23 protein-coding genes and 1 pseudogene (1 of these 24 cut by a window edge) are annotated in these 41,781 nt (G+C 72.3%); 12 read left to right on the forward strand and 12 right to left on the reverse strand.

Going from position 1 to position 41,781, the window contains the following annotated elements:
• Both ACIQGQ_RS32700 and ACIQGQ_RS32705 read right to left on the reverse strand, forming a co-directional pair.
• Nucleotides 1-753, reverse strand: the 5' portion of a protein-coding gene (locus ACIQGQ_RS32700) for a glycoside hydrolase family protein (protein WP_402402868.1). It extends 120 nt beyond the left edge of the window; only the first 753 of its 873 coding nucleotides appear in the window; it begins with the start codon at nucleotides 751-753; its stop codon lies beyond the left edge, outside the window.
• A gap of 17 nt (nucleotides 754-770) precedes the next feature.
• The gene (locus ACIQGQ_RS32705; protein WP_402402870.1) at nucleotides 771-1,586 is read right to left on the reverse strand and encodes a thaumatin family protein; all 816 of its coding nucleotides are present in this window, start codon (nucleotides 1,584-1,586) and stop codon (nucleotides 771-773) included.
• A gap of 547 nt (nucleotides 1,587-2,133) precedes the next feature.
• Between ACIQGQ_RS32705 and ACIQGQ_RS32710 the strand changes: the two genes are divergently transcribed.
• Nucleotides 2,134-4,560, forward strand: a complete 2,427-nt coding sequence (locus tag ACIQGQ_RS32710) for an endonuclease/exonuclease/phosphatase family protein (protein WP_402402873.1) — start codon at nucleotides 2,134-2,136, stop codon at nucleotides 4,558-4,560.
• Nucleotides 4,561-4,623: 63 nt separating this feature from the next.
• On the opposite strand, the gene ACIQGQ_RS32715 is transcribed toward ACIQGQ_RS32710, so the two are convergent.
• From ACIQGQ_RS32715 to ACIQGQ_RS32750, 8 genes are all read right to left on the reverse strand, one after another.
• Entirely contained in the window at nucleotides 4,624-5,283 is a 660-nt protein-coding gene (locus tag ACIQGQ_RS32715; protein WP_402402876.1) for an HAD family hydrolase, read from the reverse strand.
• A gap of 55 nt (nucleotides 5,284-5,338) precedes the next feature.
• The gene (locus ACIQGQ_RS32720; RefSeq protein ID WP_402402878.1) at nucleotides 5,339-8,392 is read right to left on the reverse strand and encodes an alpha-mannosidase; all 3,054 of its coding nucleotides are present in this window, start codon (nucleotides 8,390-8,392) and stop codon (nucleotides 5,339-5,341) included.
• A 22-nt stretch (nucleotides 8,393-8,414) separates the two neighbouring features.
• Nucleotides 8,415-10,169, reverse strand: coding sequence for a beta-galactosidase family protein (locus ACIQGQ_RS32725; protein ID WP_402402881.1), 1,755 nt, complete (start codon nucleotides 10,167-10,169; stop codon nucleotides 8,415-8,417).
• Nucleotides 10,170-10,207: 38 nt separating this feature from the next.
• Nucleotides 10,208-12,154, reverse strand: a complete 1,947-nt coding sequence (locus tag ACIQGQ_RS32730; protein WP_402402884.1) for a glycoside hydrolase family 5 protein — start codon at nucleotides 12,152-12,154, stop codon at nucleotides 10,208-10,210.
• Nucleotides 12,155-12,215: 61 nt separating this feature from the next.
• Nucleotides 12,216-13,058, reverse strand: a complete 843-nt coding sequence (locus tag ACIQGQ_RS32735) for a carbohydrate ABC transporter permease (RefSeq protein ID WP_402402887.1) — start codon at nucleotides 13,056-13,058, stop codon at nucleotides 12,216-12,218.
• A gap of 7 nt (nucleotides 13,059-13,065) precedes the next feature.
• Nucleotides 13,066-14,064 (reverse strand): carbohydrate ABC transporter permease, encoded by a 999-nt coding sequence (locus ACIQGQ_RS32740; protein ID WP_402402890.1) that lies wholly within the window; start codon nucleotides 14,062-14,064, stop codon nucleotides 13,066-13,068.
• A gap of 5 nt (nucleotides 14,065-14,069) precedes the next feature.
• Entirely contained in the window at nucleotides 14,070-15,347 is a 1,278-nt protein-coding gene (locus ACIQGQ_RS32745; protein WP_402402892.1) for an ABC transporter substrate-binding protein, read from the reverse strand.
• Between the two features lie 138 nt (nucleotides 15,348-15,485).
• Complete coding sequence (locus tag ACIQGQ_RS32750) at nucleotides 15,486-16,688, reverse strand: ROK family protein (RefSeq protein ID WP_402402894.1); 1,203 nt, start codon at nucleotides 16,686-16,688, stop codon at nucleotides 15,486-15,488.
• A gap of 175 nt (nucleotides 16,689-16,863) precedes the next feature.
• Between ACIQGQ_RS32750 and ACIQGQ_RS32755 the strand changes: the two genes are divergently transcribed.
• From ACIQGQ_RS32755 to ACIQGQ_RS32765, 3 genes are all read left to right on the forward strand, one after another.
• Nucleotides 16,864-18,984 carry an alpha-galactosidase gene (locus ACIQGQ_RS32755; protein ID WP_402402898.1) on the forward strand — a complete coding sequence of 707 codons (2,121 nt, stop codon included), beginning with the start codon at nucleotides 16,864-16,866 and terminating at the stop codon, nucleotides 18,982-18,984.
• Between the two features lie 59 nt (nucleotides 18,985-19,043).
• Nucleotides 19,044-19,916 (forward strand): alkaline phosphatase family protein, encoded by an 873-nt coding sequence (locus ACIQGQ_RS32760; protein WP_402402901.1) that lies wholly within the window; start codon nucleotides 19,044-19,046, stop codon nucleotides 19,914-19,916.
• A gap of 1,246 nt (nucleotides 19,917-21,162) precedes the next feature.
• Nucleotides 21,163-22,158, forward strand: a complete 996-nt coding sequence (locus tag ACIQGQ_RS32765; protein WP_402402903.1) for a helix-turn-helix domain-containing protein — start codon at nucleotides 21,163-21,165, stop codon at nucleotides 22,156-22,158.
• An 85-nt stretch (nucleotides 22,159-22,243) separates the two neighbouring features.
• Here ACIQGQ_RS32765 and ACIQGQ_RS32770 read toward each other — a convergent pair whose 3' ends face one another.
• Nucleotides 22,244-31,093 carry an amino acid adenylation domain-containing protein gene (locus ACIQGQ_RS32770; RefSeq protein WP_402402906.1) on the reverse strand — a complete coding sequence of 2,950 codons (8,850 nt, stop codon included), beginning with the start codon at nucleotides 31,091-31,093 and terminating at the stop codon, nucleotides 22,244-22,246.
• A gap of 375 nt (nucleotides 31,094-31,468) precedes the next feature.
• On the opposite strand from ACIQGQ_RS32770, the gene ACIQGQ_RS32775 reads away from it, so the two are divergent.
• The 8 genes and pseudogenes from ACIQGQ_RS32775 to ACIQGQ_RS32810 form a co-directional block, all read left to right on the forward strand.
• The gene (locus tag ACIQGQ_RS32775) at nucleotides 31,469-31,939 is read left to right on the forward strand and encodes a cobalamin B12-binding domain-containing protein (RefSeq protein WP_402402909.1); all 471 of its coding nucleotides are present in this window, start codon (nucleotides 31,469-31,471) and stop codon (nucleotides 31,937-31,939) included.
• Nucleotides 31,926-33,212 carry a methylaspartate mutase gene (locus ACIQGQ_RS32780; RefSeq protein ID WP_402402911.1) on the forward strand — a complete coding sequence of 429 codons (1,287 nt, stop codon included), beginning with the start codon at nucleotides 31,926-31,928 and terminating at the stop codon, nucleotides 33,210-33,212. Before ACIQGQ_RS32775 ends, ACIQGQ_RS32780 begins: the two co-directional genes overlap by 14 nt.
• A gap of 97 nt (nucleotides 33,213-33,309) precedes the next feature.
• Complete coding sequence (locus tag ACIQGQ_RS32785; protein ID WP_402402914.1) at nucleotides 33,310-34,311, forward strand: asparagine synthetase A; 1,002 nt, start codon at nucleotides 33,310-33,312, stop codon at nucleotides 34,309-34,311.
• A complete protein-coding gene (locus tag ACIQGQ_RS32790) occupies nucleotides 34,308-35,534 on the forward strand; it encodes a glutamate synthase-related protein (RefSeq protein WP_402402916.1) in 1,227 nt (408 codons plus the stop codon). The genes ACIQGQ_RS32785 and ACIQGQ_RS32790 overlap by 4 nt, the downstream gene beginning before the upstream one ends.
• Nucleotides 35,531-36,478, forward strand: coding sequence for a 2,3-diaminopropionate biosynthesis protein SbnA (sbnA, locus tag ACIQGQ_RS32795; protein WP_402402919.1), 948 nt, complete (start codon nucleotides 35,531-35,533; stop codon nucleotides 36,476-36,478). The genes ACIQGQ_RS32790 and sbnA overlap by 4 nt, the downstream gene beginning before the upstream one ends.
• A 25-nt stretch (nucleotides 36,479-36,503) precedes the next feature.
• Nucleotides 36,504-37,511 (forward strand): 2,3-diaminopropionate biosynthesis protein SbnB, encoded by a 1,008-nt coding sequence (sbnB, locus tag ACIQGQ_RS32800; protein WP_402402922.1) that lies wholly within the window; start codon nucleotides 36,504-36,506, stop codon nucleotides 37,509-37,511.
• 491 nt (nucleotides 37,512-38,002) lie between these two features.
• Nucleotides 38,003-39,355 carry an MFS transporter gene (locus ACIQGQ_RS32805; RefSeq protein WP_402402940.1) on the forward strand — a complete coding sequence of 451 codons (1,353 nt, stop codon included), beginning with the start codon at nucleotides 38,003-38,005 and terminating at the stop codon, nucleotides 39,353-39,355.
• Between the two features lie 95 nt (nucleotides 39,356-39,450).
• Nucleotides 39,451-39,975: pseudogene (locus tag ACIQGQ_RS32810) on the forward strand (transposase); the annotation flags it as partial.
• Nucleotides 39,976-40,239: 264 nt separating this feature from the next.
• Here ACIQGQ_RS32810 and ACIQGQ_RS32815 read toward each other — a convergent pair.
• The coding region (locus ACIQGQ_RS32815; RefSeq protein WP_402402925.1) for an alpha/beta fold hydrolase at nucleotides 40,240-41,781 on the reverse strand (1,542 nt) is incomplete at its 5' end.

Genomic DNA, 41,781 nt, shown 5'->3' on the forward strand with positions numbered 1-41,781 from the left:
GCCCTGGAGCATGGCCGTCGACTGCTGCACGAAGGCCGCCTGCTGCTCCTGCGACGGGTACCTCGGTGTGCCGGACGAGAAGTCGATGAGGGCGTACTCGGTGAGCCAGAGCGGTTTGTGGTGGCGGTCGTAGGTGGCCTGGAGGTAGCCGCGCAGCTGGTTGGTGGCGTTGGTGGCGTCGAAGTCGGCGCCGTACCAGTGGACGGGCAGGAAATCGACCTTGAGGTTTCGGTCGGCGGCGCCCCGGAGGAACTGGCCGAGCCAGCCGTCCGCGCTGTCGGCGCCGGTGGCCACGGCGGGCGCGCCGAGCCGCAGGCCCGTCGACTGCAGCCGGGGCCACAGGTCGAGAGCCTGCTGCACGCTCATGACCGCCTGCCCCGGGTGGTCGGGCTCGTTGAAGCCGAGCAGGGTCGTGCCCTGCTGCTTGGCCTGGTCCAGCTCGGCGTCGGTCGCAGAATCCGGCCCCCAGATCATCGGGACGAACTCGACGCCGTCGGGAGCGGCGATCCCGGACCTGCCCGAGGACCAGGTGTAGAACCAGCCGGCCCCGGAGTCGGCGAGGTCCTGGGCGGCGCCGTCGAAGTTCCAGGCGCTCACGCCCTTCTTCTTCGCGTCGGTGGTGGCCGGGGCCGCGATCCGGTCCGTGGCCGCCTGCGGGGTGCCGGTCGGGGCCGCGACCGCCGTGGAGCGGCCGGTGGCCGAGAGGGCGAGCGGGGCCGTCAGCGCGGCGGTGAGGATGCTTCTTCTGCGCATGGTGCTTTTCCGTCCGTTCAGGCGCCGCGGTGGAATTCGACCGTGAAGCCGCTGCATCGGCTGCACTGCTGCATGACCTGGTTGCCCGGCTCCTGGTCCTGCTTCGACCAGCCGTACGCCTTGGGGCAGTTGGTGGCGATCATGTCGCTGTAGGGGGTCTTGGCGTCGCGGTTCGGGCTGGTGCACAGCTTCGGTGTGCCGTCGCTCCACCGCGTCAGGTCGTCGGCCGGGCACTTCGGCAGCAGGTCCTCGGGGCAGCCCACCTCGCCGCAGCCGCCACCGGAGCCGGAGACCTCGGTGGGGGTGATCGTGATCGGTACGGAGAAGGCGTTGACGTAGCTCACGTCGTACCAGGGCGCCATGCCGTCGCTGGGGTCGAAGTTGAACTCGGCGAGGCTGACCGGCTGCTCGCCGGTGTCCGGCGCGCAGTGGTCGACGAAGGCGCCGCAGTCGCCCAGCTCGCAGTGGAAGGTGCTGCCGGACTCACCTCCGCACCCCATACGGGCGAAGAACTTGCCGCGCCAGTGGCCGGGGGCCTCGTCCTCCGGGACGGTCACCGTCGCCGACTGTCCGGGCTCCAGGACCGGCAACGATCCGAAGTTCTCGGATCCGTCGGCGTTGACCGTCGAGCCGACCCAGATCTTCTTGCCGGTGCTGTTGACGAACGTCACCGTGTGGGCGCCCGCGGTGGCCGCGGCCGGCTCGGCGCCGTCGAGCGCGGTGGCCGCGGCCGTCCTCGCCTGGGGCCGGGCGCCCGTGTGCGGGGGGACCAGCACCAGTAGAGCCGCGACCACGGCGATCGTGGCCGCCAGGGTACTCAGAACCTTGCGCAAAGCTCCTCCGTCGAATCTGCGGTGGGGGGTGGAGAGTCGAGCCGGGCCGGGCGGGTTCTGCCGCGCCGCCCCGGCAGCGCATCGGGCATAGGTCTCCTCGCGTCCACGGGCCCATGGGGGGAGCCGATGCGGCCACGGGGCCGGCACTCGGTCTCGCCGCGGCTCAGCTCGCCCGGAACAGATCCTGCGCACTCCTCACCCCCTGGAAACGACCGCGCCGGGTGCGCACATGAGTTCGATCACTCGGGGCGCCTCCGGGTAGGGGAAGTCCGGGCATGGACCGGCCCTCCGGGCCGTGCGGGATGCCGGACAGTCCGGTGCGCCCTGGCCCGACCTGCGGGAACAGCGGCCGGGCCGACTGGGAACAGTGACGAAAAGTTCATGTCCGAAGCCTTGTTACGCCATGTTCTACGCGCGTATCTTCAGCTTCTGGATCTGCGCGAGACGCCGTCCGGCGTCCCCCCGTCACCACCTTGACGATCCCTCACCGGTCCGGCGCCCGCTGCGGCGACCGGGCTGTGTCCTGCCATGAAGGAGTGCCACAACGGTGCCCAGTCCCCTCCCCAACCGCCGCTCCCGCCGCAGACTGCTGCGCGCCGCCCTGCCCGCCGCGGTCACCGCGTCGCTGGTGCTCGTCCCGCTGCCCGGCGCGGTCGCCGCCCCGTCCACGGGCGTGGTCATCGCCGAGGTGTACGGCGGTGGCGGCAACTCGGGTGCGACGCTGAAGAACGACTTCATCGAACTCGCCAACCCCTCCGGGGCCGCCTTCGGCCTGGTCGGCTACAGCGTGCAGTACCTGCCGGGCACGCCCAGCGCCAGCAGCAAGTGGGGGGTCACCCCGCTGGGCGGCTCGGTCGCCCCGGGCGCCCGCTACCTGGTCGCCGAGGCGGCGGGCACGGGCGGCACCGTGAACCTGCCGACCGCCGACGCCTCGGGCAGCCTGGCGCTGTCCGGCACCGCGGGGACCATCGCGCTCGTCAACGGCACCGACCCGCTGACCTGCAAGACCGCCGCGGACTGCGCCGTCGATCCGCGCATCGTCGACCTGGTGGGCTTCGGCAACGCCGTGGTCCACGAGGGCTCCGGCGCCGCCGCGGGCGCCTCCAACAGCGCCTCGGTGGCCCGCGCCGCCTCTCTCGCCGACACCGACGACAACGCCGCCGACTTCCAGGCCGGCGACCCCACCCCGGTCAACGGCAAGGGCGAGACCACCCCCGGCGGCGGCGACGGCGGCACCGGCCCGACCGAGCCCGGCACCGTGCGCATCCATGACATCCAGGGCGCCACCCGCGTCTCGCCGATGGCCGGCCAGACCGTCGTGGGCGTGCCCGGCGTCGTCACCGGCGTCCGTACGTACGGCACCAAGGGCTTCTGGTTCCAGGACCCGAACCCGGACGCCGACCCGGCCACCAGCGAGGGTGTCTTCGTCTACACCGGCGGTTCCGGACCGGCCGTCAAGGTCGGCGACTCGGTGCTGGTCACGGCCAAGGTGACCGAGTACTACCCGAACAGCTCGGGCGGCTCGCAGTCCCTCACCGAGCTCTCCGGCCCCAAGACCACCGTGGTCTCCTCGGGCAACGCGGTACCCGCCCCGGTCGTCCTGGACGGCTCGGTCATCCCGGCGGCGTACGCCCCGGACGTGGCGGGCGGCTCGATCGAGTCCCTGCCGCTGCGGCCCGACGCCTACGCGCTCGACCTGTACGAGTCGCTGGAGGGCATGAACGTCGAGGTCCGCGACGTACCGGTGACGCAGGCCAGCAACGCGTACCAGGAGCTGTGGGTGAACGCCCGCGAGCAGGACCCCCGGTCGGCGCGCGGCGGTTCCGTGTACCTCGGCTACGACCGGCAGAACTCCGGCCGGCTGCTGGTCCAGTCGCTGGGCGCCGCCGCCGACTTCCCGGTCGCCGATGTCGGCGACCGGCTCACCGGGGCCACCGGGGGCCCGCTGGACTACACCAAGTTCGGCGGATACGCGGTGCAGGCCGACCGGCTCGGCGCCGTCGAGTCGGGCGGGCTCCAGCGGGAGGTGACCCAGCGCGCCCTCCCGAGCGAGCTGACCATCGGCACGTACAACGTCGAGAACCTCGACCCGGGCGACCCGGACGAGAAGTTCGCCGAGCTGGCGAAGGGCGTCGTCACCAACCTGCGCTCGCCCGACATCCTGGCCCTGGAAGAGGTCCAGGACGACAACGGCCCGGTCAACGACGGCACGGTCGCGGCCGGTGCCACCGTCGCCAAGTTCATCGAGGCGATCAAGGCGGCCGGCGGCCCCGCCTACGACTGGCGCTCCGTCGACCCGGAGGACGGCAAGGACGGCGGCGAGCCCGGCGGCAACATCCGCCAGGTCTTCCTCTTCAACCCGCACCGCGTCTCCTTCACCGACATCCCCGGCGGCGACGCCACCACCGCCGTGGGCGTGACCGGCACCGGCAAGCGCGCCTCGCTGACCGCCTCCCCGGGCCGGATCGACCCGGGCAACGAAGCGTGGAACAGCAGCCGCAAGCCGCTGGTCGGCCAGTTCATGTTCCGCAACAAGCCGGTCTTCGTGATCGCCAACCACTTCAACAGCAAGGGCGGCGACCAAGGCCTGGACAGCCGGTTCCAGGCCCCGGCCCGCAGCTCCGAGGTGCAGCGCGCCAAGCAGGCCGAGTCCGAGCACGCCTTCGTCGCCAAGCTCCTGGCCGCCGACCCCGGCGCCCGGGTGGTCTCCCTCGGCGACTTCAACGACTACCAGTTCTCCCCCGCCCTCCAGACCCTCACCAAGGGCGGCGTCCTGCGCGACCTGGTGAACGAGCTGCCCGCCTCCGAGCGCTACTCGTACGTCTACCAGGGCAACTCGCAGGTACTCGACCACATCCTGGTCAGCCCCGCGTTCAAGAAGCAGCAGACCCGCTACGACGTCGTCCACATCAACAGCGAGTTCGCCGTCCAGGCCTCCGACCACGACCCGCAGGTGGTCCGCGTCAAGCCCTGACCCGGCCCGCCCGCCTCACCGAATCCCCGTCCGGTCGCCCGACCGGACGGGGATTCCGTTCTCTCATCCCCTCGCGACCAGGCACCGGAGCAGGGCGAGGTCCACGTCCAGCAGGCTGTGGACCACCGTGCGGTGCGGGGCCGGTCGGACGGCCGTGACGGAGGGAACCGCCAGGACCGTGCACCGGGCGGCCTCCGCCGAAGCGATGCCTGTCGGGCTGTCCTCGACGGCCACGCAGCCGGTCGGTGCGGCGCCCAGGGCGGTCAGGGCCGCCTGGTAGGGGTCGGGGAACGGCTTGGTGCGGGCGGTTTCACCGGCGGCGACGGTCGTGGTGAAACGGTGGCGCCCCAGGGCGGTGAGGACGGTGTCCACGACGGGGCGGGGCGAGGCCGAGACCAGGGCCGTGGGCACGCCCGCAGCGCCGAGCGCCGCGAGGAGGGCCTCGGCTCCCGGAAGCGGGACCACGCCGCCTCGCACGAGGTGCGTGAAGCGGCGTTCCAAAGAAGCGGCCAGCCGGGCCGGGCCGACCCGGCCGGCCGCGCGGGCGGCGAGGTGGGCGGCGGTGTCCTCGATGGCGCGGCCGGTCACGTGCGGGAGATCCGCCTCCGTGAGGGTGAGACCGAGGCTCAGGGACTCCTCCTCGACCGCCTGCCTCCAGAGGCGCTCGGTGTCGACGAGTGTGCCGTCCATGTCGAAGAGGACGGCCCGCAGTTCGGTGTGCACGAGGTCTCCCGGATCGTGTGCTCGGATGGACCGGGCCGAGGTGGCCGGGCCGGGGTCATGGACGGGGCCGGAGCCCGAACCGGAGGGTACGGACTTCGAACGGGCGCAGCGTCAGCTGGAGCGATGTGCCCTGCGACAGCTCCGGCCGGGTGGGTTCCGCGTCTGCCGACGGGCGTTCCAGAAGGTCCGTCCCGGTCACGGTGTCCCACGGGACGGCTGTGCTCAGCACGGTCCGGGCACGGCCGCCGTGGGCCTCGTAGAGCCTGACGACGAGGTCGCCGGAGCGGTCGTCGGCGAGCTTGACGGCCTCGATGACGACGGCCTCTTCGTCCGTGGTGACGAGCGGGGGCACCGCCGCCGCTCCCTCGACGGACCGCTCGGGCAGGTTGAAGGCGTAACCCTCCCGTACGGCGTCGGCGATGTCGGCACCCAGGACAAGGCCGTAGTTCAGCCGGTGTCCGCCCTGGTCGGCGTCCGGGTCGGGGAAGCGGGGGGCCCTCAGCAGCGAGAGCCGGACGGTCGTGGTGGTGCCGCCGTCGGCGCGTACGTCCCGGGTGACGTCATGGCCGTAGGTGGAGTCGTTGACCAGGGCCGCTCCCCAGCCCCGCTCGCCGACGTGGAGGTACCGGTGGGCACAGATCTCGAACTTCGCCGCGTCCCAACTGGTGTTGGTGTGGGTGGGGCGGCGGACGTGGCCGTAGGGGATCTCGGCGGTCGAGTGGTCGGCCCGGACGTCCAGGGGAAAGGCCGCCTTGAGCAGGCTCTCCCGCTCGTGCCAGTCGATGTCGGTGGCGATGTCCAGGCGCCGTGATCCCTCCCGCAGCGAGAGCAGTTGCCGCACATGGGAGTCGCCGAAGCCGCGCCGGACCTCCACACCACCGTCGACGGCGGTCACCAGGTCGGCGTCCGTCAGGTCCCGGACGGTGTTGCGGTAGAAGGCGTCGATGTCCCAGGCGTCGTACTCGTTGGGGAAGTCCTGATGGAGCTGGAGCAGATTGGCCACGGCGCCGGGAGGCAGGGCCTCGCGGCCCGCCGCGAGGTCGACGGCCGAGACCACGAGCCCGCGGCCGTCGATCACGAATCGCACCAGACCGTTGTCGAGCACATGTCCGCCTTCGCACGGCACGGGGGCGACGGTGGGCGCCGGATCCCCGGTGCGGAGCGCGGCACCGAGGGCATCGACACCGCCCCGGGCGAAGGGGGCTCCGTTGAACACGACCGTGCCGGTTCCCGGGCCGGCCAGCGCCCGCTGCGCGGAGGCCACGAGCTCGTCGAGTTCGGCGCGGACCGCCGCGTACGCCTCCTCCGCCTGCCGGTGCACCCAGGAGATGGAGGAGCCGGGCAGGATGTCGTGGAACTGGTGCAGCAGCACCGTCTTCCAGAGCCGGTCGAGTGCGTCGTACGGGTAGGGGAACCCGGTGCGCAGCGCCGCTGTCGCCGACCACAGCTCGGCCTCGCGCAGCAGGTGCTCGCTGCGCCGGTTTCCCTGCTTGGTACGGAGTTGGCTGGTCAGCGTGCCCCGGTGGAACTCCAGATAGAGCTCGCCCAGCCACACCGGGGCGTCCGGGTACTCCGTGTGGGCGCGGTCGAAGAAGCGGGCGGGTGGCTCGATGGCGACCCGGGGCGATCCCTCCAGGTCGGCGAGACGGTCGGCGCGGGCGAGCATCTCGCGGGTGGGTCCGCCGCCGCCGTCGCCGTATCCGAAGGGCAGGAGGGAGCGGTTGGCCGGTCCCTTGTCCCGGAAGTTGCGTGCGCCGTGGGCCAGTTCCGCTCCGGACAGTTCGCTGTTGTACGTGTCCGCGGGCGGGAAGTGCGTAAAGACGCGGGTGCCGTCGATGCCCTCCCACCAGAACGTGTGATGGGGGAACTTGTTGGTGGTGTTCCAGGAGATCTTCTGGGTGAGGAACCAGCGCACCCCCGCGAGCTTCATCAGCTGGGGCATCGCCGCGTTGTAGCCGAAGGTGTCGGGCAGCCACATCTCCTCGGTCTCGACGCCGAACTCCTCGGCGTAGAACCGCTTGCCGTGGACGAGCTGTCGGGCGAGGGACTCGCCTCCGGTGATGTTGGTGTCGGGCTCCACCCACAGGCTGCCCACGGGCAGGAACTGGCCCGTCCGCACCTTCCGGCGGACGCTCGCGAAAAGCTCAGGGCGCCGCTCCTTCAGCCAGGCCAGGTGCTGGGCCTGGGACATGGCGAAGCGGAACTCCGGATGATCGTCCATCAGATGAGTGACGTTGGCGACGGTCCTGGTGACCTTGCGCACGGTTTCGCGCAACGGCCACAGCCAGGCGGTGTCGATGTGGGCGTGGCCGATCGCGGAGATCCGGTGGGCGCTCGCGGCGGCGGGGGCGGCCAGGGCGGGACGCAGGGCTTCGCGTGCGGCGTGCGCGGTCCCGGCGACATCCTGTACGTCCACGGCGTCGAGCGCGCGTTCGACGGCGTGGAGGATCTGCCACCGTCGCTCGGAGGTCTCGGGCAGCTCGTGCATCAGCTCCCCCAGGACGTCCAGGTCCTGGGCGAGTTCCCATGCCTCCCGGTCGAAGACGGTCAGGTCCGCGCGGCGGAGCCGGTAGAGCGGCTCGCCGGTGCTGTCGCCGCCGGTCAGCCAGGGGGGCCGGTCCCCGGCCCTGGTCGGTGCGTGGTGCGGCTGGCCGGGGAAGGGGACGGTGGGGTTGGCGGCGGCCTCGACGTACCAGGTGAACTCCTCGTCTCCGCTCGCCGGGTCGCCGACGGGGATCCAGGCGTTGCGCGGGTTGAGCGCCTTGACCACGGTGCCGTCCGGGCGGTGGACTAGGCCCTCGGTCGAGAAGCCGGGGCCGGTGACGTCGAAACCCAGGTCGAGTACGGCCTCGACCCGCAGGCCCGCCCACTCCCGGGGCACCCGGCCGCTGATCCTGAACCAGCTGGTGGTCCAGGCCGGCCCCCAGCGGTGGCCGGTCGTGACGGGCCGGTAGGGCGCGGCCAGTGCCTCCGGTACGGGCACCGGTTCGCCCGGGGCGTCCCAGATCTCCACCCGGAGCGGTGTGGCGCGGGCGTGGACGGCCGGACGGATGCGCTGGTTCAGGACGCGGTCGAGCCGCTGCTCGGTCAGACGTCGGTCGCTGTGCATGGTGTGCTCCGTGGGACGACGGTCACTCCTCGGTGGGCCCGAGGTCGGGTGTGTCACGCAGGTGGACGCGGCGGGTGGCGGTGGCGTGGAGTTCGAGGACGGTGATCTCGTTGGGGCCGGGTCTGAGCGCGGGCCCGGGAACGTACAGGCTGCGCTGGGGCCCCCGCGACCAGTAGCGGCCCAGGGCGAAGCCGTTGATCCAGGCGACGCCCTTGGTCCAGCCGTCGAGGTGGAGGAAGGTGTCGGCGGGCTCGTCCACGGTGAGGACGCCGTGGTGGAACGCCGGGCCCACCGGGTGACGGGCCGGGTCCGCGAACCCGTGGGGGAAGGCGTCGGGCCGGTCGAGGGGCAGGGCGCGGCTGCGCCAGGCGGTGGGCGGAGTGCCGTTGACCGTCGTGCGGCCGAGAAGGCCCTTGCGGTCGTGGAGCCCGGAACCGTAGTTGACGCGGCCCTGGTTCTCCACGAGCACGGCGAGCCGGGCTCCGGGGCGGGGCACGGTGAAGGCGAGGGTGTGCTCGTGGTTCTCCCGTTCCAGGACGCCGACCGGCTGTCCGTCGACGAAGACCTGGGCGCGGTCGCGGACCCGCTCGACGTGCAGGACGGCCGGCCCGGGTGTGGGCAGTTCGGTCTCGTGGAGGACGAATCCGAAGGGGTGGCCGAGTTCCTCCATGGTCAGGGGCCGGTCGGCGGTCACCGGGGTGCCGAGGGCGTCCGCCTGTTCCAGCAGCCCGGCGGTGGGGCTGAGCTCCACCGGGCCGAAGGCGGCCTTGGGGGACGCGGGAGGCAGCGGCTCGGCGGGGACAGCGGTGTGGCGGGCGATGACCTCGCGGAAGGCCGCGTACTTGGGGGTGGGGTCACCGGCCTCGTCGAGGAGGGCGTCGTAGTCGTAGGAGGTGACGGTGGGCCGGTAGGTGCCCTTGTCGTTGGCTCCGTTGGTGAAGCCGAAGTTGGTGCCGCCGTGGAACATGTAGATGTTGACGGAGGCACCGGCGGCGAGCAGCCGGTCGAGGTCGGCGGCGGCGTCGGCCGGGTCGCGGCGGGTGTGGACGCCGCCCCAGCGGTCGAACCAGCCGATCCAGAACTCCGTGCACATCAGCGGTCCGCGCGGCCGGAGCTCGCGCAGTGCCGCGAGTCCGGCGGCGACCCGGCTGCCGAAGCTGGCGGTGGGCAGGACCCCGTCCAGGCTGCCCCGCACCAGGTCGGCGGGCTGGTCGCAGGTGAACAGGGGGACGTCCACGCCGTGGCGGCGCAGCATGGCGGCGAGTTCGGCGAGGTAGGCGGTGTCGTCGCCGTGGGCTCCGTACTCGTTCTCGACCTGGAGGGCGAGGATCGGCCCGCCGTTGCTTCCCAGGTAGGGCCGGAGCGGGGGCAGCAGCGATCCGAAGTAGGCGTCGGCCTCCCGCAGGAAGCGGGGGTCGCTGCTGCGCAGGACGATCCCCTCCTCGGCGAGCAGCCAGGAGGGCAGCCCTCCGCCCTCCCACTCCGCGCAGATGTACGGGCCGGGCCGGAGCAGGACGTGCAGTCCCTCGGCGGCCGCGGTGTCGAGGAACCGGGGCAGGTCGAGACCTCCGTCGAGGCGGAACTCCCCTCGGTGCGGGGCGTGCAGGTTCCACGGGACGTAGGTCTCGACCGTGTTGAGACCCAGCAGCCGGGCCTTGTGGAGTCGGTCGGCCCACTGCTCCGGATGGACGCGGAAGTAGTGCAGTGCTCCGGAGACGATGCGGAACGGTCGGGCGTCGAGACGGAAGCCGTCGTCGGCGATCTCCAGCAGGGGCATGGCTGTGGTGCTCCTCAGGGGGTACGGATCCGGTTGGTTCAGCCGAGCGGGCGGCACAGGAGGGCGTCGGGGACTCCGCCGTGGTTCCACTTCCAGGTGTGGGCGACGCCCGCGAGGTACTCGGTGTCGGCGCACTGGCCCTTGTAGTGGCCCGGGGCCCAGTCGCTGCCGGTCGATCCGCCGGTTGCGGGCCGGTTGTCGCCGTTGTCGAACCAGACCGCGCGGCCGTTGACGGGCAGGGAGGCCGCGGCCGGGGCGCACAGGAGGGCCGCCATGGCGTTCTTGTTGACGCTGTAGCCGACCGCGAAGGCGTTGGCGGGGCACTGGAGCTTGCTGTAGCCGCTCGCCCAGTCGCCGTCGGTGACGTACCGTTCGTCGGTGACGACGGTCCAGGAACCGGTGCCCTTCACCGGCTGGCCGGCGTCGGTGCACAGTCCCCTGCTGTCGCTGCGGCCGAGGCCGGCGAGGCGCTGGCTGTCGGGGCAGTTGCCCTTGCGGTTGCCGACGGACCAGTCGGGCCCGGCGAGCTTGGTGGCGGAGACGTTGTAGTCGGCGTAGTCCAGGTTCAGCATGTTCCAGCGGGGTGCGGGGGCGATCGGACCGGTCCGGCCGGGGGCGTTGACCAGCTTGTCCCAGGCGGTGGCGCGCCAGTCACCGGTGTCCATGACGCCGAGCCGGGTTCCGTCCGCGCTGTAGTTGACCATGGCCCAGTTGTCCTGGGGGGTGCCGTTCGCGTCGGTCCAGCCGACCAGGGGCCAGATGGCGAAGTCGGTGTCGTTCTTCACCAGGATGTCGGTGAAATTGGCGAACCAGGCGCGTTCCCTGGCATCGAGGTCGCCCCGGCCGGCGGCACCGAACTCGCTGATCCACACGGGCGCGGTGAAGTGCTGGCCGGACCGGGTGACGAACAGGGCCTGGTCGTCGACGACCTGGGCGAGCTGTGCGGGGGTGAGTTCCTCGTAGCGCGGGTCGTGGGTCTCGCCCGTTCCGGTGGCGCCGGTGTGGTTCGGGCCGGTGTAGCCGTAGAAGTGGGCCGCGTAGACGAGCTTGTCGGAGCGGATCAGGGTGTTGGACAGGGTGGCGACCGGGGTGAGGGTCGGGCGGCCGTGCGGGGTGATGTCGGTCGGGATGCCCTGCCAGTTGATGCCCTCCATCACGATGAGCAGGTCCGGGTCGGCCTGGAGGATCTTGTTGCCCGCTTCTTCCAGGGCCTTGTTGAGGTCGTGGTCGTCGCCCCAGCCCCAGTTGGGGTCGTCCCAGGTGTCGCGGCGGACCTCGTTGCGCAGATCGGCTCCGACGACCCGCTTGTCGTTGCGGTAGCGCTTCGCGAGGAACACCCAGTCGTCGATCCACTGCTGGGTCGACTGGCCGCTGTTCCAGCGCTCGTTGCCGTCCAGTCCGCAGCAGAAGCGGTAGCTGGTGGTGTGGTTGTTGAGGATGACGGCGAAGCCGTCCGCGGTCAGGGCCGCGACGACGGCATCGAGGACCTGCAGCGGGGTCTTCCCCTTGAGCTGTGGGTTGGCGGTGACGGCAGAGTCCGGGACGGTGCTCGTGTCGTGGATGAGCGCGTTGGCGAACGGGAGCCGGATGCTGTTCAGGCCCAGGGCGTGGAAATCGGCCAGGATCTGGGAGATCGGCTTCCGGTCGAGGCCGAGCGGGATGTTGTGCGACATCTGCCGCGCCTGGTGGTTCGCCGGGTCGTTGACGTCGCCGCTGCCCTGCCAGGTGCCCTGGGCGCCGGCCCAGTTGCCGGACTTGAGTTTGAAGCGGTCCCCGTCGGCGTCGACGACGTACCGGTCCCGGGTGGAGAGCGGGCCGGTCCACGAGGCGGCGAGCTGGGCACCGCTGAGGACCGAGGGTGCCGACGCCGAAGCCGTCGCCGGATCGGCCGCGGCGGCCGTGGGGACGAGGGAGCAGAGGAGGAGCGCGGACGATGTGGCGAGAGCCGCGGTCGCGCGTCGGAGCGGTGTGATGCGAGGTGTCACGGAGAGGCTCCTTGTACGGGTGGGGGAATGGTGCCTGTCTGGTGCGGAACGCTGCGGTGGTTCAGCCCTTGAGGCCGCTGGTCGCTATGCCCTCGACGATGTGGCGCTGGGCGACGAGGAACATGACGACCAGGGGGGTGATGGTGACGACGGCACCGGCGAAGAGTCCGGGCAGGTTGATGGTCTGCGAGGTGAGGAAGGTGGACAGGGCGATCTGCGCGGTCCAGGCGGAGGGGTCCTGGCCGATGACCAGCGGCCACAGGAAGGCGTTCCAGCTCTCGATGAAGGACAGCGCCCCCAGGGAGGCGAGCATCGCCCCGGAGCTCGGCAGCGCGATCCTGCGGTAGATGCCGAGCCAGCCCAGTCCGTCGATGCGTCCGGCGTCCTCGATCTCGCTCGGGAACTGGAGGTAGAAGTTGCGGAACAGCAGCACCGCGAACGGATTGAACAGGCCGGGGACGATGATGCCCCAGAGGGTGTTGACACCGCCCATGGAGCCGACGACTACGAAGGTCGGAACGAAAGTGACCGAGCCGGGGATCATCAGGGTGGCGACCACCAGGCCGAGCATCACCCCGCGTCCCGGAACGGGGATCCGGGCGAGGGCGTAGCCGGCGGCGGAGGCGAGGAGGGTGGAGACCGGCGCGGTGACACCGGCGATGAGCAGCGAGTTGCCGAGGGCCGGGCCCATGGAGACGGCGGGGTCGCCGAACAGGTCGGTGAAGTTCTCGAAGTGCATCGTCGAGGGCCACCAGGTCCACCCCGGCGCCGTGAGGCCCTGCGCGTCCATCAGGGAGTTGCGCAGCATCAGGTAGAAGGGCGTCAGGAAGGCGAGGGTGAGGAGGCCGATGAGCAGGCCGCGGGCGAGGGTGCGCGCGGTGTCGAGCACGGGCGAGGTGGTCATGCGTCTCTCACTCCTCGCCCCTGCCGAATCCGGTGACCCGTCCCTGGATCAGGGTCACTCCGACGATGAGGGCGGTCAGTACGAAGGCTCCGGCGGAGCCCAGTCCGTAGTTCTGGTTGCCCATGGCGGTGTTGTAGAGGTGGACGAGCGGGGTCTGCACAGGGGCGGCTCCGGTGCCGGAGAGCCCGCTGTTGAACAGGTTGTAGAACTCGTCGAAGGCCTGGAAGGCGGCGATGAACAGCAGCATCAGTACGGCGACGGAGGTGTTGCGCAGCATGGGCAGGGTGATTCCGGTCAGCAGCCGTCGGCCGGTGGCGCCGTCGAGTGCGGCGGCCTCGTAGAGCTCCTTGGGAATGGCCTGGAGTCCGGCCAGGAAGAGCACCATGTAGAAACCGACCTGGAGCCAGAGGCGCAAGGTGACGAGGACGATCCAGTAGAGCGGTGGTGAGGTGGTCTGCAGCCAGGCCACGGGTTCCGCTCCGAACCAGCCGCCGACCACATTGGCGATTCCGGTCGGCAGGCCGTTGAACAGGCACATCTTCCACAGCAGCGACGCCGCGACGTACGAGACGGCCGCCGGCACGAGGAAGGTGGTGCGCAGCAGGGCCCGGCCGCGCCGGATGCGGTGCACCAGCAGGGCCAGTCCGAAGGACGCGGCGAAGGTGACGGGCACGATGAAGGCGGTGAACAGGAGGATCTGGAGCAGTGAGTCGCGGAATGCCTGGTCCGCCAGGAGGGTTCGGTAGTTGTCGAGTCCGACCCAGTGGCCGAGGCCGATGGTGCCGCGCGCGTCGCTGAAGCTGAGCAGGAAGCTCCAGCCGATCGCGACGTACTTGAAGATGCCGAGCCCGATCAGTGTCGGCGCGGTCAGCAGCACGAACGCGATCCATCCGGACCGGCCCACGCGAGGACGGGCGGCCCGTGTGGTGCGGGCGGTGCCCGGCGGAGTGGCCGCGGAGCGCCGGGCCCGCCGGGATATCGGCGTGTCGTCGGTCGCCGGAGCCATCCGGTTCACCGGCCGAGCTGCTTGTCGATCTCGTGCTGCGCCTTCTTCGCCGCGGCGGCCAGGAGCGCGGCCGGGTCTCCCTGGCCGCCGACGATCTTGGCCGCGGCGCCGTTGAAGGCACTGCTGACCGCGGTGTCCCAGGTCCCCGGGTTGTGCTTGCCGTACTTCGAGGCCAGGCTTACGGCCTCCTTGGCGGGGCCGGTGGACAGCTTCTTCGCGGTCGCCGCGACGGACGTGCGCGGCGGGACGTGGAGTCCGTAGCTTCCGCCGAAGTCCTGCTGGAGCCCGGACTGCCGGATCCACAGCCACTGGACGAACTTCTTGGCCGCGGCGACCTTGCTGCCCTTGGCGTTGACGCAGCTGGTCCAGCCGCCGACCCGGACGGCCCGGGTGCCGCCGGCCCCGAACGCGGGCCAGGGCAGCACACCGAAGTCGTCGCCGAGGGCGGACGAGACGGCGGGCATCGCCCACAGGCCGCTCCACTGCATCGGGACGACGCCCTGGGTGAGTGCGGAGGGGTCCCACCAGTCGGTGGTGAAGCCGAGCAGCAGTGACTTGTCGTCGTGCAGGCGCTTCAGTCCCTTCAGCGCCTCCAGGGCCCGGTCCGAGCCGAACTCCACCTTGCCGTCGGGGCCGACGAGGTCGCCGCCGTTGGACCAGACGGAGAGGATCGCGGAGTCGCCGACCCCGTCGTTGCCGAGGAACAGGCCCTTGCTCTTCCCCGTGGACAGGGCCTTCGCCGCGGCGGCCAGTTCGTCGAAGGTCGTGGGCGGGTTGATCCCGGCCTTCGACAGGGCGCTCTTGCGGTAGTAGAGCATCATGACGTCGTCGACCATCTTGACGCCGTAGAGCTTGCCGTCGACGGTGACGGACTCGATGGCGTTGGTGTTGAAGTCGCTCCTGGCGTCTCCGTACAGGTCGTCGAGAGCGGCTATCTGGCCGCGGCGGGCGAGGCTCTCGCTGAAGTCGCCGATCTCGAAGACGTCGGGGGCCGCGTCGGTGAGCAGGGTCGCGTTCAGCTTGCCCGCGTAGTCGCCGGGAACCCAGGTCACCTTGACGGCCACGTCCGGGTTGGCCTTGGTGAACTCCTTGGCGTAGCGGAGTACGGCCTGCTGGGCACCGGCCTCTCCGTAGGCGTGGTACCAGACGTTGAGGGTGGTGCCGGCCGAGGAGGAACCGCCGGGGTCGGTGCTGCAGGCGGTCGTCAGGACCGTCCCGGCGGTGATGAGCAGCGATCCCGTGAGGAATCCGCGTCGGCTAAGCTCGAATCTGCGTGCGCTCATGTCGCATTTCCTTGTGTGAGGGTGTGTACGGGGCGGATGTGCTCCCTGGCCGACGCCTTCGTCAGTGCTTGCCGGCAGAGGAGTGCGCGGCCAGGGAGTCGTACGCGGCCGCCGTGGGGCGGCCGGTCGTCGCGTCGGTCAGCCGAAGCCGATCGTGGAAGTTGCCGCGGGCTGCGGGAAGAGGGCCTGGACGGCTACGGCCGCACCGCCGCGGGCCCAGTCCTCCCAGGGCAACGGGCGTAGTGACAGCGGGCATTGGGACGCCGCTCCGAAGGCGTGTGCGGCGTACGCGTCCTGGATGTGGCGGCCGAAGAGGTCGTAGGTGTCGGCTCCTTCCCCGCTGACCACCACACGCTCCGGACCGACCAGGTTGACCAGTGCGGCGATGCCGACCCCGATGGCCCGTCCGGCGCGGGCGAAGGCTTCGAGGGCCGCAGGGCTGCCCTCGCGGGCCATGGCCACGACCTCCTCGAAGGTGAGGCGCTGGTTCGCCGCGGACCGGCGGACCGCCGTGAGGATCGCGGCGGTCGAGGCGATCGCCTCGACGCAACCGCGCGCACCGCAGCGGCAGACCGGCCCCGACGGGTCGACGCAGAGGTGTCCGACCTCGCCCGCGACGCCGTGGGCGCCTCTGAGCAGGTGTCCGTTGACGACGAGCGCGGAGCCGATTCCAGCTCCGATGGTGACCAGGGCGAAGTAGCCGGTGCCGATGCCTTCCCCGAACCAGTGCTCGGCAACGGTCAGCGCCCTGACGTCGTTCTCGACGGTGACCGTCAGTCCGGTGCTGGCGCCGAGCAGTTCGCCGATCGGGACGTCGCGCCAGCCGAGGAGGCCGGAATGGCGGAGTCGTCCGCTCTCCCGGTCCACGTCACCGTTGATGGCGACGCCGAGGTGACGCGTGCGTTCCCGGAACGTGGGGTTCTCGTCGAGGAGTTCGTCGACCAGTTCGGCGACGAGAGCGGCGGCGGTCTCGGGTGCGAGTTCGGGTGTGCGCACCTCGAGCGGCCGGCAGGCGGTGGCCCGTATACCGGCCCGCAGATCGCAGACGGCGCCGAAGAGCTGGTCGGCGCTGATCTTCAGCCCGACGAAGTACTCCCGGTCGGGGTCGACCGCGAGCGGGTTCACCGGTCGGCCGGCACCGGGAGCGGTGCGTTCCGGCGGGAGTTCGTACAGGTAGCCGTCGTTGATGAGCGGCCGGGCGGCCTTGGTGACGGCCGTCGAGGAGAGCCCCGTCCGCCGTGCCAGTTCCACCCTGCTGAGTGGTCCCTCCGCGAGGAGCAGGGCGAGGACGGCGGTCTCGGCGGGAGCGCTGACCAGAGGCCGGGAGTGTTGTCGAAGCACGGGTGCAACGTAGAGGAAATAAATAACTTCTTCCAGTATTGATTTGGGAGTTGAGGTCGTCCTACGCTCGGGCCGCCCTGTCCCCGGACCCGGGCCGCACACGACCGAGGCCGCCCTCGCTCCGTGCCGCCCCGGATCCGCCCCCGTTTCCCTCCGCACGTCAGGGGATGCATCCGTGCCCGCCACGTTCCCGCCCGTCACCTTCGACCCCGATCCGGGCCTCGCGGTCCTGCGCACACCGAACAGCGTGTACGCGCTCCGCGTCGGCGCGGACGGCAGCCCGCGGCACGTCCATTGGGGCGCCCCGCTCGGCGCCGCCGCCCTGGCCTCGGCACCTGAGCCGGTGTCCCCGGCCGCGAGCAGCTTCGAGGCGGACGCCGCCGATGAGCTCGCGCCGCAGACCGGGGCGCGCTTCGGGCCCGCCGGCCTCCAGGTCCGCTTCGCCGACGGCACCCGGGGGACGCAGTGGCGGTTCGCGGGCCATCGCATCGACGGCGGTGAGCTGCGGCTCCGTCTGGAGGACCGGCACCGTCCGCTGCGGGCGGAGCTGTGCTACCGGGTACGGTCCGACACCGATGTCGTCGAGCGCTGGACGGAGCTGACCCACACCGGTGCCCCGGACGATCCGGCCGGTCCGGTCTCCGTCGGCCGGCTCGACTCGGCCTCCTGGACCGCTCCGCCCCTCTCCGACTACCGGCTCAGCCATCTGGTCGGCGGCTGGAACAGCGAGTTCCAGCTGCGCCGCGACCGGCTTCCCGTCGCCGAGACCGTGCTGACCAGCCGTCGGGGACTGACGAGTCATCACGCGTCCCCGTGGCTGGCCCTCGACGACGGCACCGCGGCCGAGGAGCAGGGCGAGGTATGGAGCACCGCACTCGCCTGGAGCGGGAGCTGGCGCGTCACGCTCCATCGCGACCCGGTCGGCCGCACCGTCTGGACCGGGGGTTTCGGCCACGAGGGGCTGTCCTGGACCCTCCGTCCGGGCGAGAGCCTTCGTACGCCGGTGTACGCCGGCCTGTACACCGGGCACGGCTTCGGCGCGGCGAGCCGTGCCTGGCACCACTACGTGCGCAGGTACGTCCTGCCGGAGCCCGACCGGGACCGGCCGGTGCTCTACAACTCGTGGGAGGCCACCGGCTTCGAGGTGGACGAGGCCGGTCAGCTGCGGCTGGCGAACCTGGCCGCGCGGGTGGGGGCCGAGCTCTTCGTACTGGACGACGGGTGGTTCGGCACGCGTCGCGACGACCGGTCCGGGCTCGGCGACTGGACGCCCCGCCCCGAGGCGTTCCCCCGCGGGCTGCGCCCGCTCGCCGACGAGGTGCACCGCCTCGGCATGGAGTTCGGGCTGTGGGTGGAGCCGGAGATGGTCAACCGGGACAGCGAGTTGTACCGCGCTCACCCGGACTGGGTCATCCACTCCCCCCGGCTCGACGCGACGGAACTCCGCAACCAGCTGGTCCTGAACTTCGCCCGGCCCGAGGTCGAGTCCTGGGCCCTGGAGACCCTCGACCGCCTGGTGCGCGACCACGGTGTCGACTGGCTCAAGTGGGACGCCAACCGGGCCTTCACCGAGGCCGGTTGGGATCATCCCGACCCCGACCGGCTGTGGATCGACCACACCCGGGCCGTCCACCGGATCATGGACCGGTTGCGCGAAGCCCACCCCGGACTGCGCATCGAGGCGTGTGCGGGCGGCGGCGGGCGGGTCGACCTCGGCGTCCTCGCCCGTACCGACCAGGCGTGGACCTCGGACAACACCGATCCGGCCGACCGGATCGGCATCCAGCACGGTTTCGGTCAGCTCTTCCCCGCCCAGGCCATGGCCGCGTGGGTCACCGACAGCCCCAACACCACGACCGGCCGCGGCACACCGCTGCGCTTCCGCTTCCACGTGGCCATGGCGGGCGCGCTGGGGATCGGCGGGGACCTCGCGTCCTGGTCCGACGCGGAGCTGGCGGAGGCCGCCGCGCTCGTCGCCGAGTACAAGGAGATCCGTCCGCTGGTGCAACGCGGTCACCAGCACCGCGTCGCCTTCGACGGCCCCGTGTCCGCGGTCCACTACGCGGCGCCGGACGACAGCGAGCACGTGGTCCTCGTCCGGCGTCCCACGGCCCGCTTCGGGCACGCAGCCGCCCCGGTGAAGCTGCCCGCCCTCGATCCCGGGGCGCGGTACCTCGACCCGGGCGCGAACCAGGTGTACGACGGCGCCTTCCTGATCCATCGGGGCATCGACCCCCGGCTGCCCGCAGGTGACCACGCCAGCAGCCTGATCCGGCTCAGCCGGGTCGGTCCCTGAACGACGCGCCCCGCACTCCCGCCTCCCCCTCTTTCTCCCGACACGTCTGGACCGGTCCCGTGGAAAACACCCAGAACACCGCTCGCGTACTGGTGGTCGGCATCGACGGCGTACGCCTCGACCTGCTGCCCGAACTCGACACCCCGTACCTCGACGGGATAGCCCGCGCGGGCTTCCTGGCGCCCGTCGAGGTGGACTCCGCGACACCGACGATGTCCGGCCCCTGCTGGACCACCGTCGTCACCGGGGTCGGCGTCGCCAAGCACGGGGTGTGGGCCAACCGTTTCGACGGCAACCGCCTGGACGTCTTTCCCGATTTCACAACCCGCCTCGCCGCCGACTGCGGACTGCGGACCTTCGCCGTCGGCGGCTGGGAGCCGCTCTTCCTCGCACGGCAGGGAGGCCCGCTCTTCGTCTCCCCCACCCGGCTCGGTTATGTCGCCCCGCGGGCGGACACCCCCGAGGCGTGGGAGGAGGTGGACGACCGGGTGACCGCCGAGGCGGAACACCTTCTCGGCCTGGACGAGGAGCTCCACGCCGGCTTCGTCTACCTGGGCGCCGTCGACGAGACCGCGCACTTCCTCGGCTGCGGTCAGGAGTACCGGCGTTCGATCGAGGCCGCCGACCGGCGGCTCGGCCGCGTCCTCGAAGCCGTGCGCCGCCGGCCCGGCCACGCGGCGGAGCGGTGGACGGTCATCGTGGTGACGGACCACGGCCACCGCGACGAAGGAGGGCACGGAGGGCGCAGCCCGCAGGAGCGCACGGCCTGGATCGCCGCGTCCGGTCCCGGCCTGCCGGCGGGCGCGACTCCGTCGGGCCTCCGTCACGCCGATGTCGCCGCCCAGGTCTACGCCGCACTCGGGATCGCCCCCGACTCCCACTGGACCCTGGACGGGGTTGCGTTCACGGCCTCGGTCACCCCCGTCCCGTGACCCGGCCATCCGCCCGGAGGCCGCCGTGAGGGCCACGGAGCACACCATGGCGTCGGCCTTCGACGACGCCCGGTGGTGGCGGCGCCCTCCGCCCTCCGCGTCGACGGGGCCACGGTCGATGTCCGGTCCCCCCGCCACCGCGTCGAAGCAGTGGTGGAGGCGGCCCCCGGCCCACCTGCCCGCGTAGGTGTCACGGCGGCCGGAGCGGCCGCGGTCCCCCTCCGTCCCGGCGTTCCGCCCGGCGATGCCGCCGGATTCCGGCGTCCCCACGCGGGCGGGAGCAGCGGCCCCTGCCCGCCGACCGGTCCGGCCGGCGCCTCCCGTCACCCGTCCGTTCCGCGCCGGTCGGCCGCCCGTACGACACGGCGGGCCGTGGCCTCCTCGCGTTCGCGGCCGATCACGGCGGCCGACGGAGCCTGATCCGATCCCGCCTTCGAGGAGAACTGGCGCTTCCGGGTGGGGCCGCGCTCCACGCCCGGTGCCGGGGGAGCTGTTCCGTACCGCCCGCGGATCTCCGTCCGCCCCTCCCCAGGCCCTCCCCCGCCCACCGGGAGGTACCCGCCTTCCGGCCCGGCACCTGGTGCCTTCCGCGGCCGGAGCTTCCCGGCGCCGAAACACCTGACAGGACGGCCGCACGGCCTGGATCCGACGGGCCGGGCCCCTTATGGGGGACCGTCCCCCACTATCTTCGGCGCCCCGGCCGGTGGGGGCGGAGGGGACCCGGCTGCCGCCCGGCCCGGCAGGTGTCCCCGGGGCGTGCACGGCGCGCCGTGGGAGGAATGAGGCCGCGCTCACCCGGACGACGCGGCACGGCCCGTGCGCCGCAACCCCTTCGCCGTACGGCCCGCCGGGCACGGCCACACGTGGTGCACGACCGGCTGACGTGCCGTCCGGCCGGGAGCCGCCACGGCCAACGCGGCTCCGTCCGATGGCGCCCGGCCGTGGGAACAAAGGGCGAGGCACCGGCTGCCCGTAGTCGGGAGGCGGTGCGCTCCGGCCGCCGGACACCGGTCTCCGTGTCCGGGATCCGTCCGCAGAAGGCCGCAGCGCCCGCCCCCGTGTACCGGTGGCCCGAAGGAACTTGGGGGATCACCCCGCATCCGCCGCCGTCACGGCACCCGTTCTACTGGTGTCCGGCCGGCGGCTCCCCCGGTGACGCCCCGGGAGAACACCCCGCCGGTCCGAACTCGACCCGTGTCCCACAGCCAACAGGTGCCGTACGACAAGACATACAGGAGCGCACGACATGCGGACCTCTCTGGGTATCGACTCCGTCGCACGGAGTGTGTACATCTCGATGGTCGACCGGCCCGGCGCGGAGGTGGCGGAACTGGCCTCGCGACTGGAGGAGACCGAGGAAACGGTCCGGGGCGGACTGGAGCGGCTGTCCGCGCAGCTGCTCATCGTCCCGGGAGAATCCGCCAGCGGCTGGCGGCCGGTCGATCCGGAGGTCGGGCTGGCGGCGATACTCACCTGGCAGCAGGACGAACTGGCCCGCCACCGGCTCCAGGTGGAGGGCAGCCGGCTGGAGGTGACGCGGCTGCTGTCGGAACGCGGGCAAGACGGCCGGGAGAGCGTTCCGGACGTGAAGTGGCTGGCCGGGGCGGACGCCGTGTGGCAGCACATCACCTCTCTCGCCGACGCGTGCGCGCAGGAGTGGCTGACCGTCGGGCCGGTCGAGCGGCCCGACGCGGCGGCCTTCGAGGCCGGTCACTCGCTGCACGAGATCCTGCGGCGGCGCGGCACACCCGCCCGCGCGATCGTGCTGGAGAGCGTCCGCAACGACCCGGAGGCGACGGAGCGGCTGCGCCGGAGCGAGGAGTGCGGCGGCGCCGTCCGCACCCTGCCGTCGCTGCCCGTGTGGATGATCGTCTCCGACCGCAGGCACGCCGTCGTGCCGGTCACCAGCGGCCAGCGGGTGGTCGGCGCGATGGCGTGCGGCGTCGAGTCGGTCACGGAGGCCTTCGCGACCCTGTTCGCCCGGCTGTGGAAGGAGGCCCTGCCGCTCGCCGAGGCCCGCCCCCGCACCAGTGGCAATCTCTCCCTCCAGGAACAGCATGTGCTCCTGCTGTGGGCGCAGGGGCTGACGGACGCGGCGGCGGCGCGGCGGATGGACGTCTCGGTGCGCACGGTGCGGCGGCTCTCGGAGAAGCTGACCGACCGGTTCGGCGCCCGGAGCCGGTTCCAGCTCGGCGCCCTGGCGCTCGCCAGCGGCGGCATCCGCGCCGAGGACATGGCCTGACCGGTCCGGTCCGGCGCACCGGGCCGGGCAGGGGCCGGATCCCGTCGCCGGGGTCCGGCCTCTGCCCGTCGCGGCACTCGGCAGGTCACCCGGCAGGTGCGAACTGCGCGGTGATCGCCGCCATCATCAGGTCGGCGATGCCCTGGGCGAGCTGCGCCGGGGTGGGGAGTTCGAACACGGCGCGTACCGGCACGTCCACCCGGAGCGCCTTCCGCAGTCGGGAGGCCACCTGCGTGGCGAGCAGCGAGTGACCGCCCAGCTGGAAGAAGTTGTCGTGCACGCCGACGCGTTCGATGCCCAGCAGCTCCTGCCAGACGGTGGTGACCGCCCGCTCGACGGCGTTGCGCGGTGCCGTGTACTCCTCTCCCAGGTCCGGCCGCTGGTGGTCGGGCACCGGAAGGGCCTTCCGGTCCACCTTGCCGTTGGGGGTCAGCGGGAGGCGCTCCAGTGTGACGAACGCCGCCGGGATCATGTGGTCGGGCAGGAACCGTCCCAGATGGGCGTGGAGGTCGGCGGTGGTCGGCGCGTCCGTGCCGGTGACCACGAGGTAGGCGACGAGCCGTTTGTCGTCGGGCGTGTCCTCGCGGACGATCACCGTGACCTCGCCGATGCCGGGGTGGGTCAGCAGGGTCGACTCGATCTCGCCGAGCTCGATGCGGTTGCCGCGGATCTTCACCTGGTTGTCGATCCGCCCGAGGAATTCGAGCTCCCCGTCCGCCCGCCACCGCACCAGGTCGCCGGTGCGGTAGACCCGGGTGCTCACTCCTTCGGCCTCGTACGGGACGAACTTCTCCTCGGTCAGTTCCGGCCTGCCCCGGTAGCCCCGGGCCACCGGGACGCCGCCGATGAGGAGTTCGCCGGGTACGCCGACGGGCAGCGGCCGGCCGTGCTGGTCCACGACGAACGCCCGGGTGTTGGCGACGGGCCGGCCGATCGGCGGGACCACGTCGCCGGGTTCGACCTCCGTCGAGGTGACGATGACCGTGGCCTCGGTGGGCCCGTAGTTGTTGATCACGCGGAACGGCAGCCGTGCCCGGGGCGGCATCCGCAGCCGGTCGCCGCCGGTCAGCACGTAGTCGAGGGCGCAGTCCGCCTCCCACGGCAGTGCCGCCAGGGCCTCCAGCATCGGTGTGGACAGGAACGTGGTGTGGACGGCCTGTTCGCACAGCCAGTCCCGCAGCAGGTGGGGGCTGAGCCGGACGGTCTCGGTGGTGACGCAGCAGGTCGCGCCGCCGATCAGGCCGAGCCACAGTTCCCACGCCGCCGGATCGAAGCCGATCCCGGCCATCAGCGCGATCCGCTGCCCGGGTGCCAGCCCGTACTCCCGCAGCGTCCAGTGGACCAGGTTGACCAGGCTGCGGTGCTCCACCTCGACGCCCTTGGGGCGGCCGGTGGAACCGCTGGTGTAGATCAGGTAGGCGAGATCGTGCGGGGCGGCGACGGGCAGGGGGTCGGTGTCCGGCTCGTCGGCCAGGGTCGTGGTGTCCTCGTCGAGCAGCAGCAGCGGTACGTCGGAGGGCAGCCGGCCGGTGTGCGCGGAGCCGGTGAGGACGACCGGGGTCGCGGTGTCCCGCACCATGTACGCCAGCCGCTCCGCCGGGTACTCCGGGTCCATCGGCACGTACGGCGCGCCCGCCTTGAGGACGCCCAGCACGGCCGTCACCAGGTCGGGGCCGCGCTCCAGGCAGACCGCGACCGGCATGTCCGGCCGCACTCCGTACCGGGTCCGCAGATGGTGGGCGATCCGGTTGGCGCGCGCGTTCAGCTGTCCGTACGTCAGTGTGCCCCGCGGTCCCTCCACGGCGACCGTGTCCGGCTGCCGCGCCGCGCGCTCCTCGAACAGCCCGTGGAGTGTGGCGGTGTCCGGGAAGGGTGCCTCGGTGCGGTTCCACTCGACCACCGTGCGCCGTCCCTCCTCGGCGGTGAGCAGGGAGAGCCGGGACAGCCGTGCCCCGGGCTCGCGGGCCACCGTCTCCAGCAGGGTCCCCAGGTGGCCGGCCATCCGGGCGACCGTGTCCCGTTCGAAGAGATCCGTACGGTACTCCAGGGTGCCGCGCAGTCCGCCGTCCGCACTCTCGGAGATCATCAGGGTCAGGTCGAACTTGGCGTCCGGGAGTGTGACCGCGAGCGGCTCGACGTCCAGTCCCGGGAGGCTCCAGCCGTCCTCGTCCGGGGTGTTCTGGAACACGAACATCGTCTGGAAGAGGGGGTTGCGGGACGGGTCGCGGTCGGGGGCGAGTTCCTCGACGAGGCGTTCGAAGGGCAGGTCCTGGTGGTCGTACGCACCGAGCGCGGTCTCCTTCACCCGGTCCAGGAGTTCCGTGAACGCCGGATCGCCGGAGAGGTCCGTCCGCAGGACGAGCGTGTTGACGAAGAAACCGATCAGCTCCTCCGTCTCCGCCCGGTTCCGACCGGCGACCGGACTGCCCACCGCGATGTCGTCCTGGCGGGAGTACTTGACCAGCAGCACCTGGAAGGCGGCGAGCAGGACCATGTACAGGCTCGCGGTGCCGCTCCTGGCGGCCTCCCGCAGTCCGGCGGCCACGGCCGCGCCCACCTCGAACGTCACGGTGTCGCCGCCTCCGGGGCGCCCCGCCGGGCGGCGGTGGTCGGTGGGCAGTTCGAGGGGTTCCACCCCGGCGAGCCGCTCCCGCCAGTACGCCAGCTGTTCCTCCAGCACATCAGTGGTGTACTTCTGCCGCTGCCAGACGGAGAAGTCGGCGTACTGCACCGGAAGCCAGGTGTCCTCGGGCACGGTGCCTGCCGTCGCCGCCCGGTAGCCTTCCCGCAGTTCGCGCGCCATGACCGGCTCCGACCACCCGTCGCAGGCGATGTGATGCACGGTCAGCAGGAGGTGTGCCTCCTCGTCGGCCAGCCGTACCAGATGGGAGCGGAGCAGCGGTCCGGCCGCCAGGTCGAACGGCCGGGCGGCCTCCTCGCGGGCGAACTCCCGTGCTGCTTCCTGCCGTTCCCCGGGGTCGGCCAGGTGCCGCAGGTCGTGGACGGTCGTGCGTACCGGCGCCGGGAGGTCGACGATCTGTGCCGGTTCGCCGTCGTCGTCGGCGACGTACCTCGTCCGCAGGATCTCGTGGCGTGCCACCAGGCGGGTCAGCGCGGTGTCGAGGGCGCCCGTGTCGAGCGCACCGCTGACGCGCAGCGCGAAGGGCACGGCGTACTCGGCGCGTCCGGGTTCCAGCTGGTCGAGGAACCACAGCCGCCGCTGGGCGAAGCTCAGCGGCAGCGGCCCGCCGGTACGGTCGGCCGGCCCGATGCGGTCCGCGCCGGCCGGCCCGTCGGCGGCGAGCTCTTCCACGGTGGCGGCGAGCCCGGCGACGGTGGGGGTCGCGAACAGTTCCCGCACCGGCACCTCCACGCCCAGGACGTCCCGCAGCCGTGACGTGACCTGGGTGGCGAGCAGGGAGTGGCCGCCGAGCGCGAAGAAGTCGTCGTCCACCCCGGTGACCTCGGCGCCCAGCACCTGGGACCAGGCCGCCGCGATCGCCCGTTCGACCGGGGTGCGGGGGGCCGGGCCGCGTGCCTCGGACGCGCGGGGTTCGGGCGCGGGCAGCTCCCGCCGGTCCACCTTGCCGTTCGGGGTCAGCGGCAGCCGCTCCAGCGTCACGAAGGCGGACGGCACCATGAAGTCGGGCAGTTCCCGGCGGAGCCGTCCGCGCAGTGTCTCGCCGCGCACCGTGGTGCCCGCCGACGGGACGACGTACGCGACGAGCCGCCTGTCGCCGGGGGTGTCCTCGCGGACGACGACGGTGGCCGCGGCAACGTCGGGGCCGGTCAGCAGCACGGCCTCGATCTCGCCGGGCTCGATGCGGTGCCCGCGCAGCTTCACCTGGTCGTCCAGGCGCCCCAGGAACTCCAGCTGCCCGTCGGCCAGCCAGCGCACCCGGTCCCCGGTGCGGTAGACGCGGCGCGGCGTGCCGTCGACGTCGACGGTCACGAACCGCTCCGCCGTCCGGTCCCGCTGTCCCCGGTACCCGCGTGCCAGCCCGCCGCCGCCGACGAGGAGTTCACCCGGAACCCCGGTCGGCACCGGACGGCCGTGCCGGTCCACCACGTAGACGAAGGTGCCGGGGACCGGGCGGCCGATCGGCGGGACGGCGGTGCCGGTGACGACCTCGGCCGAGGTCGTCACCACCGTCGACTCGGTCGGTCCGTAGTTGTTGACGACGCGGAAGGGCAGGTGCAGCCCGGCCGGGAGGCGCAGTGCGTCACCGCCGGTCAGCACGTGCTCCAGGGAGGTCGGCTCCGACCAGTCGAGCGCGGCCAGCGCCTCCAGTACCGGTGTGGAGACGAAGGTGCCCGTGATCCGTCGCTCGTTGAGCCAGCGCTGGAGCAGCGCCGGTGTCAGCCGCACCGCCTCGTCGGGTACGCAGACGGTGGCGCCGGTCGCCAGGGCGGGCCACAGCTCCCACGCGGACGCGTCGAACCCGACCCCGGCCAGCAGCGCGACCCGTCGTCCGGGAGCGGCGCCGAAGGTGTCCGCCGTCCAGCGGACCAGGCCGGCCAGGCTGTGGTGCTCGATCTCGACGCCCTTGGGGCGGCCGGTGGAGCCGCTGGTGTAGATGACGTACGCCAGGTCGCCGGGGGACGCCGCAGGTTCCGGGTCGTGGGCCGGCAGGTCGGCGAGGGAGGGCCAGTCCCGGTCGGTGAGGAACCGGCCGGGGCCGTCCGGCAGCCGGGCGGACCGGGCGCCGTCGGTGACCACGAGCCCGGCCCGCGCATCCGTGATCATGTGGGCGAGCCGGTCGGCGGGGTGCTCGGGGTCCAGCGGGAGGTAGGCGGCGCCGGACTTGAGTACGGCGAGCAGTGCGGTGATCTGTTCGGGGCCGCGCTCCAGGCACACGGCGACCACGGCCCCGGGACCGGCCCCGCGCAGACGCAGGTGGCGGGCGAGCCGGTTGGCCCGGGTGTTCAGCTCCCGGTAGGTCGTTCCTCCGCCGGACGAGAGCACGGCCGTCGTGTCCGGGTGCAGGGCGGCGCACTCCTCGACGAGCCGGTGCACGGTCTCCCCGGCCCCGGTCCCGACCGCCGTGGCGGACGCCGTCCCGCTCCATTCGGTCAGTACCCGGTGCCGCTCGGCCCCGGTCAGCACCTCCAGCTCGGACAGGCGGCGCTCCGGTCCGGCGACCGCCGAACGCAGCAGTGTGGCGAAGTGTCCGGCCAGCCGCTCGGCCGTGTCCGGGGCGAACAGGTCGAGGGCGAAGACCAGGTCCCCGTCGAGCGATCCGTCGGGCCGCTCGGTGAGGATCAGGGACAGGTCGAACTTGGCCTCCTCCTCGCGGACGGGGAACGGATCCACCTCCGCTCCGGGCAGCCGCCAGGCATGGCCGTCCGGGGTGTTCTGGAGGGCGAACATCGTCTGGAAGAGGGGGTTGCGGGAGAGGTCGCGGTCGGGGGCGAGTTCCTCGACGAGGCGTTCGAAGGGCAGGTCCTGGTGGTCGTACGCACCGAGCGCGGTCTCCTTCACCCGGTCCAGCAGTTCCGTGAACGCCGGATCCCCCGAGAGGTCCGTCCGCAGGACGAGCGTGTTGACGAAGAAACCGATCAGCTCCTCCGTCTCCGCCCGGTTCCGACCGGCGACCGGACTGCCCACCGCGATGTCGTCCTGGCCGCTGTACTTGGCCATCAGCAGCTGGAACACCGCGAGCAGCGACATGAACAGGCTCGCTCCCTGTCCGGCCGCCAGCCGCCGGGCCGCCGCGACGACACCGGCGGGGACCGAGAAGGACACCGTGCCTCCCCGGCCTGACCGCTGGGCCGGCCGGCGGTGGTCGGTCGGGAGTTCCAGCGGACGTACTTCGGCGAGCCGCTCCCGCCAGTACGCCGACTGCCCCGCGAGCGCCGGTCCGTCCAGCACCTCGCGCTGCCAGCTCGCGAAGTCCGCGTACTGGAGGCCGAGGGGGGCCGGGGCGCCCGGCCGGCCGGCCACCGCCGCTCCGTACAGTTCGCCCAGCTCGCGGGCGAGGATCCCCTCCGACCAGCCGTCGGAGACGATGTGGTGGACCGTGAGCAGCAGCAGCCACTCCTTGTCGGCCACCCGAACCGCCTTCGCCCGGAGCAGCGGCCCGGCGGCCAGGTCGAACGGTTCTCCGGCCGCCTCGCGCAGCATCTCGCGCGCGGCGTCGGTGCCGAGGTGCCGGGCGTCGTGGACGTCCACCGCCACCTCGCGCACGGCGTCGACGACCTGGAACGGGCGTCCCGCGGCGTCCGCGACGAACCGGGTCCGCAGGATCTCGTGCGCGGCGGTCAGGGCCGTCAGCGCGTCGCCGAACGCGTCCGGCGCGAACTCCCCCCGGACCCGGAGCCCCACGGGGATCGTGTACTCGGCCCGGCCCGACGCCAACTGATCCAGGAACCAGAGGCGTTGCTGCGCGAAGGAGAGCGGCAGGACGCCCGTCCGGTCCGCGCTCGGGATCGCGGCGCGGGTGTCCGGCTCCAGCGCGTCCACGGCCGTCGCCAGCAGCGCCGGTGTCGGCGCGTCGAACAGCGTCCGGTAGGGGACGTCCACCCCGAGGTCGCGGCGCAGCCGGGAGGCGACCCGGGCGGCCAGCAGGGAGTGGCCGCCCAGTTCGAAGAAGTCGTCGTCCGCGCCGACCTCGTCGACGCCCAGCAGCTCGGCCCAGACGGCGGCGACCGCCCGTTGCGTGGGGGTACGCGGTGCGGCGAACGCGGCGGAGAGGTCGGGGCGGTGGCTCTCGGGTGCGGGCAGTGCCCGCCGGTCGACCTTGCCGTTCGGGGTGAGCGGCAGCCGCTCCAGCACGACGTACCGGGCGGGCAGCATGTGCTCGGGCAGCTCGCGGGCCAGTGCGGCACGCAGCCCGGCCACGGCCACGGCGGTGCCGCCGGCCGGCACCAGGTAGGCCACCAGGCGTCTGTCGCCCGGGGCGTCCTCGCGGACCACGACCGTGGCGGCCGCGACGGCCGGCCGGGAGAGCAGGGCGTTCTCGATCTCGCCGAGCTCCACCCGGTGCCCGCGCAGCTTGACCTGGTCGTCCATGCGGCCCAGGTAGACCAGGCGCCCGTCCGGCAGCCACTTCACCAGGTCGCCGGTGCGGTAGAGGCGGGCCCCGGGGTCGTCCGAGAAGGGGTGCGGCACGAACCGTCGCGCCGTCAGATCGGGTCGGCCCAGATAGCCGAGGGCCACGTTGACCCCGCCGATCAGCAGCTCGCCGGGGACTCCGACCGGCTGGATCTCGCCGTGCGCCCCGACCACGTACACCTCGGTGTTGTCGATCGCCCGGCCCATCGGCACATGGTCCGCCGCCGGGTCCACCGATGTCGTCCGGGCGACCACGTTGCCGACGGTCGCCTCGGTCGGGCCGTACTCGTTGACGATCGCGGTGTCGCCGGTGCCCAGGGCCAGTACCCGGTACGCCAGCGCCGGAGTCAGGTCCTCGCCGCCCGCGACGACAGTGGCGATGCCGTGCCGGGCGCCGTCCTGCTCCAGCCGGGCGGTCAGCAGCTCCAGGTGCGAGGGCGTCGCCTTCAGGAAGCTGACCGGGACACCGGTCGCGACGATGTCCATGGCCGCGTCGAACACGCTCTGCCCCGGCCCCGGCTCCGGTACGACGAGGCACAGCCCCTGCACCAGTGGCAGGAACAGCGCGGTCACCGTCAGATCGAAGGCCGCCGACGAGCACAGCAGGGAGCCGATGCAGGCACCGGGGGCCGGGGGGTAGTTCCGGTCGCACCAGTGCAGGTAGTTGACGACGCCCCGGTGTGCGACGCGCACGCCCTTGGGACGGCCCGTCGAACCCGAGGTGTAGATGACGTACGCCACGTCGTCCGGGCCCGCGGCGGCGAGCGGGGTGGTGCCGGGGCCGGACGGCCACTCCCGGTCGGCCCGGAGCAGCGCGGTGTCCGGGGCGAAGAGGTCCGCGTGCGCGGAGTCCGTCACCACCACCGGTGCGGCGCTGTCCTCGACCATGTACCGCAGCCGCTCGGCCGGGTAGGCGGGGTCCAGCGGCACGTAGGCGGCGCCCGACTTGAGGACGCCGAGCAGCGCGCACACCAGGTCGGGGCCGTGGTCCAGGCAGACCGCGACCAGTGAGCCGGGGCCGATGCCCCGTTCCGCCAGGTGGTGTGCGAGCCCCTCGGCCCGCTCGTCCAGTTCCCGGTGGGTCAGCCGCTGTCCGCCGTGCTCCAGGGCGACCGCGTCGGGCCGGCGCACGGCCTGTTCCGCCACCAGCCGGTGGACGGTCGCGGTGTCGGGGAACGCGGAGCGCCGTCCGTTCCACTCGGTCAGGATGCGGTGCCGTTCCGGCTCCGTCAGCATGTCCAGCGCGCTGAGCGGCTTGCCGGGCGTGCCGGCGGCGGAACGCGCAAGCGTCGTGAGATGGCCCGCCATCCGCTCCGCGGTGGCGCGTTCGAAGAGATCGGTCCGGTAGCCGAGGACGCCGCTTCGTCCCCCGTCCTCGGCGACGAGGTCCAGCGTGATGTGCGCGTGGGGCGGGAACGCGACGGGCCCCTGGTCGGCGGTGCGCCACGCGAACCACGCCACCGTGGTGCCGGTCGCACCGGAGGGTACCGGGCCGCGGGCGGCGGCGTCCGCCATGCCCCGCGCGGCATGGGCCAGGGCCTCGGTGAACGCCGGATCGCCGGCCGCGCCGCGCACCACGGCCGCCATGTCCGCCGCGTCCGTGTCCCGCGTACCGTCCGCCACCACCGCGACCGGGACGTCGCCCCGGCCCGCGTGCCGCGCCAGCAGTGTGTGGAACACCGTCAGCAGGACGGCGGGGAGTTCCACTCCCCGGTCGCGGGCCAGCGCGGCCAGCGCGTCGGCGGTGCGGGCGGGCACGTCGAACGGGACCCGGTCCATGGGACCCGGTCCGTCCTCCGACGGCCTGTGGTCCAGCGGCAGTTCCAGCGGCTCGATGCCCGCCAGTGCGTGCCGCCACTCCCCCAGCTGGTGATCAGCCACCGTTCTCTCCCCATCGTCAGGACGTCGTCAGCGGTACAAGCGGTTCACGGGCGGCACGTCGTACGGCGTGCGGCGAGGGCAGGGGCGGAGTCCTCCGGGCGGGCCGGGGAGGGTGCTGCCGGCAAAACCGCGGCCACCGGCGTCGAACGTCCGCGACGAGCAGGCTAGGAGGCCCGGACGCGCGACCCCAGTGGACAGAAGTGACGCCTCCGGGGGTGGTCACAACTGCCCAGTGCCGCTCCCGATCACCGCTGGCCACGATGGACGGCGTCGCGTCAACGCACCGCCCGGACGCCCCAGGAGGGCGATGTCACGGGTATCCGGCCCGATCTCAGCGGTCGTGGCCCATCACGGTTTCGAGAGGAAGATCCGGTCGTGTACCCGCATCGCCAGCCCCCGGACAGCCCGCGCCACGCGGTCCTGACCACCATCGCCTCGGACTCGCACACCTGGAACCTGCTCTTCCTGCAGCTCCTGCTGGAGGAACAGGGCTGGGAGGTCACCAATCTCGGCGCGTGCGTCCCGGTCGATGTGCTGATCGAGGAGGTCTCGGCCCGTACGCCCGGCCTCGTCGTCGTCAGTACGGTGAACGGGCACGGTGCCGAGGAGGCCCCGGGGCTGGCCCGCGCGGTGCGCGCCGTACCGGCGCTGGCCGGGGTGCCGCTGGTCGTCGGCGGCAAGCTGGACACCTCGGGCACGCTCGCCCCGGAGGTCCATACCGCGCTCACCGACGCCGGCTTCGACGCCGTCCTGACCGGCCCGAACGCGGTCCCCGGGCTGCTCGCCCTGCTCGACGCCCTGCCCCAGCACCGGCCCGGAAAGCCGCACGCCGATGTCGTCCGCTGAACCGGCTCCCACCGGTGGCGCCTTCCACCGTTTCATGGCCGACCCCGCCCGCACCGGCGGCCTCGTCGTGCAGCCGCGCATGGGCTTCGCCGACCCCGCCAGGATGCGCGCCGGTCTGGTCGCCACCCGGGGTGCCGACGCCACCACCGTCGGCACCCTCACCCTGGACAGCTTCACCCGCGTCGGCGACTACGCGGCCGCCGCCCGTGCCGTCGCCCAGGGCCACCACCTCAACGGCTATCCGCTGGTCAGCATGGCCGTCGAGACCACCACCGGTCTTCTCGACGGCGTCCACGGCCCCGGCTTCCCCGTCCAGGTGCGGCACGGCTCCGCGCAGCCCGGCCGGATCGTCGAATCGCTCGTCGCCGCCGGGCTCGACGCCACCGAGGGCGGCCCCGTCTCCTACTGCCTGCCCTACGGCCGCACCCCGCTGGCCACGTCGATCCGGGCCTGGGCCGACGCGTGCCGCAGCCTCGCCGCGCTGCGCGAGGCCGGTACCGAACCGCATCTGGAGACCTTCGGCGGCTGCATGCTGGGCCAGCTCTGCCCGCCGTCCCTGCTCGTCGCCCTCTCCGTCCTGGAGGCCGTGTTCTTCCGCCGGCACGGCCTGCGCAGCGTCTCCCTCAGCTACGCCCAGCAGACCGACCGCGAACAGGACGAGGAGGCCCTCCACGCCCTGCGCGCCCTCGCCGCCGACCATCTCCCGGACGTCTCCTGGCACGTGGTCGTCTACACGTACATGGGCGTCTACCCGGAGACCTGGGACGGTGCGCTGCGGCTGGTGGCGGACGCCGCCCGGCTCGCCGTGCGCACCGGCGCGACCCGGCTCATCGTCAAGACACCGGCGGAGTCGGCCCGTATCCCCACCGTCGAGGAGAACGTCGTCGCGCTGGAGACCGCCGCCGCGGCCGCCCGGACCACGCGGCCGGCCGCTCCGCCCCCGTCCACCGGCATCGAGGCGGAGGCCCGCTCCCTCGTCGAGGCCGTCCTGCACCTGCACGACGACATCGGCCAGGCCCTGGTCCGCGCCTTCGCCCACGGCTATCTCGACGTCCCCTTCTGCCTGCACCCCGACAACGCGGGGCGCACCCGCAGCTTCATCTCCGACCGCGGTCGGCTGGAGTGGTCCCGCACCGGGTCGCTCCCGCTCGGCCGGCCCACCGCCGCACGGCCGTCCGGGCGGCTGACCTCGTCCGGACTGCTGCAGGCGCTCAACCATGTCAGGAACCGCTACGACGTCCCCGCCGCCGCCCGCCTCGACAGGGCGAGCTGATCCGAGCGGCCCCCGCCCCGGCGCCCCTCCGCCACCAATGGCGGGTGCCCCGGCCCGGCAACGACAGGAACAGGACACGACAGACATGACACTCCAGATGGATCACCCGTCAACCTCCGGGGCCCCCGCGCTGCCCACGCCGTTGGAGCACCTGCGCGACCCGCGCACCCGGGCGGCGCTGCGCGTCCAGCAGGCGCTCGTGGCCGGTGCCCGTTCCTTCCTGCGCTCCGACGGGGCCGTGGAGATGGCCCACCCGGTCATCGGCCCCGTCACCGACCCCGGCTCGCGCGGCGCCAAGCAGGTGGACGTCGACTACTACGGCCACCGCTACAAGCTGATGACCAGCGCGATCCTGTACAAGCAGGCGTCGCTGCTGGCCTTCGACCGCATCTTCCTCGTCGCGCCCAACGTCCGCCTCGAACCCGTCGAGACCAGCGGCACCCACCGCCACCTCACCGAGTTCCGGCAGATCGACGTCGAGTACGCGGGCGCCGGCCGGGACGACGCCATGGGCGTCGCCGAACAGCTGGTGCGCCACGCCGTGACCGCCGTCGTCGACGAGTGCGGCGACGACCTCGCCGTCCTCGGCCGCGACCCGGAGACCCTGCGCCGCCACGTGGCCCGGCCGTTCGCCCGGGTCCCGCACAGTGAGGTCGTCGACGGTCTGCGCCGCGACGGGTACCCGCAGGCCGCGGGTACCGAGATCGAGTGGGAGGCCGAGGAGCGGATCTCCCTCCGGGCCGACGCCCCGTTCTTCGTCGTCGGCTACCCCAAGGGCTCCCGCGGCTTCTACGACAAGGAGAGCCCGGACGAGCCCGGCACCCTGCTCAACTTCGACCTCATCGCCCCCGAGGGCTGCGGCGAACTGTGCAGCGGCAGCGAACGCGAGTACGACTACGCGGCCCTGGTCACCCGGATGCGTGAAACCGGTGAGAACCCCGCCAAGTACGCCTGGTACCTGGACGTCGCCCGGCACGGCATCCCCAGCAGTGCCGGCTTCGGCATCGGCCTGGAGCGCCTGACCCGCTGGGTCACCGGCCTGGACTCCGTCTGGCGGACCACGGCCTTCCCGAAGATCGCGGGGGTCGTGTCACCGTGACCCAGCTGGCTGCCCCCGGCCTGCCCGAGGAATCCATCCGCACCCGGGCCCGTGACGGCGCCGCCGCCGTCTTCCCGCCTGCGGACCACTACGGCACCGCGGTCTTCGGCGCCGACCCCGAATCCGGCGGCGACGAGATCGACCGGCTGCGCCTGGCCCCGCCCGTCTTCATGCCGGGCCGCCTGGCCAAGCTCATCGACCTCGGCCGCGAACCCCTCTACTCCGACGTCGTTCTCGACACCGCGCTCGGCGGATTCACCGCCCCGCTGCCGGTCTACGTGTCGGCGCTCGGCTCCACCCGCGTCACCGGCACCGGGCTCGCCCTGAGCCGCCAGGCCGGACGGCTCGGCATCCCCATGGTCATCGGCGAGAACGTCGCCCCCATGAACGGCTTCCGCTCCAGCGGCGACGACCACTGCAAGGGCCTGCTGGAACGCGTCCAGGCGTACTGCGAGGAGCTCCCCGACGGTGTGGGCGGCATCTGCGTCCAGCAGAGCACCGAGGACGCCGACTCCGAGGTCTGGAACCAGGTCTACAGCGAACCCGCCGTCACCGGCCTCCTGACCACCGGCCGCCTCGGCTTCGAGCTCAAGACCGGCCAGGGCGCCAAGCCCGGCCTCGGCGGCCTCACCATGATCAGTGAGGCGGTCGCGGCCGACCTCGCCGGACAGTACGCCGTCGAGCGGCTGGGCCCCGGCACCTCATCGGTCCTGCGCTGCGCGAGCCCGGGCACCTTCACCAACGAGATCTTCCGCCGGCAGATCCAGCTCATGCGCAACAACTACCCGCGCGCCCGCTGCTGGGTGAAGCTCTTCCCGGGCCGCGACGTCGGCCGGGCCGCCACCGTCGCCTGGGACGCCGGTGCCGACGCCGTCACCGTCGACGGTGCCGAGGGCGGCACCGGCTGGGCCCCGACCGGCTTCCTCGGCCACGTCGGGCTGCCGCTCGCCGAATGCCTGCGCCGCGTCGACCCCGCAGGCCGCACCCTCCTCGCCAGCGGACGGGTCTGGGACGGCCTCCGCGCCGTGAAACTGCTCGCCCTCGGCGCCCGTGCCGTCGGCCTCGGCCGCGCCGCGCTGATCGCCGCCGACGAGGACCCCGAGCACGGCCTCGAACGCCTGCTGGACGCCATGGCCCTGGAACTGCGCATGGCCGTCAGCGCACTGGGCCGTTACGCGGCGGAGGAGACCGGCCCCGAAGACCTCTGGGAGCCCCGGTCATGATCTACGAGCACACCTATGAGATGGTCACCGACGACCTCTTCGTCCTGCTGCCCCGCATGGTGCCCGGTTCGGACCTCTTCCTGAAGATCGAGGGCCTCAACCCGGCCGGCTCGGTCAAGCTGAAGACCGCGCTGAGTCTCGTCGAGGACGCAGAGCACCGCGGCGTCCTCGCACCGGGTGCCCGCGTCATCGAGTCCTCGTCCGGGAACCTCGGCATCGCCCTCAGCTCGATCTGCGCCACCAAGGGCTACCACTTCACCTGCGTCGTCGACCCGAACACCAACGCCACGAGCATCGACCACATGCGCGCCCTGGGCGCCGAGGTGGTCGTCGTCGACACCGTCGACGCCAACGGCGGCTTCCTCCAGTCCCGCATCGCCCACATCCGGCGCCGCGTCGAGGCGGACCCGGCCGTGGTCTGGCTCAACCAGTACGCCAACCCGGCCAATCCGCGCGCCCATTACGAACAGACCGCGCGCACCCTGCTCAAGACGGTCCAGCATCTCGACTACCTGTTCATCGGTGTCGGATCCACCGGCACCTTCGTCGGCTGCGCGCAGTACCTGCGCGAGTTCTCGCCGCACACCCGGATCGTCGCCGTCGACGCCCTCGGCTCCGTCCTCTTCGGCGGCGCGCCCGGCCCTCGGCACATCCCCGGGCTGGGCGCCAGCCGCGTCCCCGAACTCTTCGAACCCGGCCTCGCCGACGACGTGGTGCTGGTCGCCGAGAAGGACGCCGTACGCGAGTGCCGGCTGCTCGCGCGCACCCACGGCCTGCTCACCGGCGGCTCGACCGGCTCGGTCCTGGCCGCCGTACGCCGCCGCGCCGACACCATCCCGGCCGGATCCCGCGTCGCCGCGATCTCCCCGGACCTCGGCGAGCGCTACCTCGGCACGGTCTACAACAACGACTGGGTCGAGCGGAACTTCGGCGCCCTCACCTGAACCCGCCCGCGAAAGGCAACCACCGATGTCAGCCTTCCACGTCATCGACGGCTCCGTCGCCCAGGACGTCATCGGCTCCGCGCCGTCGGACGTCCTGGACATCGTGCGGGAGACATACCTCCAGCACAGCCACGGGGCCACCGTGAACCCCAACAGCTACTTCCTGCGCTTCCCGCACGATCCCGGCGCCCGGATCATCGCACTCCCCGCCCACCTCGGCGGCGACACACCGGTCTCCGGCCTCAAGTGGATCGCGAGCTACCCGCAGAACGTGGACCAGAACCTGCCGCGCGCCTCCGCCGTCCTCCTGCTGAACGACGCCACGACCGGCTACCCGTTCGCCTGCCTGGAGGCGTCCGGCATCAGCGCCGCCCGCACCGCGGCGTCCGCCGCGCTCGCCGTGGAGACCCTCGCCGACGGCGACGGCCCGAAGACCGTTCTCTTCGTCGGCGCCGGCGTCATCGCCCGGACCGTCTCCGACTTCCTCGCGGCACGCACCACCGAGGTCCGCGAGTGCCTGGTCCACGACCACGTCGACGCGTACGCCGAGACCTTCGCCGCGTACGCCGCCGACACCCACGGCTGGCAGGCCCGCGCCGTGGACCGGATCGACGAGGCCCTGGCCGCCGCCGACCTGATCGTCCTCGCCACCACCGCTCCGGAACCCTGGCTGACGGACCGGCAGACCCTCCGGCCCGGCCAGCTCATCCTGAACCTGTCCCTGCGCGACATCCACCCCACCGTCATGATCAAGTGCCACAACGTCCTGGACGACCTGGACCACTGCCTCACCGCGCGGACCTCACCCCATCTGACGGAGCTGGAGTACGGCACACGCGACTTCATCGACGGCACACTGGCCGACGTGCTGCGCGGCGATGTGACCCTGGCCCATGACCGCCCCACCGTCTTCTCTCCGTTCGGCCTCGGCGTCCTCGACCTGGCCGTCGGCCACCACATCTACCGGACCGCCCTGCGCACCGGGCGAGCCACCGAGATACCGGGCTTCTTCCCGGAGCTGAAGCGCTGGTGAACCGGGCGGCCCCGGCCGCGACACCCGAAACCCCGGCCCCACGGCCCCGGCGCACGCACGGCGGGACCAGGGGGCCGGGGCAGGGTCCTGCCGGGATCCGTTTAAGAGATCGCGCGGACAGGTGCGCTCCGCGGCGACAAACTTCCCGTGCCCAGAGCGCTCCGTGGAACGGGAACGGGCCTACGAGTGAAGGGACGAGGCGTCAGGCAGGTTTCTGCGCCGGGTGTCTCCGCCCTGGTAGCGTTCACGGCATGTCTGCTGCTTCGTGTGCGGCCTCTTGCGCCGCAGTGACCAGGACGTCCCGCTAGCGGCGGGACGTTCCACTCACACACTCCTCCTGGACGTCCAGTCGCTTCGTGATCAGACCGGAGCGGCACGTTTGTGCTGCTCGGAACTTCTTCTGAGCGACGGAGCACCCGATGCTTCCAGGCATCCTTTCTTCCTGCGGGCACAGCCCGTCCCCGGCACGCGCATGGCTGGTGCTGTGCGCGGTGTCCATGCTGCAGTTCTTCATTGCGGTCGACGTGACCGTGGTCAACATCGCCCTGCCCTCGATCGGTGCCGACTTCGACATCGACGGACACTCCCTGACCTGGGTCGTGGTCGGGTACACGGTCGCCGGTGGTGGGCTGCTGATGCTCGGTGGCCGGCTGGGCGACCTGCTCGGGCGGCGGCGCGTGCTGCTGCTCGGCACCGGCCTGTTCGGCGCAGCGTCGCTGCTGGCGGGCCTGGCCCCCACGTTCTCCCTGCTGGTGGTCGCGCGCCTGTTGCAGGGCGCCGGTGAGGCCATCGCGCTGCCCGCCGCCATGGCCACCATCGTCCTGATGTTCCCCGAAGGTCCGCGCCGGTCGCGGGCCCTGGGCGTGTGGGCGGCGGTGGCGAGCTGCGGTCTCGTGCTCGGATTCGTCCTGTCCGGAATCGTCACTGCCCACCTCGGGTGGCGGTGGATCTTCCTGCTCTCGGTCCCGTTCGTCCTGATCGTGCTGCTGGCCGCTGTCCTCCTGGTCGAGGGGGACCGGCCCGTGGCCGAGGACGCCCCGCGGCTGGACCTTCCCGGCGCGCTGTTGCTGACCGCCTGCCCGCTGCTGTTCATCTTCGGCGTGGTCGAGGCCGGTGCGCCCGGAATGCCCGCATGGGTGGTCCTGGGGGCGCTGGCCGGGGCGGTGGCCGCCGGGGCCGGGTTCGTGCGCGTCGAGGCGCGCTCGCGCAACCCGCTGCTGCCGCTGCGCTTCTTCGCCAACCGCACGCGTGTGGCGGCCAACCTGGCCACGATGCTGCTGAGCGGGGCACTGTCGACCTCGTTCCTGCTGTTCACCTTCTATCTGCAGGACCGGCTGAGCATCGGCCCGTTGGGCGCGGGTCTGATGATGCTGCCTCTGGCCCTCTCGCTGATCGTGTTCTCCATGCTCGTGCCCCGCCTGCTGGGCCGGTGGGGAGCACGCGCGTGCGTGCTCGCCGGCATCGGGTTCACCGCGGCTGCGATGGCCGCTGTCGCGGCCATCGCGGCCCTGCGGGCAGGCGGCATGACGATGATTCCGCCCATGCTCCTGATCGCGGCCGGGATGGGGGTCGGCATCGTGGGGCTCCAGTACCTCGCGGTCAGCGGCGTCACCGAGGACGACGCCGGGACCGCCTCGGGCATCCAGCGCGCGGCTGACCAACTGGGCGGTGCGACCGGGGTGGCAATCTGCGTCGGGACCGGGTTCGCCCCGTCCTTGCACTCCTTCGATCCGTTCCTGGTGGCCACCCTGCTGGCCGTCATGGGGCTCGTGACCGGCGCGGTCGTGGCCTGGCGCATGCCCGCGCCCGCTCCCGCAGCGGACCTGCAGGAACAGGCCGGGTGACTTTCACCCGCAGGGGTGTGCCGCCCCGACTGCCAGGGCGGCACACCTCTGCGGGACTTGCTGGTCAACGCCCTCTACGGCCGAGCAAGGGTCACGTGCCCGTCCTGCCCTCATCCATGACCAACCCGTTGTGGGACCAGTTCCAAGCCCTCCTGCCCAAGCGGGCAGTGGCCGCTCATCCATGGGGCTGCCACCGTCCCCCGCATCCCCGACCGGGTCGTGTTCGCAGGCTCCTGGCCCGCCTCGTGCTCGGAGGCGCCTACCAGCAGCATGCCGACCACACCTGCTCGGCAACCACGATGAGAGCTTGGCGCCTCGACCTTGAGAACCTCGTGGTGGACGGTTGCATCGCGAAAGCCCCTGACGGCGGCCAGAGCGCGGGGCGCAGTCCGGTGGACCGAGGCAAGAGCGGCCTGAAGCGTTCGGTACTGGTCGACGGCGGGGGCTTGCCGTTGGGATAGGCCCTGGCCGGCGCAAACCGCAACGACTCGCCGCTGTTGCGCACCGCCCTGGAGACCCTTCGCCTGTTCGGGTTCCATCTGCCACCGTCGATCACAGTGCACCTGGACGCCGGCCACGACTCACAACCCACTCGGGCACTGCTGGAAGAGCTGAGCTGCGCCGGGCCTGGACGGCCTACCGGTGGGAGGCCCGCCCTGCCCGACGGCCCTGACCTACCCGTGCGACCTACAAGGTTCGTTCGAGGTCCTGCCAGGATCCGTCCGGGGCCCGTTCCAGGTTTTCCGGGGTCCGGGCGAAGCCCCTCGGCCCGGATCGCCGGGCATGCGGGAGGGCCGACGAGGAAGCCTCCAGGTGTCCTGCCACAACTGGCACGACACCCCGTCGGCTCCTCGCCGGCCCTGTACTGCGGCGGCGGTCCGTACTCAGATCCGCTGCAGATCCCGTTCCCCGACGACGGGACCGGTCGAAACCTCATGGCTCAACTCAGCTACCACAGCGTTCAGTTGTTCGGCGCCCCGGACCATCTCCATGTGCCGGCCCGGCATCGCCCGCTGGGCCAGTCCTGCCGGGTAGAGCCCGTGCCAGTGGGCGAGGTAGCGGGCCTCCGGCACCTCGTCGCCGCTGCCGTCGCGCACCGTGTCACTGACGAAGAGCGTCGCCCTGGCCGCCGAGCGACCGGGCCGGTAGGCGGCGAGCGAGCGCACCTCGGCCTCCAGCACCGCGTAGGGGAGCCACTCGTCGAGCGATACCAGGTTCTCGTCGAGGTTCATCTCCGGAGCGAGCTTACGCAACTCCCTTTCCGTTGCTGCTCGTTCGGCACCGCGCTCGTCCTGGCCGCGCCGCCACAGTTCGTCCACCCGGCGGTACACCTCGGCGTGGTGCTGGAAGCGCGCCCGCTGGTCGTCGCCGGTGACCGCCGGCTCCAGCAAGTACAGACCGGCCACGTCCTCCGGCGCCCGCTCCCCCATCGCATGGGCGATCACTGCACCGGTCGACCATCCGAGGAGGGTGCACGGACCCGTGGGCTGCACCCGGCGGATCTCCTGCCAGTACCGCTCCGCGATCGACTCGATGCCGACGAGCGGCGCCTCGCCCGCGTTCAGCCCCGGTGCCTGGACGCCGTACACGGTGAACCGGCCCGTAAGGCATCGCGCGAGGGCGCGGTACGGGTGGGTGCTGCCGCCGCCCGGATGTACGCAGAAGAGAACGGGCAGCTCCGGGTCCACCGCGGACGACAGGAGCACCACCAGCCCGGCCGACGCCGCCTGCGGGACATCCAGTGCGCCCGCCAGCTGGGCCACCGTCGGGTGCCGCACGAACTGCTGGAGGGCGACGTCGAGACCGGCTTCCCGCAGCCGGGAGACCGCCCGGACAGCGCTGATCGACTGTCCGCCGAGTTCGAAGAAGTTGTCGTGGATGCCGATGGTGTCGATGCCGAGGACGTCGGTCCAGACAGCGGTGATGGTCTCTTCCGTCGAGTTGCGGGGGGCGGTGTAGGCGGTACCGAGGTCGGGGCGGTGGTGGTCGGGGGCGGGCAGGGCCTTGGTGTCGACCTTCCCGTTCGGTGTGAGAGGCAGCTCGTCCAGGACGACATACGTGCTGGGGACCATGTACTCGGGGAGCTGCTGCTGGAGATGGGTGCGGAGATCACCGACACCGGGACCGTGCCCCGGGACGGGCACGACGTAGGCGACCAGGCGCTTGTCCCCCGGCGTGTCCTCGCGGGTGGTGACGGCAGCGGTGTGGACGTGGGGATGGGCGGTGAGAGCGGCCTCGATCTCACCGAGTTCGATCCGGTACCCCCGCAGCTTGACCTGGTTGTCGATCCGCCCGACGAACTCCAACGTCCCGTCCGCCCGCCACTTCACCAGATCCCCCGTCCGATACGTCCGCGGATCCGGCCACGGCGGCGTCAACGGATTCGGAACGAACCGCTCCTCGGTCAACTCCGGCCGATTGTGATA

Source organism: Streptomyces sp. NPDC092952 (genome assembly GCF_044754785.1).
Classification (GTDB): Bacteria; Actinomycetota; Actinomycetes; order Streptomycetales; family Streptomycetaceae; genus Streptomyces.

What these genes read in the sequence shown, in the direction of transcription:
- ACIQGQ_RS32745 (WP_402402892.1), bottom strand. Translation starts at nt 15,347, where the DNA reads ATGAGCGCACGCAGATTCGAGCTTAGCCGACGCGGATTCCTCACGGGA.
- ACIQGQ_RS32765 (WP_402402903.1), top strand. Translation starts at nt 21,163, where the DNA reads ATGCGGACCTCTCTGGGTATCGACTCCGTCGCACGGAGTGTGTACATC.
- ACIQGQ_RS32740 (WP_402402890.1), bottom strand. Translation starts at nt 14,064, where the DNA reads ATGGCTCCGGCGACCGACGACACGCCGATATCCCGGCGGGCCCGGCGC.
- ACIQGQ_RS32780 (WP_402402911.1), top strand. Translation starts at nt 31,926, where the DNA reads ATGTCGTCCGCTGAACCGGCTCCCACCGGTGGCGCCTTCCACCGTTTC.
- ACIQGQ_RS32785 (WP_402402914.1), top strand. Translation starts at nt 33,310, where the DNA reads ATGGATCACCCGTCAACCTCCGGGGCCCCCGCGCTGCCCACGCCGTTG.
- ACIQGQ_RS32735 (WP_402402887.1), bottom strand. Translation starts at nt 13,058, where the DNA reads ATGACCACCTCGCCCGTGCTCGACACCGCGCGCACCCTCGCCCGCGGC.
- ACIQGQ_RS32720 (WP_402402878.1), bottom strand. Translation starts at nt 8,392, where the DNA reads ATGCACAGCGACCGACGTCTGACCGAGCAGCGGCTCGACCGCGTCCTG.
- sbnA (WP_402402919.1), top strand. Translation starts at nt 35,531, where the DNA reads ATGATCTACGAGCACACCTATGAGATGGTCACCGACGACCTCTTCGTC.
- ACIQGQ_RS32725 (WP_402402881.1), bottom strand. Translation starts at nt 10,169, where the DNA reads ATGCCCCTGCTGGAGATCGCCGACGACGGCTTCCGTCTCGACGCCCGA.
- sbnB (WP_402402922.1), top strand. Translation starts at nt 36,504, where the DNA reads ATGTCAGCCTTCCACGTCATCGACGGCTCCGTCGCCCAGGACGTCATC.